The 44,376-nt window shown below is 50.0% G+C and carries 37 protein-coding genes (1 of these 37 only partly in view); 28 read left to right on the top strand and 9 right to left on the bottom strand.

Features of this window, described 5'->3' with window-relative positions; genetic code table 11:
- The 19 genes from ABJT94_RS12165 to ABJT94_RS12075 form a co-directional block, all read left to right on the top strand.
- Nucleotides 1–334 (top strand): cupin domain-containing protein (locus ABJT94_RS12165; protein ID WP_348475895.1); only part of this gene is annotated, 334 nt, incomplete at its 5' end.
- A gap of 242 nt (nucleotides 335–576) precedes the next feature.
- Nucleotides 577–1,713 carry a UDP-N-acetylglucosamine 2-epimerase (non-hydrolyzing) gene (gene wecB, locus ABJT94_RS12160; protein WP_348475896.1) on the top strand — a complete coding sequence of 379 codons (1,137 nt, stop codon included), beginning with the start codon at nucleotides 577–579 and terminating at the stop codon, nucleotides 1,711–1,713.
- On the top strand, nucleotides 1,713–2,975 hold the full coding sequence (wecC, locus tag ABJT94_RS12155) for a UDP-N-acetyl-D-mannosamine dehydrogenase (protein WP_348475897.1): 1,263 nt from the start codon (nucleotides 1,713–1,715) through the stop codon (nucleotides 2,973–2,975). The genes wecB and wecC overlap by 1 nt, the downstream gene beginning before the upstream one ends.
- Before the next feature lie 69 nt (nucleotides 2,976–3,044).
- Entirely contained in the window at nucleotides 3,045–3,743 is a 699-nt protein-coding gene (locus tag ABJT94_RS12150) for an acylneuraminate cytidylyltransferase family protein (protein WP_348486037.1), read from the top strand.
- Nucleotides 3,733–5,967, top strand: coding sequence for an N-acetylneuraminate synthase family protein (locus tag ABJT94_RS12145; RefSeq protein ID WP_348486038.1), 2,235 nt, complete (start codon nucleotides 3,733–3,735; stop codon nucleotides 5,965–5,967). Before ABJT94_RS12150 ends, ABJT94_RS12145 begins: the two co-directional genes overlap by 11 nt.
- A gap of 890 nt (nucleotides 5,968–6,857) precedes the next feature.
- Nucleotides 6,858–8,108 (top strand): oligosaccharide flippase family protein, encoded by a 1,251-nt coding sequence (locus tag ABJT94_RS12140; RefSeq protein ID WP_348486039.1) that lies wholly within the window; start codon nucleotides 6,858–6,860, stop codon nucleotides 8,106–8,108.
- Nucleotide 8,109: 1 nt separating this feature from the next.
- On the top strand, nucleotides 8,110–9,378 hold the full coding sequence (locus tag ABJT94_RS12135) for a hypothetical protein (RefSeq protein ID WP_348486040.1): 1,269 nt from the start codon (nucleotides 8,110–8,112) through the stop codon (nucleotides 9,376–9,378).
- Nucleotides 9,371–9,997, top strand: coding sequence for a CatB-related O-acetyltransferase (locus ABJT94_RS12130; protein ID WP_348486041.1), 627 nt, complete (start codon nucleotides 9,371–9,373; stop codon nucleotides 9,995–9,997). The genes ABJT94_RS12135 and ABJT94_RS12130 overlap by 8 nt, the downstream gene beginning before the upstream one ends.
- Nucleotides 9,994–11,136: a hypothetical protein gene (locus ABJT94_RS12125; protein ID WP_348486042.1), complete on the top strand. Its 1,143-nt coding sequence runs from the start codon at nucleotides 9,994–9,996 to the stop codon at nucleotides 11,134–11,136. The genes ABJT94_RS12130 and ABJT94_RS12125 overlap by 4 nt, the downstream gene beginning before the upstream one ends.
- A complete protein-coding gene (locus ABJT94_RS12120) occupies nucleotides 11,133–12,272 on the top strand; it encodes an N-acetyl sugar amidotransferase (RefSeq protein ID WP_348483142.1) in 1,140 nt (379 codons plus the stop codon). Before ABJT94_RS12125 ends, ABJT94_RS12120 begins: the two co-directional genes overlap by 4 nt.
- Nucleotides 12,269–12,883, top strand: a complete 615-nt coding sequence (gene hisH / locus ABJT94_RS12115) for an imidazole glycerol phosphate synthase subunit HisH (RefSeq protein ID WP_348483141.1) — start codon at nucleotides 12,269–12,271, stop codon at nucleotides 12,881–12,883. Before ABJT94_RS12120 ends, hisH begins: the two co-directional genes overlap by 4 nt.
- A gap of 2 nt (nucleotides 12,884–12,885) precedes the next feature.
- Nucleotides 12,886–13,653, top strand: coding sequence for an AglZ/HisF2 family acetamidino modification protein (locus ABJT94_RS12110; RefSeq protein WP_348475029.1), 768 nt, complete (start codon nucleotides 12,886–12,888; stop codon nucleotides 13,651–13,653).
- 39 nt (nucleotides 13,654–13,692) lie between these two features.
- Nucleotides 13,693–15,837: a bi-domain-containing oxidoreductase gene (locus ABJT94_RS12105; RefSeq protein ID WP_348475030.1), complete on the top strand. Its 2,145-nt coding sequence runs from the start codon at nucleotides 13,693–13,695 to the stop codon at nucleotides 15,835–15,837.
- Between the two features lie 179 nt (nucleotides 15,838–16,016).
- Complete coding sequence (locus tag ABJT94_RS12100; protein ID WP_348475031.1) at nucleotides 16,017–17,528, top strand: alginate lyase family protein; 1,512 nt, start codon at nucleotides 16,017–16,019, stop codon at nucleotides 17,526–17,528.
- Nucleotides 17,525–18,709, top strand: coding sequence for a glycosyltransferase family 4 protein (locus ABJT94_RS12095; protein WP_348475032.1), 1,185 nt, complete (start codon nucleotides 17,525–17,527; stop codon nucleotides 18,707–18,709). Before ABJT94_RS12100 ends, ABJT94_RS12095 begins: the two co-directional genes overlap by 4 nt.
- 1 nt (nucleotide 18,710) lies before the next feature.
- A complete protein-coding gene (locus ABJT94_RS12090) occupies nucleotides 18,711–19,652 on the top strand; it encodes an SDR family oxidoreductase (protein ID WP_348475033.1) in 942 nt (313 codons plus the stop codon).
- 19 nt (nucleotides 19,653–19,671) lie between these two features.
- Nucleotides 19,672–20,226 (top strand): sugar transferase, encoded by a 555-nt coding sequence (locus ABJT94_RS12085; RefSeq protein ID WP_348475034.1) that lies wholly within the window; start codon nucleotides 19,672–19,674, stop codon nucleotides 20,224–20,226.
- A 16-nt stretch (nucleotides 20,227–20,242) separates the two neighbouring features.
- Nucleotides 20,243–22,189 carry a nucleoside-diphosphate sugar epimerase/dehydratase gene (locus ABJT94_RS12080; protein ID WP_348475035.1) on the top strand — a complete coding sequence of 649 codons (1,947 nt, stop codon included), beginning with the start codon at nucleotides 20,243–20,245 and terminating at the stop codon, nucleotides 22,187–22,189.
- A 199-nt stretch (nucleotides 22,190–22,388) separates the two neighbouring features.
- Complete coding sequence (locus tag ABJT94_RS12075) at nucleotides 22,389–23,792, top strand: O-antigen ligase family protein (protein WP_348475036.1); 1,404 nt, start codon at nucleotides 22,389–22,391, stop codon at nucleotides 23,790–23,792.
- Between the two features lie 69 nt (nucleotides 23,793–23,861).
- Here the strand turns inward: ABJT94_RS12075 and ABJT94_RS12070 are convergent, their stop codons facing one another.
- Nucleotides 23,862–24,281, bottom strand: a complete 420-nt coding sequence (locus ABJT94_RS12070) for an adenylyltransferase/cytidyltransferase family protein (protein ID WP_348475037.1) — start codon at nucleotides 24,279–24,281, stop codon at nucleotides 23,862–23,864.
- Nucleotides 24,282–24,535: 254 nt separating this feature from the next.
- On the opposite strand from ABJT94_RS12070, the gene ABJT94_RS12065 reads away from it, so the two are divergent.
- Nucleotides 24,536–25,126, top strand: a complete 591-nt coding sequence (locus ABJT94_RS12065) for a LicD family protein (RefSeq protein WP_348475038.1) — start codon at nucleotides 24,536–24,538, stop codon at nucleotides 25,124–25,126.
- Nucleotides 25,127–25,295: 169 nt separating this feature from the next.
- Here ABJT94_RS12065 and ABJT94_RS12060 read toward each other — a convergent pair whose 3' ends face one another.
- The 3 genes from ABJT94_RS12060 to ABJT94_RS12050 form a co-directional block, all read right to left on the bottom strand.
- Nucleotides 25,296–26,318 carry a CDP-glycerol glycerophosphotransferase family protein gene (locus ABJT94_RS12060; RefSeq protein ID WP_348475039.1) on the bottom strand — a complete coding sequence of 341 codons (1,023 nt, stop codon included), beginning with the start codon at nucleotides 26,316–26,318 and terminating at the stop codon, nucleotides 25,296–25,298.
- Nucleotides 26,319–26,518: 200 nt separating this feature from the next.
- Nucleotides 26,519–27,337, bottom strand: coding sequence for a hypothetical protein (locus tag ABJT94_RS12055; RefSeq protein WP_348475040.1), 819 nt, complete (start codon nucleotides 27,335–27,337; stop codon nucleotides 26,519–26,521).
- A complete protein-coding gene (locus ABJT94_RS12050) occupies nucleotides 27,334–29,568 on the bottom strand; it encodes a lipopolysaccharide kinase InaA family protein (protein WP_348475041.1) in 2,235 nt (744 codons plus the stop codon). The genes ABJT94_RS12055 and ABJT94_RS12050 overlap by 4 nt, the downstream gene beginning before the upstream one ends.
- 143 nt (nucleotides 29,569–29,711) lie before the next feature.
- Between ABJT94_RS12050 and ABJT94_RS12045 the strand changes: the two genes are divergently transcribed.
- From ABJT94_RS12045 to ABJT94_RS12025, 5 genes are read left to right on the top strand one after another with little or no spacing between them, the layout of a single operon-like run.
- Entirely contained in the window at nucleotides 29,712–30,422 is a 711-nt protein-coding gene (locus tag ABJT94_RS12045) for a sulfur transferase domain-containing protein (RefSeq protein ID WP_348475042.1), read from the top strand.
- Nucleotides 30,415–31,428, top strand: coding sequence for a Stealth CR1 domain-containing protein (locus ABJT94_RS12040; protein ID WP_348475043.1), 1,014 nt, complete (start codon nucleotides 30,415–30,417; stop codon nucleotides 31,426–31,428). The genes ABJT94_RS12045 and ABJT94_RS12040 overlap by 8 nt, the downstream gene beginning before the upstream one ends.
- A complete protein-coding gene (locus tag ABJT94_RS12035; protein WP_348475044.1) occupies nucleotides 31,425–32,078 on the top strand; it encodes a YrbL family protein in 654 nt (217 codons plus the stop codon). The genes ABJT94_RS12040 and ABJT94_RS12035 overlap by 4 nt, the downstream gene beginning before the upstream one ends.
- Complete coding sequence (locus ABJT94_RS12030; RefSeq protein WP_348475045.1) at nucleotides 32,071–32,778, top strand: tyrosine-protein phosphatase; 708 nt, start codon at nucleotides 32,071–32,073, stop codon at nucleotides 32,776–32,778. Before ABJT94_RS12035 ends, ABJT94_RS12030 begins: the two co-directional genes overlap by 8 nt.
- Nucleotides 32,779–32,804: 26 nt before the next feature.
- Complete coding sequence (locus tag ABJT94_RS12025) at nucleotides 32,805–34,571, top strand: ABC transporter ATP-binding protein (protein ID WP_348475046.1); 1,767 nt, start codon at nucleotides 32,805–32,807, stop codon at nucleotides 34,569–34,571.
- Nucleotides 34,572–34,681: 110 nt separating this feature from the next.
- Here ABJT94_RS12025 and lptG read toward each other — a convergent pair whose 3' ends face one another.
- The 3 genes from lptG to ABJT94_RS12010 form a co-directional block, all read right to left on the bottom strand.
- Nucleotides 34,682–35,749, bottom strand: a complete 1,068-nt coding sequence (gene lptG, locus ABJT94_RS12020; RefSeq protein ID WP_348475047.1) for an LPS export ABC transporter permease LptG — start codon at nucleotides 35,747–35,749, stop codon at nucleotides 34,682–34,684.
- Nucleotides 35,749–36,795 (bottom strand): LPS export ABC transporter permease LptF, encoded by a 1,047-nt coding sequence (gene lptF / locus ABJT94_RS12015; RefSeq protein ID WP_348475048.1) that lies wholly within the window; start codon nucleotides 36,793–36,795, stop codon nucleotides 35,749–35,751. The genes lptG and lptF overlap by 1 nt, the downstream gene beginning before the upstream one ends.
- 80 nt (nucleotides 36,796–36,875) lie before the next feature.
- On the bottom strand, nucleotides 36,876–38,024 hold the full coding sequence (locus ABJT94_RS12010; protein WP_348475049.1) for a Wzz/FepE/Etk N-terminal domain-containing protein: 1,149 nt from the start codon (nucleotides 38,022–38,024) through the stop codon (nucleotides 36,876–36,878).
- Between the two features lie 271 nt (nucleotides 38,025–38,295).
- Between ABJT94_RS12010 and ABJT94_RS12005 the strand changes: the two genes are divergently transcribed.
- The 3 genes from ABJT94_RS12005 (at nucleotide 38,296) to ABJT94_RS11995 (ending at nucleotide 41,540) form a co-directional block, all read left to right on the top strand.
- Nucleotides 38,296–39,663 carry a phosphomannomutase CpsG gene (locus tag ABJT94_RS12005; RefSeq protein ID WP_348475050.1) on the top strand — a complete coding sequence of 456 codons (1,368 nt, stop codon included), beginning with the start codon at nucleotides 38,296–38,298 and terminating at the stop codon, nucleotides 39,661–39,663.
- 99 nt (nucleotides 39,664–39,762) lie between these two features.
- A complete protein-coding gene (gene galE, locus ABJT94_RS12000) occupies nucleotides 39,763–40,776 on the top strand; it encodes a UDP-glucose 4-epimerase GalE (protein WP_348475051.1) in 1,014 nt (337 codons plus the stop codon).
- A complete protein-coding gene (locus ABJT94_RS11995) occupies nucleotides 40,776–41,540 on the top strand; it encodes a methyltransferase domain-containing protein (RefSeq protein ID WP_348475052.1) in 765 nt (254 codons plus the stop codon). Before galE ends, ABJT94_RS11995 begins: the two co-directional genes overlap by 1 nt.
- A gap of 117 nt (nucleotides 41,541–41,657) precedes the next feature.
- Here the strand turns inward: ABJT94_RS11995 and queE are convergent, their stop codons facing one another.
- Both queE and ABJT94_RS11985 read right to left on the bottom strand, forming a co-directional pair.
- A complete protein-coding gene (gene queE, locus ABJT94_RS11990; protein ID WP_348475053.1) occupies nucleotides 41,658–42,329 on the bottom strand; it encodes a 7-carboxy-7-deazaguanine synthase in 672 nt (223 codons plus the stop codon).
- A gap of 65 nt (nucleotides 42,330–42,394) precedes the next feature.
- Nucleotides 42,395–44,376 carry the 3' portion of an EAL domain-containing protein gene (locus ABJT94_RS11985; RefSeq protein ID WP_348475054.1) on the bottom strand. 493 nt of this gene lie beyond the right edge of the window, so 1,982 of the gene's 2,475 nt are visible here — the last part of the coding sequence; its start codon lies beyond the right edge, outside the window; the stop codon is at nucleotides 42,395–42,397.

The following is a 44,376-nucleotide window of genomic DNA, read 5'->3' as shown; positions in this document are numbered from 1 at the left end:
GGTGCACCGCCCCTGGGGCTCGTACAAAACCATTAACCTGGGGGAACGCCACCAGGTAAAGCGCATTACCGTGAAACCCGGTGAAAAACTCTCGGTACAGATGCACCACCACCGCGCTGAACACTGGGTGGTGGTGAGCGGTACCGCCAACGTCACCATAGGCGAGAAGACTCAAATGCTCAGTGAGAACGAATCGGTCTACATTCCCATTGGCACCGTGCACGCCCTGGAAAACCCCGGCAAGATCCCGCTGGAGTTGATTGAAGTGCAAACCGGTAGTTATTTGGGTGAGGATGACATTGTGCGGTTTACGGACCGGTATGGTCGACTCTAAGTGTTGGACCTGAATGGTTTGCAATTAATTCAGAAGCAGTTACTCCAATTTGCAGTGAGTGATTGTCAAAAAGTGCAATAGCCAGTTTTTATTATTTAAGTCTTTTAAAGAATTGCTATAAACAAATAATGGCTATTAGAGTGTCGGTGAGTAAATGTTTGGGAAAATCGAATATTATTTAATTCACTTCTATATATTTATTGTTGATATTGCCAAGATTAACAACTTAAGGCCAGATTATAATGAAAGTACTAACAGTATTCGGAACACGCCCAGAGGCAATCAAGATGGCCCCCTTGGTTCATGCATTGGCAACAGATCCTTTTTTTGATGAAAAAGTCTGTGTAACAGCCCAGCATCGCGAAATGCTGGACCAAGTGCTAGCTCTGTTTGAGATTACTCCGGATTATGACCTGAACATCATGAAGCCGGGTCAGTCGCTGAACGAAGTCACAGCAAACATACTGCTTGGCCTTAAGCCAATACTTGCTGAGTTCAAACCCGATGTAGTATTGGTTCACGGCGACACCGCAACGACCTTCGCCACATCCTTGGCGGCATACTATGAACAAATTCCAGTAGGGCACGTAGAGGCAGGCCTTAGAACCGGCAACCTCTACTCCCCATGGCCAGAAGAGGGTAACCGTAAGCTAACCGGAGCGCTGGCCCAGTATCATTTCGCACCCACTGACACCTCTCGTGGTAATTTACTGGCTGAAGGTGTAAGTGACGAAACCGTGACAGTAACCGGTAACACAGTGATCGATGCACTGCTATGGGTAAAGGGTAAGCTTGAATCGACGCCAAAGCTCAGGGCTGACCTACAGCGTAATTACCCATTCCTGCAACCAGATAAAAAGCTGATTCTGGTAACAGGCCATCGTCGTGAAAGCTTTGGCGGCGGATTTGACCGGATATGTGAAGCCCTAAAACATATCGCTGAAACTCATCCAAACGCCCAGGTTGTGTACCCGGTTCACCTGAACCCCAATGTTCAAAAGCCGGTAAATCGCTTACTCAACGGCGTTGCCAATGTCCATTTGATAGAGCCGTTGGATTACCTGCCCTTCGTAAACCTTATGGACCAGTCGCACATCATATTAACGGACTCCGGTGGCATCCAAGAAGAAGCACCATCACTCGGCAAACCGGTTTTGGTAATGCGTACTACAACGGAACGTCCGGAAGCCGTGGCTGCGGGTACAGTGAAGCTTGTAGGTACTGATGTGAATGCAATAACAACAGAAATCAACCGACTTATGTCAGATTCGACAATTTATCAGGCCATGAGCAGGGCACATAACCCATATGGCGACGGCCAAGCATGTGCTCGAATTATGCAGGTACTTAAACAACAATCATCCAAGGGAGCTAGTTAATGAGTTTCAACACTATATCGGTTATTGGTTTGGGTTACATTGGCCTGCCCACGGCAGCGGTATTTGCCTCCCGAAAGATTAAAGTGATTGGTGTGGATGTAAATCAACATGCCGTAGACACAATAAACAAGGGCGAAGTGCACATCGTAGAGCCCGACCTAGATATGATTGTTCACGCGGCAGTTAAAGAGGGGTACCTTAGAGCTACTACAGAGCCTGAACCGGCGGATGCATTCCTTATCGCTGTTCCCACCCCGTTTAAAGGCGACCATATTCCTGACCTGAGCTACATAGAAGCAGCCAGTAAGTCGATAGCACCGGTATTGAAGGCAGGCGATGTAGTAATATTGGAATCGACTTCACCCGTAGGTACGACAGAACAAATGGCTGCATGGCTCGCTGAAGCAAGGCCAGACCTTACGTACCCCCAAACAAATGGTGAAGAGTCAGACATCCGCATAGCTCATTGCCCTGAGCGTGTGCTTCCAGGACACGTTTTGAGAGAGCTGGTTCAAAATGATCGTGTTATTGGAGGTATGACCCCGAAGTGTTCGGCCGCGTCTATAATGCTCTATAGGACTTTTGTGGAAGGCGAGTGTGTTGCAACCACGGCTCGAACGGCTGAGATGGCTAAGTTGACCGAAAATAGTTTTCGCGATGTTAATATAGCCTTTGCCAATGAACTTTCTATTATTTGTGACAAACTAGATATAAATGTATGGGAGTTAATAAGGCTATCCAATCGACATCCTCGAGTAAACATCTTACAACCGGGGCCTGGAGTAGGAGGCCACTGTATTGCTGTTGATCCATGGTTCATTGTAAGCGAGTCTCCCAAGGAAGCACGATTGATTCGTACAGCACGAGAAGTGAATGATAGTAAGCCGAAGTGGGTGCTCGAAAAAATTGATTCTGCTATTGCTGCGTATGTGAAGAAAAATAAGTCTGCAAATATTGAGGAGGTAATTGTCGCATGTTTTGGAATAACGTTTAAAGCAGATATAGATGATATGCGCGAAAGTCCAGCTCTAAACATAGCTAGTGCAATCGCTCATTCTCATGTGGGTGAAGTCCATATTGTTGAGCCTAACATAAAAAAGCTTCCTTCTAGCCTACCACCAAATGTGAAACTTGTTAGTAAAGTCGAAGCATTGAAAAATGCGAATATCATAGCTTTTTTAGTTGATCACACAGATTTCAAATCACTTAAAGGTCAGAATTTTGAGGGTCAATATATTGTTGATACAAGAGGGATCGTCTAGCACATATTTCTTATGTCATCCAGATTGTTAGTGAATTTAAATTACCATAACAAGTAGTGAGGTGCGGTTTTGCAAACTTTAGCGATTATACCTGCTCGCGGGGGTTCTAAAGGAATACCAAACAAAAATATCAAACTGATTGGTGGCAAACCTTTAATTGCTTGGAGCATTGAACAAGCATTGGCCTCTAGTTTTGTTGATAGAGTTGTCGTTACAACAGATTCAGAAGAAATTTCGATAATAGCTAAAGATTATGGTGCTGAAGTTCCATTCATTCGCCCATCCAGTTTGGCACTTGACACATCTACAACTGAGTCTGCAATGTTGCACTGCTTAGAATGGTTAGAAGAATTTGATAACTATCAACCAGACGCGACAGTACTTCTTCAACCAACATCGCCGGTTAGAAGTAAAAACTCTATAGACAATGCTATTGAGTTGTATTTCCAAAATAAATGTGATTCCGTACTTAGTGTATGTGAATTCTGGCATTTTCTTTGGAGGAATAATAAAGCTCCGGTTGCAGAATATGACTATAGAAACAGACCAAGAAGGCAGGATATACAAGACAAAGACATTCGTTATAAAGAGAATGGTTCAATTTATATTTCTAAAACGAATTTACTTAAAAAAGATATGAACCGCCTCTGTGGTAATAATATAGGGCTCTATTTGATGACGGAAAGCGAGAGCTATGAAATCGATAGCTATATTGATTGGATGGTAGTAGAAAGTATTTTGGTTTCCGGAGGCACGTATGAGAATTGAGACAAAATTTAGTAGATTCATCATTCAAGAAGATGAAACCTTGCAATATGCACTTGACAAAATAAATAGGAATAAAAGCCGTATATTGTTTGTGGTGTCTAGCTTTGGTGAATTGTTGGGGAGTCTGAGTGACGGTGATGTAAGGCGATGGTTAGTTAATACTTCAGAATTAGATCTATCTATACCTGTAAAACTTGTAATGAACAAAAACTGTTCATATGTATTCTCTGACATAAACAAACAAGATATTAAGAAAAAACTAACGGAAAAAGTAATTGCGATACCACTAGTTGATAAAGCTAGAAGAGTAGTGTCAATTGCTCTTAGAGAATTTCAAGGGTTTTGGATAGGTGATAGATTAATATCTGATGATCTTCCTTCATTTATAATTGCTGAGATAGGAAATAACCACCAAGGTGATCTGGCACTTGCTAAGAAACTAGTTGATCTTGCAAAAGATTCTGGTGCAGATTGTGCTAAGTTTCAATTGAGAGATTTAGCTTCGTTGTATACAGACTCAGAATCAAATGATCTCGGTGCTGAATATACTAAAGACTTACTTAGCAAATTTTCTTTGAGTACGGAAGAAATGCTAGAGGTGTTCGACTATTGTAAAAAAATAGGAATGGAGCCACTTTGCACACCTTGGGATTTGAAAAGTCTCGAGGTTCTCGAAAAATACGGAATGAAGGCTTATAAAGTTGCTTCCGCAGATTTCACTAACCATGAATTACTAGCAGCACTCTGTAACACGAAAAAACCGTTAATATGCTCGACCGGTATGTCGACAGAAAGTGAAATAAAACAAAGTATAGCATTTTTGGATAAACATGGTGCTAACTACGTTATTTTACATTGCAACTCGACATACCCAACGCCATTTAAAGATGTCAATCTAGCTTACTTACCACGTCTAAAGAATCTATGTGATGGGTTAGTGGGATACTCTGGGCATGAGAGAGGTATAAGCGTACCTTTAGCTGCTATAGCTTTAGGTGCAAAGGTAATTGAGAAGCACTTTACAATTGATAGATCGCTAGAAGGAAATGACCATAAAGTAAGCCTACTGCCAAAAGAATTCACATTGATGGTACGTCAAATACGTGAAATAGAAGAATCAATAGGATCTAACGATGAACGAGTTTTAACACAAGGAGAAATGTTAAACAGAGAGAATCTCGCAAAAAGTTTAGTTGCAACAAGAGCTATTAAGTCAGGCCAAGAAATAACTCCTGACATGATAGAAATAAAGAGTCCAGGTCAAGGCTTGCAGCCTAATTCAATTTACATGCTGATTGGCAGGGTTGCTAAAAGGAATATACAGGTTGGTGACTACTTTTATGAGTCTGATTTGTCGGATGAAGTTATCGAAGCTCGAATCTATGACTATAAGCGACCGTTTGGGATCCCCGTAAGATATCACGACTACTCTGAATTATCTCAACTTTCAAATTTAGATTTTGTAGAATTTCATCTTTCATATAAAGATATGGAAATGGAACTAGATGAATTCTTTACAGAGCCTCAAGAAATTGGATTTGCAGTTCATAGCCCGGAGCTATTTTCTAATGATCATATTATGGATTTGGCATCAGAAGATATTGACTATCGTAAAAAGTCGATAGATGAAATGAGCAAGGTTATAAAAATAACGAAACACTTGAAAAAGTATTTTCCAAAAACAGAAAATCCGGTTGTAGTTATCAATGCGGGTGGTTTTGATAGTTCTGGTTTTGTTAAACCAGAAAGCAAACAAAAAATGTATGAGAGAGTTGGGGAGTCGCTTAAGGCACTAGAGTTGGATGGTGTGGAAATAGCCATACAGACTATGCCTCCATTTCCGTGGCATTTTGGAGGCCAGAGTTTCCATAATCTATTTATAAGCGCAGACGAAATAGTTGACTTTTGTGAACGCTATTCGACCAAAATATGTTTAGATGTTTCACATACACAGATGGCATGTAATTATTATAATTGGTCGTTATCTGAGTTCGTGAGAAAAGTTGGCAAGTATATCGTACACATACATGTTGTCGACGCAGAAGGAACTGATGGTGAAGGGGTAGAGGTCGGTAAAGGAGATGTTGATTTTGCTCAATTAGCAAGAGATTTAAATGAATTCGCGCCAAAAATACAATTTATTCCAGAAGTTTGGCAAGGACATAAAAATAGAGGCGAAGGATTCTGGAAAGCCTTGGAATATCTTGAGAAATATAAATTATGATTAATAGTGCACATCAACTATGGCACTGGACTTTTGTTTAGACAGACTATTCAAACGTTTATACTGAGCATGCTTTTTTAAGACTATAAAATCATTATTTTTACTGAAATTAGGTGCTTACTAGTCAATACTTTGAATTTGTTGTCTAAAAAATTATTGGGGGCTTCGTAAAAGTCCCCAATAATTGAAACAATACGAGCTAAATCAATAGAATAAAGAATATTTTATTCATGGGTTAGATTGTTGTTTCTATAGTAAATGCTAGTATGACAAAACAGTCATATTCTACAGTTAATCTAAAAGAGACAAGTTTAAGGATCTATAAATAAAATTTAGCTATTAATTATTTAATTCAATTCATAAAGTACGTAAAGCTGAAATTTCTACATAATAAGCAGTGAAAATTAAATATACCATGGCGATTGTAATTTCTAAGGTAGAGAGCTAAGTTGCAAATTTAATGCATACAAGGTTTGGGCGTTAATTTATTTTGCTCAGCGGATGAGTGCATTATCCTCTAATTACAGTATTTATTAGAATCGCACAGGATTAGTACTATATTGCTATACAAGACAGTAATCTCACTTTGACATATAGATTTAAAAAATTGTGAAAGGTGAGTTGTTGTATGTATTGTGATATATAAAGATTGATTTCTACATGTGTAAAAGTAGGAAAGCTAGTCCAAAGAACTTCCAAGTTAGCTATATGATTTAAACCTTGACCTGGTATTTTGTATAAGTGATTCAGGAGTCATGCTTAATGATAACCAATAAGGCACATTCAATTAGTTTTGGTTTTAGTTTACTTAATCTTAAAATTGGTTTAGGTGTCGTTTTTAATCATATTTTCCCTGAGAAGGAATTGAAACCAAAGAGAAAAATTAACTAATGAAATTTATTACATATAAAAGTGTTTTGTCATATGGAATTGCTAATGGTTTAGTTGGTTTGTCGCCAATATTATTACTGCCATTGTTGACAACCTATATGACCAGAGAACAGTATGGAGAATATTCTTTATATCTAATATTATTTAACGTGTTATCTATCTTGATATGCTCAAGTGCAAATGGTTCCTTGGCCGTACAATTTCATAAAAGCCCAGAACAAGGAAGTTTGGTAGCTTCTGCATACATCGTACCCCTACTTAGCTTCCCAATAGTTACGCTATTTTTTTTTCCAATTGCTAGCTTTTTTTTCAATTTGCCAGAGAAGCTTTTATTAATCGCCTTGATATCTGCTTTGTTTAATTCTCTCGTACTTATATTTTTGTCTTTTTTTCAAGCTAATGGAAGGTATTATAGGTATTTATTAGTACGTATTGGCCAGGTATTTGGCGATGTTTTATTTTCCTATATTCTAGTGATAAGCTTGGTAGTCAGTATATACGCCCGACTTTATGCGCACTTAAGTGCATTTTTATTAGCCTTAATAGTATGTTACTTACTATACAAGAGAGGAAATTTAATTTTAAAGGGAGTAGTTAAAAAGAACTTGCTTTATAAGCACTTGCGATTTGGCCTGCCTTTGCTCCCACATGCTATAGCTGGTAGCACAATTATGTTAGTAGATCGCATCGTGCTGTCTGAGTTGATAGGTATTGAATCGGTTGGAGTGTTCATGGTGGCTCTTCAAGTTGGTGGTATAATTATGTTCTTTATTGAACCAGTAAACAAAGTATTCGCACCATGGCTATTTAAGAATTTAGGAGACACTAATCATTCGCAAAAAGTGACAATGGTAAGATATACATACCTTTATTATATAGCCTTGGTAATTTTTGCTTTTGGGTTATACTTATTATCAGACTTGATTGTGAAAATACTTGTATCTCAGGAGTTTAGTGATGCTTCTTTACTAGTTCCCTATATTTTGATTGGATTTATGTTTCAAGGTATGTACTACACGGTAACTAACTACATTCTGTACTCCGAGAAAACTGGTCTATTATCAAAAATTACGGTTTCTGTATCATTGACATCAATTTTATCTTCTATTTTTCTTGTGTACTCTTTCGGAATTGTAGGAGCTGCAATATCATTTGCATTTACAAATATTTTGCTTTTTGGTGTGGTGTGGTACTTTTCTAATAGAGTTTTCCCTATGCCGTGGTTTGAATATAAGAGGATAGAGAAATAGAATGCAGGAAATACCCTTATTTAATCAATATGAAGGCTATGTTACGCATATCGAAGAACAGCTCGAAAGTTTTGGATATTCAAAATATCATAAAAAGGGTTTGGTAAATTTTTATTGTAAGTTTGATGCTGAATTTTATAACTTATGTAAGGCACTGTTTGTAGATAATCCAGATGATTTTATAAATGGGAATTCAATTCAAAGCTTACTGATAAGTAAAGACTTTCTTGATAGAAAAGTTGGTAATAAGTTGCTTTTTCGAACTATAGCGAAATTCTTTTTACACTCTCTTTTTCGCTTGTTCGGTAAGTTAAAGTTGTCGAATAAAAATTATTCACCAATTGTTCGTAGGGGGTATGTTGAAGATACTGAATCATTATTCGATAATAATGATGTGTTGAGATTAATTTATCCATTCCCGATTAGTGCTAGTAGACAGATTAAGTATATTCGATATCTGGCTAGGAATAAGAAAAAATATACTATCTCGGGGTTCGGCTATGTCCCTAAAGATATATTTAAGTTTATAAAGGATCGGAATTATTATAGCCTTTATAGGTTAGAAAATCGTGCAGCAATTAGGCATGGATTAGAATTAAAGAAAACAAATATAAAGCTTGTGCAATGTTCTGACGAGTATGACATTGGAAGCTATTGGTTTTACAAAGTGTTAGGGCGGGCTGAAATAAAAAGTGTAAACTCAGCGCATGGGATTAGTAAATACCTTCCTTATCAATCATATACAGAATTTCACGTATTAACGTCAACACAAAAGCAATTCTACTCAAAATTCAATGTTGGACTGACTTTATCTATTAGGAAATTGACGAGTAACAATAAAATCAAATATGTTAGTCGAAATGAGCTTGTTGTTGTGTTTTTATCTCAAGCGAATCCTAGCTCGCCTAGGATTGTTCATGCTGATGAGCAAAAAATATTAGACATTTATAAAGTTATAGCGAGAAAGTATAAAAATGTCACGTTCTATATTAAATGGCACCCTAATTCCTCAAATTTCAATGCTCATATCGGACCTGTTAAGAGTTGTTCTGATGTCCTTTATGGTAGTGAAAGAAATTTAATACAATTTTCTCTTTACTCAACATGCCAAGTAGACCCTAGTTTTGGTGGTCATAAATTTTTAGTGGAAACAAAATATATTAAACCTTCTTTTGTATTTACTAACGATCAGCTGATTGTTGGTTTTACAGAGTTAAGTGAATATATATGCATGCAACTCGATGAGCGTTTAGGGGTTTGTGATGGTTAAACTAATATATTTTAAGATTTTAAAAAAACTACGGGGTAATAACACTCGTAATAGTCGAGTGGATAGAGAGTCAAAGGTAGAGGATGGAACTGTTTTTATAAATTCATCGATGGACAGGTATTCATTTGTGGGCTCCGATTGTGAAATACAGAATTCGGATATTGGGAGATTTTGCTCAATAGCAAACAGCGTAATAATAGGTGGTAGCCTTCATCCAATAGATTGGATATCAACCTCTCCTGTGTTCTATGACAATAGAGATTCTATTAAGAAAAAGTTTGCGCGACATAAAAGGGCTCCCCAAAAAAGAACGAAAATAGAGCATGATGTATGGATTGGGCGTAATGTACTTATTAAACAAGGTGTTTGTGTTGGTACAGGCTCTATTATTGGCATGGGGTCTATTGTGACTAAAGATGTATTACCATATAGCATTGTAGGTGGTAACCCTGCCAGGCTCATTCGTATGCGATTCTCAAGTGAAATCGCGGATAGTCTATTAAAATCAAATTGGTGGGATTTAGATGAATTGACTTTGAGTAAATTAGGGCAATATGCTAAAGATCCTAGGGCGTTTTTGGATGAATTGAATAAAGAGTTGAAGAGTTCCAATTCATGAGGATGGCAAATACCCCAGCCGGATATTATAAAAAAGTCACAATATTTACTTTGGTTTTTGCATTGTTTGTGGTGTTTGTATCCCAAAATACATATTGGATATTAGCTTTAGCTGCCATGTTAAGTTTTCTTTTTGTAACTGATCTTGTTATTGAAGGAAGGGTTAAAAATTCAGCCATAATATTTTTTATTTTTTATATTGTTGTTTTGTTGCCTGGCTTTCTTTCGTTTAATGCAAGTTTCTCGAAGTACTTTTATATTTGGACAGAATTACTGACTATTTATTTTGCTTATAAAGCAGGGCAAAATGGTACTTTATATCTTAAGTATTTGAAGATATTGTTCTATCTGTTTGTTTTGTTTGTTTTTTATAATATATTTAAATACTGGGGTCTAGATGAGCCGCTATCTTATATAGTTCAAGGCTCTAGCCAAAACGGCATACCGTCTTACGCAATTATTTTGCTAGTTTCATTGTTGATTGCAAATTATGTAAAATATGATGAATTACAGGTTTTTCCATGTTTTTTGGTTCTATTAATCGCTTACTATGGAGAGGGTAGGGGCTCTATAGTAATATCATTTCTCATTACTTTAGTTGTGCTTGGAATCAATGCTAAAACTTGGTTGTTTAATAAAAAACCATCACCGCTGTTAGTAAGTTTTACGTTTTTTATAATTTTTATCGCTTCTGGCATTTTAATAGATGATGTGTTCAATTTTGTAGTTACTAATACTAAATTAAGTGTTGGTCTAGGGGACTCTCATAGGTATAGAATTTTGATGGATTATATTGGAAATTTAGATATGCTTGAGTGGGTAATAGGCGGTAGCTATGAAGGAACCGTTATAGATTCTCAATACAATGGTAATCCGCATATTGCTTTAGTAAGAACGCATTACTTTTTCGGGTTAATTCCTGTATTGTTATTCACCTTGACTCCATTACTTTTCCTCGTATGGAAAGTCTCGATAAAAACATTCGTTATGTCTGTCTTAGCGCTATTGGCTATTGGGCGGAGTATTTCTGAACCAATACTTTTCCCCACCTATTTAGATTTCTTTTATTTAACACCTTTTTTCATGTATTATTTTTCTTTGGATGAAAATCATAATGCTTGTGGAGTAAAAAATAAATGATTGACGAGGCATTTAAGGTTTGTAGTAATTGTGTGATGGATGCTACGGATGCTAATATTGTATTCAATGAAGCTGGTGTTTGTGATCATTGCGAAACTTTTTATAAAGATATCCAACCATTCTGGCATACTGATAGCAAAGGTTGGGATGAAATACAAAATAAAGCTGCTTTGATTAGAGATCAAGGGAAAGGCAAGGAGTTTGATTGTATTATTGGAATGAGCGGTGGTATAGATAGCTCTTATTTGACTTACTTAGCAAAAGAAAAGCTAGGTCTAAGACCTTTGGTTTTTCATGTTGATGCAGGTTGGAATTCGCAAACTGCAGTTAATAATATTGAGCATATAGTTGATAAGCTTGGCTTGGACCTTTATACCGAAGTTATTGACTGGGAAGAAATGAAGGATTTACAATTAGCATTTTTCAAGTCGGGAGTACCACATATTGATACTCCACAAGATCATGCTTTTTTTGCTACGATGTACAAGTTTGCTTCTAAATATAAGGTTAAACATATCTTAACTGGCGGTAATTATTCTACAGAGTGTGTTCGTAACCCACTGGAATGGATGTATTATCAGTCTGATGCGAGACAGCTGAAAGACATTCATAAAAAGCATGGGAAAAAACCATTAAGAAACTATCCGGTAACTAATATTTTCTGGCATAAAGTATACTTACCATATTTTCGCGGGATAAAGTTAATCAGACCGCTTGACTACATGCCTTACCATAAGGAAGAGGCTACCCAGTTCTTGGTAGATAATTTTGGCTACCAGAGGTACGCACAAAAGCATTTTGAGTCTCGGTTCACTAAGTTTTACGAAGGTTATTGGTTGCCCAAGAAGTTTGGCTATGATACCCGTAAAGTTCAATACTCCAGTTTGATATTAACAGGCCAAATGACTCGTGAAGAGGCACTCGAGAAGCTTAAGAAACCAGCGTTTGATGAAGAAGAAATACACCATGACTTTGAGTATGTGGCTACCAAGCTTGGTATATCTGTTGAAGAGCTTCAGGGCTACATGGATGCGCCAAACAAGACTTTTCGCGATTATAAAAACCAGCAAGAAGTATACGAGATTGGCGCAAAAGTTATGCGGATGTTTGGCTTGGAAAAAGGTGGTAAAAGGTGATTGCTATTGTAGATTATGGGCTTGGTAATATCAGCGCATTTGCCAACATCTACAAACGGCTTAACATCCCGTTTGTCGCCGCTAAAACTTCGGATGAATTAAAACAAGCGAGTAAGTTGATCTTACCTGGTGTTGGTGCGTTCGATTACGCGATGGACAAGCTAAATGAGTCGGGTATGCGGGGACAACTGGATGAGTTAGTTCTAGAGAAAAAAGTTCCTATTTTGGGCGTTTGTGTCGGTATGCAGATGATGGCTTCGAAGAGTGAGGAGGGTGAAGTCAAGGGTCTCGACTGGATTCCAGGCTCGGTAAAGCTCATTGATGCGTCTAAGTTAAAACACAAACCTACGGTCCCCCACATGGGCTGGAACCAGGTGAACCCTGAAAAAGATGTTCAAATATTCGAGAATATTGAACACGAGCAAGGTTTCTATTTCTTACATTCTTATTTCTTTGAATGCGAGTCAAATGACGACGTTTTGGCGACCTCAGAGTATGCTGGGAAGTTCTCATGTGCTGTCCACCGTGGCAACATCTATGGGTTTCAGTTTCATCCTGAAAAAAGCCTGACTAACGGTGTGAATTTACTTAAAAACTTTGCGAATATTTGATTATGCTGCGCTCAAGAATCATTCCATGTTTGTTGGTTAAAAATAAAGGGCTGGTTAAAACCGTTAACTTCAAGGACCCTAAATATGTTGGTGATCCTATCAATGCGGTTAAAATATTTAATGAAAAGCTTGTTGACGAACTGATCGTACTTGATATCGATGCCTCCCAGGAAGGTCGGGACCCAGATTACAAAATGATAGAAAACCTTGCGACGGAATGCCGTATGCCATTCTGTTATGGTGGCGGTATTAAAACAGTCGAGCAAGCGGTAAAAATCAGTAATCTCGGAGTCGAAAAAATCGCAATCAGTTCTGCCGCCATCACCAACCCGTCGTTACTAACTGAGCTTTCGGACGCCATTGGAAGGCAAAGTGTGGTAGTGGTTTTCGATGTTCGCAAAACGATGTTCGGCGGTTACGATGCGTTTATTTATAATGGCAAAACAAAAGTTAAAAGCGATTTTTTCAAACTTCTCAAAGAAGTTGAATCTCTTGGTGCCGGGGAGGTTGTTATCAACTCCATTGACCAAGACGGAAAAATGGGCGGATACGACGAAAAGCTCATATCAAAAGTGAGAGAGACAATTGATATACCTCTCACTGTTTTGGGTGGGGCGGGGCATCTGGATCATATTAAAAAAATCATTAGCGATTACAAGGTTATAGGCGTAGCCGCTGGCAGCTTGTTTGTTTTTAAAGGTGTATACAAGGCTGTGCTGATAAGCTATCCGTCAGTTGCGGAGAAGAAGGTTCTCAATTCATCGTCATAACCTTGGGTAAGGGTAAATCAATTCATAGTTGGGTAACACATGAAACAGATATTGCAGGATATGGCCAAAGGTGGAACAACGGTAGCGGAGGCTCCTACGCCACAAGTCTCAGGAAATAGTCTGGTGATAAGCACCAGCACCACTTTAATTTCAGCCGGTACTGAGCGGATGCTTGTGGGGTTTGGAAAAGCCTCCTACGTACAAAAGGCGCGCCAACAGCCGGAAAAAGTGAAGATGGTGTTGGAGAAGGTGCAAACCGATGGCCTAATGACAACAGTAGATGCTGTACGGTCGAAGTTGGCGCAACCGCTACCGTTAGGGTATTGCAATGTCGGTGTGATTGCTGAAGTCGGAACCGGTGTTGAAGGCTTTAAAGTGGGTGATCGTGTTGTATCGAATGGCCCTCATGCGGATGTCGTCAAAGTATCCAAGAATTTGTGCGCCTTAATCCCAGATGCCGTTGATGATGAGTCTGCCGCTTTTGTCGTAGTTGCCAGTATTGGCCTGCAAGGTATACGTTTGGCGATGCCGACACTTGGTGAAGCGTTTGTGGTAACGGGTGTTGGCTTAATTGGCTTGTTGACAGTGCAGCTGTTGCGGGCCCATGGTTGCCGGGTACTGGCGGTTGACTTTGACGAATCCAAGTTGGAGCTTGCCCGGCAGTTTGGCGCGGAAACGTGCAACCCGGGGAAAGGAGAAGACCCTGTTTCTGCCGGTATGGCTTTTAGTCGTGGCCAGGGCGTTGATGGCGTTATTATCACGGCATCAACCAAATCAAACGACCCGGTGACACAGGCCGCCAGAATGAGTCGAAAGCGTGGCCGCATCATTATGGTTGGTGTAACAGGGATGGAGCTTAACCGTGCTGATTTCTATGAGAAAGAACTGAGCTTTCAAGTCTCATGCTCGTACGGTCCTGGCCGATATGATTCTGCCTATGAAGAAAAAGGTCAGGATTACCCCTATGGGTTCGTGCGTTGGACACAGCAACGCAATTTTGAAGCCGTATTGGATATGATGGCGTCCGGACAGCTAAACGTTAAGCCATTGATAACACATCGATTCGCGTTTGAAGATGCCACCAAAGCCTATGATGTTCTCACGACGGATAAGGCAGGTTTGGGTATTCTGCTCGAATATCGTTCGGAACCTGAAAGCCGCTCAACCCGCTCCGTGATACTGAACCGGGTAACGTCGTTTGTGAGTGGTAAGCCTGTATTAGGATTTGTCGGGGCGGGGAACTACGCATCTCGGGTGCTGATACCGGCCTTCAAGAATGCGGGTGCGCAGCTCCACACTTTGGTGACTGCGGGTGGAATCAGTGGTGTCGTTCACGGTAATAAGTCAGGTTTTGCCGAGGCGTCGACCGATATTGACGACATGCTTGAAAACGACACCATCAATACGGTAGCCATTGTCACCCGGCATGACTCTCATGCCGGCATGGTAAAACGGGCGTTGGCCGCCGGTAAGCATGTGTTTGTCGAAAAACCGCTAGCGATCAGCCTTGATGAGTTGGCCGGTGTTGAGGAAGCCTATGTAGCCGCTAATGGCAGTGGGAATGGCCCGCGGTTAATGGTGGGATTCAACCGCCGTTTTTCCCCGCAAATCCAGAAAATGAAGGCGCTGTTGGAGCCTGTTAAGGAACCCAAGTCTTTCATCATGACCATGAACGCGGGGGCCATTCCCGCCGATCATTGGACGCAAGACTACGCCATCGGCGGTGGTCGAATTATTGGTGAAGGTTGTCATTTCATTGATTTAATGCGATTCCTTGCGGGCAGCGAGATCGTATCCGTCCAGGCGCGGCGGATGGGTGATTCCCCCGGTGTCGAAATCACTGAAGATAAAGCCAGCATTACCTTGGGCTTTGCCGATGGGTCATTTGGTACCATTCTCTACCTAGCAAACGGTTCATCCAGCTTCCCGAAAGAACGGGTTGAGGTCTTCGCCGCTGGCCGGGTGCTGCAGTTGGACAACTTTCGTAAGTTGAAAGGCTTTGGGTGGCCAGGCTTCAGTAAAATGAACCTTTGGAAGCAAGATAAAGGCCAGGCCGATTGTTGTAATGCGTTTCTGTCCGCTATCGAGAAGGATCTACCCGCGCCCATTCCGGAAAATGAAATTTTTGAAGTTGCTCGCGTATCGATTGAAGCTGCTCAGATTCTGCGCGATCAGGTTAACTGAGGGTAGGGCAGGAATAGGTGAATCTTTCTCGATATACAAAGCTGTTCCACACCGTACGTTATCTGAAGCCAGGGCAGATTGGGTATAGGCTGTATTATCGGTTTAAGAAGCCGAATATTAGGCCAGCGGAAGCAGCCAATGCACGAGGTTGGTCCTCAGTATGGGCGGGTGATTGCTATATGGCGCCGATGACCCTGGATGGAAACCGGTTTACCTTCCTGGGCCACAGCGCGGTTGTCGGTGCGGATTGGAATGATTCGACATTTCCCAAGCTCTGGATCTATAACCTGCACTATCTTGATAACCTGAACAGTATAAAATCCGATCAGCAGGATGAGATCAATCAAAACCTGGTAGCGCGATGGGTCGAAGCCAATCCAGTGATGCAAGGCAACGGTTGGGAGCCTTACGTAATCTCCCTGCGCGCGGTAAATCTGGTAAAGTGGTTCAGTCGCCGATCCGAACTGCAAGTGGGTTGGTTGACCAGTTTGGCAACGCAAGCTCAGGCGCTAGAAAAACAACTTGAATACCATATTCTGGGCAATCACTTGTTTGCCAATGGCAAGGCGCTGGTGTTTGTTGGGGCTTATTTGAGCGGGGCCGATGCCGACCGTTGGCTTGCCAAAGGGTTGAAAATACTCGATAACGAGATAGCCGAGCAGTTTTTGGACGATGGCGCGCATTTTGAGCTATCGCCCATGTATCATGCCACTTTAGTGTGGGATATCAGTGACTTGGTACACTTAGCCGAAGTGACCCAACTGCCCGAACTGGTTGCGAGGGCTGCTTTGTGGAAAGGTGTTGTTGAACGCGGTTTGGCTTGGCTGCAGGGTATGGTCCATCCGGACGGAGGTATCGGTTTTTTCAACGATGCGGCTTTTGGTATAGCGCCCGAACTTGACGATATTGAACGGTACGCCCATCAAGTGGGCTGTCTACCAAAGCCCGAAGTAAAGGCTAATGGCTCTGCTGGTAATGGGTGGGCATTGCTTCAGCACCCTGCGAGTGGCTATGTCACAATCCATGAGGCCCATAGTCAGCACCTTGCCATTCTTGACCTGGCTAAAGTCGGCCCAGACTATCAGCCCGGCCATGCCCATGCCGATACATTAAGTTTTGAGCTTAGCCTGTTCGGCCAGCGTGTTTTGGTCAACTCAGGTACCTCCCAATACGGCGACGATGCGGAACGCCACCGGCAGCGCAGTACCGAAGCCCATAATACCGTTGAGGTTGATGGCCAGAATTCATCGGAGGTTTGGGGCGGCTTTCGGGTGGCCCGGCGGGCATACCCAAGTAACAAGATCAATGACCAGCAAGGCGGTCGTGTTCTGGTTTCGGCCAGTCATACCGGCTACCTTCGCCTGCCCGGCAAGGTGACGCATCACAGGGAATGGCAGTTTTATCCAGATACATTCCAAGTTAAAGACACAGTGTCAGGCGACTTTACCCGGGCATTGGCGCGCTTATACTGCCATCCTTCTGTTTCCGTGGCGACGCTTGATGCCAATTCACTGTTGCTCACCCTGCCCGGAGGCCAAACCCTCACCGTAAAGGTTGCGGGCGCTAGGGCATTGAATGTAATAGATTCAACTTGGCACCCGAGGTTTGGTGAAATAGTGAAGAACCAGTGCGTTGTGGTGGAATTTGGGGGCCGGGAAGTAACGACCCTGTTCGAATGGAGTAACAATTGAACATCTTGTTTTTAAGCTTTTACTATCAGCCAGACTTGTCCGCAGGGTCCTTCAGAAATACGGCTTTGGTCAAGGCCTTGTTGGCGCAGCTACCGAAAGGTAGCCGAGTGGATGTAATCACGACTTTGCCGAACCGATATTCTACTTTTTCGGCCGCGGCCCTTGAGTATGAAGAGGCGGATGGCGTTAGCATTCATCGCATCGCGCTTCCATCACACCAAAGTGGTATGTTGGATCAGTCCAAGGCATTCTTGTCGTTCGCCCGGCAAGCCTCCATGTTAGCGTCTGGTAAGGAGTATGACTTGGTTTACGCGAGTTCATCGCGCTTAATGACTGCCGCGTTGGGTGCCTGGATTGCTCAGCGCAAGAAGCTGCCCCTTTATTTGGACATTCGCGATATCTTTGTGGATACCATCAAAGACGTGCTACCACGAAAGTTGGCTATCGTGATGAAGCCGGTGTTTTCCCTCGTTGAGCGTTGGACCGTTCGTCGTGCGACCAAGATCAATGTTGTATCTGAAGGCTTTGTTCCCTATTTTCGCGAGCGATACGGTGAACTTAACCTATCCAGCTTCACCAATGGTATAGATGAGGAGTTCCTTCACGTACAACCGACTGATGCTGATTGTTCGAATCCCGCCAACAAGCCGCCAACGATCTTATATGCCGGAAACATGGGCGAAGGGCAGGGGCTGCACAGTATCATTCCGGGTTTCGCGGAACGCTTAGTTGGGAAGGCCAACTTTAAATTGGTCGGGGCTGGCGGGCGCCTTGTTCAGTTGAAACAAGCGATGGATTCGAAACCATCGCCCAATGTCAGCATAAACGCCCCTGTGCAACGGGCTGAACTGATCGCTGAGTATCAGCAAGCCGATGTATTGTTCCTGCATTTGAATGATTACGACGCGTTCAAGAAAGTGCTGCCTTCAAAGCTGTTCGAATATGCAGCCATGGGTAAGCCGATACTGGCGGGCGTGAGTGGTTACGCTGCGGAGTTCGTGGAGCGGTATATTGACAATGCCGCTGTATTCCCGCCTTGTGATGTCGATGGGGCTGTGGCAGCTCTGGATAAGCTGAGCCTAGAGACACGCCCCCGAACGTCGTTCGTCAATCAGTTCTCACGGCAGAATATCATGCATAAGATGGCTACCGACGTTATTTCAACGGGAGCGGTGGGCTGATATGAGAGTATTGGTCACCGGTAGTAATGGTTTTTTAGGCTCCGCTGTGCTGCAGGACCTTCAGGCGAGGGAGGTCGACGCAGTCGGGGCTGTTCGCAAGCACCAAGGCGAAAGCCGGGCGGAAGAGCCTATCCAAGTCGGATATATTAATGCCCAAACCGACTGGAGTGAGGCTTTAAAGAGTGTTGAAGCGGTTGTTCACTGCGCGGCGCGGGTTCATGTTATGAGCGAAGACGCTGATAATGCACTGGATGCATTTCGAGAGGTCAATGTCGAAGGTACCCTCAATCTGGCACGGTCGGCCGCCGCTGCTGGAGCAAAACGCTTCCTGTTTATCAGTTCGATAAAGGTAAACGGCGAGGGGACTCGACCAGGCAGACCATTCCGCCACGACGACGCGCCCGCTCCGGAAGATGCCTATGGGCAATCGAAAGCGGAAGCGGAGGCCGGATTGTTGTCGGTTGCGCGTGAGACTGGCCTGGAAGTGGTTGTTATTCGGCCTCCACTGGTTTATGGCCCCGGTGTGAAAGCGAATTTCGCCGCCCTCATGAAATTGGCGGGCAAGAATCTGCCTTTGCCTCTGGGGGCAATACGGAATAAGCGTAGTATGGTGGCGTTGGAAAATCTGGTGAATTTGATCGTTACATGCATCAGCCACCCCAGTGCCGCCAACCAGGCGTTTTTGGTCAGCGACGACCAGGATGTATCCACGACTGAATTGCTAATGCTCATGACCAGAGCTACAGGAAAGACCCCCAGGTTGTTGCCGGTACCCATGAGTTGGCTTACCCTCGCCGCCGCATTTTTGGACAAAAAAGCCATCGCGGACCGGCTTTTTGGTTCGCTTCAGGTTGATATTAGTCATACGAAAAAGACGCTAGGTTGGGTACCTCCTATATCAGTAGAGCAAGGCATTCAGCGGTGTTTTCAACAGGGTGAGTAACCCTAGTTTAGAGGTTTACATGGTAAGAAGATTGTTTGATCTGGTTTTTTCCCTTCTGGGGCTAATAGTGGGTTTTCCTGTGCTTTTAATACTAACGCTCATCGGTTTGTTTGATACCGGTTCCCCTATTTTTAGGCAGCAGCGGGTAGGTAGGCATAGAAAACCTTTCACTCTGGTTAAATTTCGGACAATGAAGCCAGATACAGCTTCGGTCGCTAGTCATTTGGCCAGTGCTTCATCTATAACACCTTTCGGGCGGTTTCTAAGGGGCTCAAAACTGGACGAACTGCCTCAATTGTGGAATGTGCTGACGGGCGATATGAGTCTTGTGGGACCCAGGCCTTGCCTCTATAACCAGGTTGAACTCATTGAAGAACGTTATAGAAGAGGCGTGTTCGACGCTAGGCCCGGCATTACGGGTTTGGCGCAAGTTAATGAGATTGATATGTCTACTCCGGAGCTCTTGGCAGAAACAGACCAAAAAATGCTCGAAAACCTGACATTAAAGAACTACTTTAAATACATCGTTATGACGGCAACCGGCAAAGGCGCTGGGGATCGAGTGAAGGGCTAATTAAAGGGATAAGTCCGTGAGAAGAAAACTGCAACGCCGTATGGTTGGCCTGCGCCGATCACACAAAAAATGGATCATGGTCGCTGCAGATGTCGTGATGATTCCGTTTGCTCTTTGGGCGGCCTGGGCGCTGCGGCTAGGGCAGTGGTGGCCACAGTTCTACATCGAGCGGTTCTGGTGGTTATTTCCGCTGATGATACCGGTTGGTATCTTTGTATTCGCACGGTTGGGGCTTTATCGAGCTATTGTCCGCTTTATGAGTGGGCAGGCGTTTATGGCTATTGTAAAAGGGTCGGTTTTTCTTGCGCTGAGTCTATGGTCTGTGGCTTTTCTCGCACGGTTTACCGGCTTCCCGCGCTCTATTCCCATTATCTTCGGTTTGGTGCTATTTACTCTGGTAGGTGGTAGCCGAATTCTTGTCAGAGGGTTTTATCAGTGGCTGACCCGCCATTATACCAATAAAGAGCCGGTAGCCATTTTTGGTGCTGGTAGTGCCGGCGCCCAGTTGGCTTCAGCCTTGCAGAAGGGGCGGGAGTTTATTCCCGTTGCCTTTCTGGATAGTAACTCCGCCCTATGGAAGCATACTGTTCAAGGTATGGTGGTTTACAGCCCCAATGATCTGCAAACCTTAATTACTCAGTTTGGTGTTAATCGGGTATTGCTGGCCGTTCCAAATGCGACTAAAAAGCAACGTAAGGCCATTCTGGACCAGTTAGAACCGTTCTCGGTTCATGTGCAAACCACCCCTTCCATGCCAGATATTGTGTCTGGCAAGGCCAGTGTGGACCAACTGCAGGAAGTTGAGCCAGAAGACCTGTTAGGGCGGGACCCTGTTCCGGCTAATGCAGCTTTATTTAACGCCTGCATACACGAGAAGGTCGTTTTGGTAACTGGGGCAGGTGGGTCTATTGGCTCGGAATTGTGTAGGCAGGTTGTAAAAGCAGGGCCCACCACCCTGGTATTGTTTGAACAAAGCGAGTTTGGGCTGTATCAGATCGAAAGTGAATTGAAGCGTAACGAGCATATTCTGTTCCATGGCGTACAACTGGTGCCACTGCTCGGCTCTGTGTGCAATAGCCATCGCATCAAAGAGGTCTTTCAACGCTATCAGGTAGATACCGTATACCACGCTGCTGCTTATAAGCATGTTCCTTTGGTTGAACACAATGTGTTTGAGGGCATTCGAAACAACGTTATGGGTACTAGAGTTGTGGCTGAAGCCGCTAAAAAAGCGGGTGCCGGTCACTTCGTGCTGGTGTCTACCGATAAAGCGGTTCGGCCTACCAACGTGATGGGCGCTACCAAACGCATGGCTGAGCTGGTAGTGCAGAGCCTCGCAGTTGAGGCCGATACTGTGTTCTCAATGGTGCGGTTTGGTAATGTGCTGGGGTCGTCTGGTTCCGTGGTGCCGCTGTTTCGTGAGCAAATACGCCGGGGTGGCCCAGTTACCGTTACCCATCCAGATATTACACGGTTCTTTATGACCATCCCTGAAGCAGCCTCCTTGGTGGTGCAGGCCGGCGCCATGGGGCAGGGGGGGGATGTGTTCGTGTTGGACATGGGCAAGCCCGTTAAAATTGTCGACCTGGCCCGCAGGATGATCGAGCTCAGTGGGTACGATGTAAAATCGGAGGAGCACCCGGAAGGGGATATCGAGATCGAGTTCTCTGGCCTGCGGCCCGGTGAAAAGCTTTATGAAGAACTGCTTATTGGTGAAGCTGTTTCGGGTACCGACCACCCCAAAATCATGCGCGCGAATGAGGAATTGTTGCCAGAAGCAACGTTACATGCTTATTTGGAGTCATTGATCGCTGCAGAGCAAGGGCAAGATGCCTTGGTGGCCAGAGGCATTCTTGAAAAGGCCGTGGCAGGGTTCAAGCCCAGTTCACCGATGGTGGATTTGTTGAGTGGGGTGGCAGAAAAGGCACCAGGGCCAGGTGTCGAGAAACAGTCTTTCCATTAGCGGCTGTTGTACTACTCTGGCAACAATTCTTTAACAATGTAGTGCCACTCTAAGTCAGTTGGGCAGTTGGTCACCACCCGTTAGCATATTAGAATCACAGTTGTTCTATCGTTGCATTGGGCCGGGTTCCTGGTGAACCTCGGCTTGTGATTTTTTTTTTTGGGCTTGGTGCTCTGGTTGGTTCTTTAGGAGTTCGTGTTTGTATAGGTACCCCGTTAAATCCGATTGGTTAACCAGCCTTTGGGAGCCCGTATCTTTTGTAAGGCTGCCGGTTTTTTTGTATCTGGCGATGGTGTTGTTAATTTTTATCACCTCGTTTTTTGAGCTGCTGTATCACAGTGAAATACAAACGCTGGCCGGTGTTATGTATATTACCGGGCTGGTTATTTTTCTTTCCTGTAAAACACCGCTTCGTAGGTCCTTTATTGCGTGGGTGCTATTGGCATCCATACTAGTGCCACTGATTACCTGGGTGCTTATGAAGCTTGAGCACCCGGATATGGCCCGCAGTGCCCCGAATCTGGATGATCTGATTACCAAGTTCCTGTTTATCATCCCTGCATTTATGCTCGCAGGTAGCCAAAAAAACTTGTTTTGGGTGTGGGGTGCGGCTGCGGTATCGGCCTTAATAATGCCCTGGGTTGCTGGGGATGGATGGCAGGAATTTGTTGGTGCTTGGGCCGGCCGAAGGGCTACCTATGGGGATAGCCCCATTGCCATCGGCATTGTTTACGGAACGTTGTTAATTGCCGTATTTATATTTGGCAAGAAAGTGGTATTCAAACCAGCATTTTCATATGTGCGTTGCTGTTTGTGGTTGTGTTTGTTGGTTTATATCGGGTTCTTAACCTTTACGACTCAAAGCCGGGCAGTCTACCTGGGTATTGCCGTTGTTATGACGTTAGCGGTTCTTTGTTTAGCCGTGTACTGCGGTTTTTCCGGATCGGGTCGATTCCCTAAAAAGAGAGTGATAGTACCGCTGTTGGTGGTTGTTGTGGTGGGGCTGGTGGTATTGTTCAATTCGGCCACCTTTGATCAAACGATAGCTAAAACCCAGAACGAAATACGGAATATCATGCCTGCGCTTCAAGGTGATGTGGAAGACATTCCACGCAGCAGTGCGGGTCTGCGGCTAATATTCTGGGTAGATGCCACACACTGGACGCTAGAACGCCCTCTTTTTGGCTGGGGGTACCGTGCCGGGCGTATGATGCACGATGAAGCGCAAAATTATTTCAATGCTCCCAGCGGCCGCAGGTTGTTTCGAACCATTCACAATACTTACCTGGAACTAACCATTTCGTATGGTCTGGTGGGTTTGGCGTTGTTTACAGCGTTTTTTGTCTGGTTTTTTAGGCGAATGCATATGGCTTGGAAAGATGGGGTATTACCGCAGGATATTTACGTGTTCACTGTATTCGCGCTAATTTTTTACGCAGTTTGTGGTGTTTTTTACTCATCGCTGTTTATTGGCACCCCCATTTTTCTGTTCAATATGGTGTTGCTGGGTGCTGCTACCTTTATTTTTAAGCATATAGTGGAATATGAAGGTGATGCAGCCTTTAAAGTAGAAACTGAGGCGGGGAGCAAGGCAGATAGCTGAGGTGGAAAGCTGATCTAGAGGCCTATATAGGTGAACGTTCGCGAAACACCGCCATTTAAGCGGTGTTTATCAGTCAATTCGGCTTTGAATCATCTGAATGATGTCGGTTGTTGAAACGTCTTTGGTGCGCGGGAAGTAGATGACTTCGCACTGGTCTTTAAAGTGGTCAAACTTGCCCGCCCAGTCGTCGCCCATTACCAGAATGTCGGCTTTGTAGCGGCTGAGGTATTCGCCTTTCAGTTCCAGGGATTCTTCAATGAATACCTCGTCTACACAATGCAGGCTGTTCAGTATGTGAACCCGGTGCTCTTGTCGGTAAACCGGGTAACGGCCTTTTTTATCGAAGTTCAGCGCATCGGAAGAAACCCCAACCGTCAGGTGGTTACCCAGCTCTTTGGCGCGTTCCAGTATGTTCACGTGGCCGATGTGGAATACATCGAAGGTACCGAAGGTGATGACGCGTTTGTTGGGCTTCTCTGTCGGGTTCATAGCGGCTCGTTGTATTGGGTCGGTTACTATTCCATCAGGTCTCGTTCACCAGGTCTCGGCCAGTGTTAGGCCTTGCTGGCCGTGGGGCTGAACACTAACCGGGTTCACGTTGATGCGCAACCTGACCGGGGTAGTCTACAAGCAGACTGTTGCAAAAGCATGTAAGAAGTATGACTAAAGCCACTTGCACGGTGGCTGGGCGGGGGTGTCACGGGTTATTATGGGGTTACTCAGTTTTGCCCGAAAGGAACCCAATGCGTTTGTTTAAGCCTTCCTCCAGTGCCTCGGTTCAGCGCCGCCAGTTGATAGACACCATCGATGTGTTGGATAGCCACAACATCACCTACCATCTGGAAGGGGGCACGCTGCTGGGCATTGTGCGGGATGGAGACCTCCTGCCTTGGGATAAAGACACCGATCTTTCCATTATGAGTGCCGATGTACCCAGGCTTCAGCCAGCGCTGGAAGCCTTGAAAGCGCTTGGGTGGCGGCTTTCTGAGCGGTCGTTTAGCCAGAATGAGGCGTTTGCCAAAAAGCAGGATGTTCGGCTGGTGAAGGTGAAAGATCGCTTTTTAAAGGTGCTTGCAGGCCCAAATACTCTGGATCTGTTCGTGAAATACATTCACGAAGGCCATGCCTATTGGATAGCCGCCAGCAACGTCATGCGTGTTTCCGCTCACCACTACGAAGGCTTTGAAACCGTGCCCTGGGAAGGGCGGCAGGTGAAGGTACCGGTCGACTATGAAGGGTACCTGGAAGCCAAGTTTGGCAATTGGAAGGTGCCGCAAAAGGAGTGGCATTGTGATATGGAGCAGACCGTCGTCCGCCCTAGGGCGGGGGACTGACGTAGGACAATAACTGACGCAAGAAAATAAAGGACGCAGGACATTAAAAGACGTAACACACGAAAGACGTGTAACACGGTAGGACGTAAGCTTGGGTTAGAATGGTGTTTGACGTCTTTTCGTGTGTCGCGTCTTTCTATGTTTTGCGTCCCTTCATGTTCCACGTCCCTCAATGCCCCGCGTATTTCCTCATTTTCTTCGCCACCTTGCGCTTTCTCAGCCAGTTGAAGGGCAGCTTTTTCAGCCCTTTGTAACCCTCGCGGATGTGGTGCTCTATCGCATCCAGTACCCGTTCCGATGAATTGCCATCCTGGTAGGGGTGCATCTGGTCGGCGTAGGCTTTGCCGGCTTCTTTTCGTTCCGCGTAGTGTTCTGTGCAGGTGTGTATGGCGGTAGCCAGCTCGCCCGGCTCGGTGATGTTCAGCACATAGGGGCCGGGGTGCAGGGTGTTCAGGGTGATCACCGGTTTGCCGATGCACAGGCTTTCGGCCACTACCGATGAGGTATCGGAAAGCACAATGTCGGCCTGTTGCAGGGCGGGCAGCAGGTCGGTGTTTTCTACCACTCTGAAATGGTCGTTCTGGGCGGCTTTGTAGGCGGTTACCTGGTCTTCAGCCATCATTGGGTGGAACTTCACGGTTATGTCGGCTTTACCAGCTTTGGTCAGTTCGCTAAGCGGCTCCAGCAGTGCGTAGGTGGAGGTGAGCGAGGGGCTGAAGGTTGGGGCATACAGCACGCTCGGTGGCGCTGTAATGGCGGTGCGGGTGTCTACCGCCTTGGCGTAGGGGTCCATTTTCGGCCAGCCGGTTTCTACGCTTCTAAAATAGCCATATTTAGGTTCTGCGGCTTTGAAACGGCTGGTGGTTAGCGGGCCGTGGGTGCAATACAGTTCGAAGAAACCGCGAATGTTAAAATGGCCTTTCTTGTCGATGCCAAAGCCGTGGAACACCTGAATTTTGTGGCCGGGCCAGAAGTAGGGCACCCAGTTGCCGGGGCAGATAACGGCATCGGGGTTGTAGTCGTTAACGGCGGCGGTGTCGGCCAGGCGGTGTTCTTTGGGTGTCAGGTAAGATTCAGGCAAGTCATACAGGAACCAGCGCACCTCTATGCCACGGGCTTTTGCGGCGGCTTCCAGCGGCCTTAGAATGGGGAAGGAATAAGGCTGTTCAACGAAGAATAGAAGCTTTTGCATGGTAACCTGGGCGTGTTGGCTGGCTGGGGATTATAACGGGGGTTTGGGGGTGGGTGCGAGGGCCGGTGCGGGCAGGCTGAGTAGCCAGCGACAATTAAATGTAACGGCTGCGCCGCCCCCTCTCTCTAGCTCTCTCCCCCGGGGGTGGAGAGAGGATGGTAGTGTGCAGCGCCGTGCGTTGGACTGGTGTAGAGGGCTGGTTAAATCTCTAGCTTGAAATGCTCCGACAGCGCCTGCCATTGCTGGCGGTTGGTGTCTTGCCCTACGTTGGCTTTGCGCAGCGCCACTTTCTGGGAAAACGGGATTTTCTGGGGTTTCAGGGGTTGGCTGGCGCGGCGCACGGTGGTGCCCTGGTTGGCGCTAATGGCTTTGAACCAAAGGTCGTCGGCTTTGGGGGCCAATTGTTTGAACAGCGCTTCGTCGGTTGCGGCTTGCGGCAGCGCGCCGGGCGGGTAGAGCACGCCGCCGAAGCCGAGCAGCAAGGTATCTGGGTGGTGTTCGCCGGGTTTCTCGTAACGCCATTGTTTGTAGGGTAGCAGGGTGCCCTCGTCGTTACGGCGAATGCGTCGGCAGGCGTGGCTGATAATGTCGGTTGGGTGGGTTTGGTGGTCTTTGTATAACCGGGCGAGGGTTGTTGGGTGGTACATCATGTCGTCGTCGCCGGTGAACAGCAGGCGGTCTGGAAAGTCGGCCAGGGCGTGTACCAGCTTGGTGTGTGGGCCAACGTCTTTTCGAAAGCGGATTTCAAACGGGGCTTTTTGGGTTAGCCGGGTCAGCTTGGCCGGTATTTTCCCTTGCAGCCGTTCGTCTAGCCACAAAATTACCCGTTCAGGGGCTTCTTCTTGCAGCAGCATGCTGTTGATCGCCACGTGCACGAAGCTGAGGCGGGGTTCAATGGTGGTTAGGTTGGCAATCACCGGTAAGCGTTTTTTCACCAGCCGTGGTGTGGCCTTTTCTACGTTGCACAGCCGCAACGTGAGCATGCGCCAGAAGGCCGAGAGGTGTTTGCGCGGTTTCATTCGGTTCGGTCCTTGTGCGGGTGCGGTTTATGCAGATAAAGGGGGTTGCCGTCTATTGTCAGGGTGTCTCCCGGCTGTTCAGGCTTTGGTTGGCCGGCCAGGTCGGTGGCCCGAATTATGTCATCGCTTAGGGTGATCTGACCCTGAGTTAGAGAGTACACCAGGCTGAATCGCTCGAAGTGCCACCAGATAACGCCGTCTTTTTCTTCCCGGCCCTGAAAGGTCTCATTTACCATCATGCGGTGAAAGTGCACCAGCGCTGGCCAGCCGGGGCGCTCGCGCCAGCCGTTTAAGGTGTCTATTAGCCCGAAACCCGGGTGTGCCAGCCGCCACCACCAAATGCGCTCTGTGGTGCCAGAGCACAGGGCGATGAGGGCGTAGCGCACCATGTAGGCGGCGCTGTCGGCTTCGCTCACATGCAAGGCGCTTTCGCGCTTGCCTTTGGGCTGGTAGGCACCGGCCAGGGGGGAGTATTCACCCGTGCCCTGTAGCGGCCAGTTCACTTCGGTGATGTAGAAGCCCTGTTTTTGGTAGTGGCCGGCCATGGCTTTGGCGAGCAAGCATTTTTCGAGGGTGGAAAAGCCATTTTGCTCGTTTTCCGGGGCGCCGCGTCGGTCTACGTACAAGTGGTTGGAAAGCGCATCTACCGGAGTGCCGGCGGCTTCCAACAGGGGCGGGTAGTATTGAAATTCAAAGTCATTCACGGCCGGGCCCAGAAAAACCAGGTTCGGGTAACGGGCTTTCAGGTCGGCAGTGCCCTGCCATAGGCGGTTCATCTCTTCCAGATTCCAGAAACCCCATTTCACCCGGTTGACGGCGTGGCCGATTTCCACGCAATGAATATAAGAGTGCACCAGGGCCAGCGCGTCGGCCATGAAGGCTTCCCAGCGCTCCGGTTGCAACACCGCCTCGCGAGATTGAACCAGCCCGATGGAGACTTCGTGGCCGGCTTCGTGCAGCCGACGTATCGCTTCGCTGGCCTGCGTGAGCCAGGGGCTGGTGCTGGGCTTGGATTCATCGTGTTGCGGTTGGCTTAAGTGGAAGTACAACCGCACGAATACCGGCAAACCGGGCGTTTGTGTCAGTTGCTCCAACTGGCGTTCGACGTGTTCGTCTATCTCCACACACACGCCCAGCCGCTGGTTCATGGCCACCGGGGTTTGATAGGCCGTTTTGCGCAGCGCCTGGTAGCGACGGTACACCGGCCAGGCGGCCTTCAGAACGCTGGTTGCCATAGGCCACAGGTCGGCCTTGCTGCGTTCGCGTTTGCGGTCTTTCACCTGCAGCATCACCGAGGGCTGGCCGGATTTTGCATCCCACAGCCAGCTGTTACGCGGTGAGGGCTGGCCGGTGGAGACCGCCAAGCGTTGCTCCTGCGGGGCGGTTTTTAGCCAGCGCTTTAGGGTGCGCACCGGGTGGCGCCATTTACGGCTGCGTTGGTGCAGTAAAAAACGGTTGTGGTAACGGTTTGCCCAGCGCTGGAATTCAGCCGGTATACCGTTATCTTCAAAATACAGGTGAAAGAAGATGTGCCGGAAGTGAGACGGGATCTTCATGCGTTCCATATCCCGGGCGCGCTGGCGCAGCGTTGGGTTCGGGGTCAGCTTGCCCCGGTTCAGGTCAATAAAGGCCGGGTTTGCCCAGTCGGCCGGGCCTGTGCGCTGCATCAGAATGTTCTGGGGGCCCAGGTCACCGTGCAGAAAGCCGCTGTTGTGCATGGTGCGAATGGCATCGGCCGTGAACCGCAGCAGGAAGATGAAGTCTTCCGCGTAGGGGCGTTCGCGCAGCAGGTAGGTCATTTCCGAGTAGAGGTCGGTCGAATCGGCGATGTAGCGGGTGATCAGGTAGCTCTCAACCAGTCGGTTGCCTTCCCAGCGTTCCATATAGCCTATGGGTTCAGCCACGTCGGCCCCCCGGGCGTACAGATGGGCGCTGTAGGCATGGGCGCGTTGCGCTTTGCTACCGGTGCGCCGGTAAATGGTGGAGCGCAAGGCATCGGGCTGTTTGAAGGCTTTAATGCAAACCGAAACGGCTGAATCCAGCGGGTCATCGAGCCGGTATACGCGGTTGCGCTGGCGGTATAGCAGGTCGGAATCGTTGCTTTGCAGTTCGGTTTGCAGCCCGGCCAGCCAGTGGGTGCCGGTATCGGTCGCGTAGCGTTCCAGTATCTCGCCTTCAAAGCCAGGCAGGGGCAGGTTGGTCAAAGGCGTGTAACGTGGGGGGTGCGTCATGCGTTCTCGGGCCACAAAGCGGGTCAAAAGCGGCCGCGTAGCATAACCGAGAAGCCCGGTTCAGGCAAAAATCAAAGGTGGGAATGGCTGGCGGGTTTGAGTACCATACGCCCGTTTGAATTTAACCGGATACCCACCCTGTAATGCCCGTTCAGAAAACAGGTAAACCCTCACTGATGTCGCGCTGGCGCAGGCTATGGCCGGGTCGGATGCATCGGCCTTCAGCGCGCCTGGCTGCCTGGTTTGACCTGTGGGTTTTAGACCTTGGCTTGCTGCGTGCGCCGGTGAACCGGCCGGTTGAAATTGCCCCCGGGGTTTGGCGCTCTAACCAGCCAACCCCACTGCGGTTAAAATCACTCGCCCGCCGTGGCTTCAAAACGGTGCTTAACCTGCGCGGCGAAGGCCGCAGTGGCGCCTTTCATCTGGAGCAGTACACGGCCGGGCAAATCGGTCTGAACCTGGTCAGTCTGAAACTCAGTTCACGGCGCCCGCCCACGGTTGAACAAGTCGAACAATTGCAGGCGCTGTTTAACGAGGTGCCCAAGCCGCTGTTGTTGCATTGCAAGTCGGGCGCAGACAGGGCCGGGCTGGTTTCGGCCTTGTATCTGATACACACCGGTGTTCCGGCGGCGCAGGCAAAGAAGCAGCTGTCTCTGCGCTTCCTGCATATTAAAAGCGCCGCCACGGGGATGATGGACCGGTTTGTAGAGACCTTTGAGCAAGCCGAAAAAGACCACAACGCCGAATTTACCACCTGGCTTCATTACGAGTACGACCGCACCGCGATGATCCATGCCTTCAACAGCGACCGGAAAAGCAACTGGCTGGTCGATAAGGTACTCCGGCGTGAATGATGCAGCCCGGGAGCCTATCGATGCGCTCGTCACCTGGGTAAACGGGGAAGACCCGGCCCACCGCGCGAAACTCAACGCCTATCTGGAATCGATTGGGCACCGGCCCAAAATCGCCAGTGCCAACCGGTACCGGGAAACCGGTGAGTTTGCGTATTGCATTGCCTCTTTGCTGAAGTTTGCCCCCTGGCTGAGGCGAATACATATTCTTGCCGATGCCCAGGCGCCCGATTTTATGCCCCTGCTGGAACAGTCTGGCTGGGCCGATAAAGTCGTGGTGGTCGACCATACCCAGCTGTTCAAAGGGTATGAGCAGGCGTTACCTACCTTTAATAATCGCTCCATTATGTCGATGCACTGGAATGTCCCCGGCCTGGCAGAGCGGTATGTGTATTTAAACGACGATTTTATGCTGGTAAGGCCGGTGAAGCCGACCTGTTTTTTTCAGGATGGCAAAGCCGTTCTCGCCGGGCAGTGGATGCCGCAACGCCCGGGTGTGGTTTTGCGTGGGCTGACGGGCCTGGCTTCCAACAAGCCGGATAAAAGACCCGGTAACCACCTGGCGCAAGCTTATGCAGCCCGGTTGGCAGGTTTTCGGTTTCGGTATTTTAAAACACCGCACAAGCCACACCCCTTGCTCAAGTCAGTTATGGCTGATTATATGGCGAAGCACCCGCAGCAACTGGCGCATAACATTAAGTTTCCGTTGCGGGATGAATCGCAGTTCTTAGCGGATGCACTGGTTAACCATTTGGCGCTCAAGCAAAGCCTGGCTACGGTGAACAATCGTTTTAAAACGCTACGCTTTAAACCCGGTGATTACCGACAGCCCCGGTTGTCGACATTGTTGTCGAACATCGAGTCGAATCCGTCCATTCTGTATGCGTGTTTCCAAAGCCTCGAAACCATGGATGACGCCTTGCGGACAGATTTTTTTAATTGGCTGGATCAGCGAATGGGTAAACCCGACGATATTTTCCGAACCGGCCCGGCTGGAGTATCTGCATGAAGCTAGGCCCCATTGCACTGGCCGGGCGTGAGCCATTGCTGAACAGCAAAACCCGCTGGGTGTATGAACACCCGGATACGCCAGGCCTGCTCATTAAGGTTCACATGCGCCGGTTTGGGGTTACACCACCAACCGGCCTGAACGGCTGGTTCGAGCGCCGTAAAGATCATTTTCTGTACACCACAGGCATTCTGCGCGAACTGAAGCAGTTTGTAGAATCCCGCTATCAGGGGCCAAACGGGCCTTGTTACCCGGAGATTCAACCGTATATAGAGCCGGTGTTGGGCGTGGTAGAAACCGATATCGGCCTCGGCCTGCTGGTGTCGGCAGCGCGGGATGCCGAAGGCAACCTGGCGCCCTCGGTGTTGCGGCTGCGCCGGCAAGGTGCGATGACGCCTGAGCGATACACCCGGTTAGACCGGTTGCTGCAAGCCTTGCTCGATACCCGCCTGATGATTGGTGACTTGAACCAGGAGAACATCGTACTGAAAAACGCCGGTGAGCCCGATGAGCGCTTCGTATTGATTGACGGGCTCGGCGAGCGCACCTGGATTCCCACCCAGAGCTTGATCAGTTGGGTAAACCGGCGTCGCAAACGCGCCTTTGTGGCAACGATGCGCCAGCGTTTGCAGGGCGACCGAAATGGCTGAATCACGCATACAAAATCGGCTTAAGCAGTGGCGGCGCTACTGGGAAGCACATTTTGATCGGCCGCTGGTGCGGCTGGCGGCCTGGTTGGATGCTATGGTGATCGACCACGGTCTGTTGCGGCCTCTCTGGAACCGGCCCGAGCCGTTTACAGCCGATGCCTGGCGCGGCAACCAGCCCAGTGCCGGCCAGGTACACCGGTTGGCACAGCGGGGTATTCGTACCATTGTCAGTTTGCGAGGGCTGGGGAACATTGGGGCTTCGTTGTTCGAAATTGAAGCGGCAGAAAAAGCGGGTGTAACGCTCATTTCGTTTCGCATGTCATCGCGCGGGGCTCCGCGCCCCGCGCGCGTGAAGGAGCTTATAGAGCTGATGCAGGGCTTCGAAAAGCCGGTGTTGTTTCACTGCAAATCGGGCGCGGACCGCTCTGGCTTTGCCGCCGGGGTTTACCTGCTGGTGACCGGGCAGGGCACGGTTGAAGATGCTAAAGCCCAGCTTTCCTGGCGCTATTTACATTTTAAAGGCGCAAAAACCGGCCTGTTGTATGAGTTCTTCTGCGACTATGAGCGCTATTGTGCGCGAACGCCCATGGCTTTTGAGCAATGGGTCAACGAGGTATACGACCCGGTGCAACTGGAACGGTATTTCAAGCCAGCGGGCTTCACCAGTTGGCTGGTCGATAAGGTGCTAAGACGTGAATGACGGTGTGAGTAACAAGGTGCTTCGGCGTGAATGAATTTGATTTGGAAAAACACCAGGATACGCCCCGCCTGGAATTGGTAAAACGCTTGTGGCGTGGTTATTTGCGCAGCCACATTGGCGTCTTGCTGGTTGCGGCCGTATTGGTGGTGATTGAAGGCAGTGCGCTGGGTTTGCTCAGCTATCTGGTGCAACCGATGTTTGACCAAGTATTTGTGCAAGGCAATGCCGACCAGGTGGTGTGGATTGCCCTGGCGATTTTTATTGTCTTTACGGCGCGGGCGCTCGGTGGTTTTGGCCAACGGGTGATTACGGTAACCGTCGGTCTGCGTGTTGTAACGGGTCTGCAAAAAGACATGCTCAGTCATCTGGTACGGCTGGATTCGGGTTTTTTTGGTACTCATTCACCCGGCGCATTGATTGAGCGGGTAAGAGGTGACACCCAGGCACTGAAGAGCTTTGCGAGTACAGCGCTAATCAACCTCGGGCGGGATTCAATTTCACTGGTCGCCCTGCTGACTGTTGCGATGCTGGTCGACTGGCGCTGGACGTTGTTTGCATTGTTTGGTTTGCCATTGCTGTCGTTTCCCATTGCGTTGTTGCGCCGGTTGATTCTGAAAACCACGCGCAGTTCCCGGGAAGTATCGTCGTTGCTCTCAATGCGCCTCGATGAAATTTTTCACGGTATTAATGCGATTAAACAGAATAATCTGGAAGCCCATGAAGACGGCCGGTTCAAGAAAGAAACCGAGCGTTTTTTCAAGTTCCAGCGTCGCTCTGAAATCGGCAAGGCCGCTATGCCGGCGATGATCGACCTGGTGGCGGGTTTTGGGTTTGTCGCGGTGGTGATTTACGGTGGTTATCAGATTATTGATGGCGAAAAAACCATCGGCGAGTTCATGAGTTTCTTCACCGCCATGGCGTTGATTTTTGACCCACTGCGCCGGCTGAGCAACATCAGCGGTGCCTTTCAGGCGGCCAGTGCCAGCCTTGAACGTATTTTCAGCGTGCTCGATCTGAAACCCAGCATCGTTACACCGCCGAACCCGGTGCCGGTGCCTGCGAATGTGGGCCAGCTGGACATCGTGATGGACCACCTCAACTTCGGCTATGCCGATAAGTCAGTGCTGCACGACCTGAGTTTAATTGCCCCGGCCGGGAAAATGACGGCCCTGGTGGGCGCCTCGGGCGCGGGTAAAACGACTCTGTTTAACTTGTTAACCCGGCTGGTGGATCCGCAATCGGGCACCATTCGGTTGGGCGATGTGCCAATCAACCAGTTAGATCTGATTGAACTGAGGCAGTTGTTTGCGGTGGTGAGTCAGGATTCGGCGTTGTTCGATGAAAGCATCAAGCAGAACATTCTGCTGGGTAAGCTCGATGCCGATATGGACAGCGTCGACAAGGCGGCCAAAGAGGCGCTGGTCGATGAATACACCCGCCAGTTGGAAGCGGGGCTGGATACACTGGCCGGGCCGCGCGGTACGAATCTTTCTGGCGGGCAGCGCCAGCGCGTGGCCATTGCCCGGGCGCTTTTGCGGGACGCTCCGATACTGCTGCTCGACGAAGCCACCTCGGCGCTCGATACCCGTACGGAAAAGCTCATACAGGAAACCCTGGAAGACCTCGCCAAGCGCAAGACCACCCTGGTGATTGCGCACCGGTTAAGCACCGTGATGAATGCCGATTTGATTCATGTGCTGGAAGAGGGGCGGGTGATAGAGAGTGGTACGCACGATGAGTTGCTGGCTAAGCGTGGGGCTTACTTTAATTTGCATTCTACGTTTGAGGCTTGAGTTAGTTAAACCAGAAGGGAGCCCTCTCCCGTGGGACGGGAGAGGGAGCCTTTACCAGTCCTCTCTCCACCCGTGGGGGAGAGAGTTAGAGAGAGGGGGCGGCGTAGCCGTTACAAACGTGCCTTCACCAACCACACGGTCACGCCCAAAAACAATAACGATGGCGCCAGTGCAGCTAATAGGGGCGTTATCCCTACCACCATCAATAAGCTGCCCGTGGTATCCGTCACCAGTTGCACGGCAATGGCCAGTGCCACGCCCTTGAATGCGGCGTCGCCCAGCGTTTTCTGCCTGAAGCTGCCAAACGAAAACACCAGCGCCAGAAACAGCATGGCAATGTACTGCACCGGAAACCAGAGTCGGCTCCAGAAGGTGAGTTCCAGGCGCGGGTCGGGCAGGGCTTGTTCTAGTGAAAAGCGCACCTGAACCCACAGCTGCTGCAGGGTCAGTTCGCGTTCGCGCTGGCTTAGAATGCTGAGCAAGTCGGCATTGAAGTTGGCTGGCTGCCAGTTCAGCGTCTCGAAGTTGCTGTGCTGCACCGAGTCGTCCAGGAAGCTTACCTGTTTCACGTTGTTCAGCTGCCACCCCTGGTCGATGGGGCTGGCTGTGGGGGCGAAGGTGACCATGGCCAGGTTATTGCGGTCGTCCATTTCGAAAATGGTAAGACCGGTGATGTCGCGGTCGGGCGAGACCAGATCGACGTTGATGACCCACTGATTGTCGCGATACCACTGGCCGCTCAGGGTGGGCAGGCTGCGGTCGAGTTTCATGGCCCGGGTGACTTCCGCTTGCAGGCGCAATTGCGGGGCAGCCCATTCGCCGATGAAGTAAACAATGGGTAACAGCATCAGCCCGGGCAGAATCAGCCGCACCACCAGGCCATAGGCACTGCGCGAGGCCAGTTGAATCACCACCAGTTCACTGTTTTTGGCCATGCCAGCTACCGAGAGCAGGGTGCCGAGCAACACCATGGGGCCAATAAACTGGTAGACCTCGAGCGGCAGGCTGTAGAGCCGGTACAAGAAGGCATCGAAGGGGGTGTAGGTTTCGCTGCCGCGCCGGCTGATTTCATCGGCTACACCCATCACCAGCAAGAGCCCGCCAATGGCGAGTACCACGATGGTGATAAACACGGCGGTGCGCTTCAGGATGTAGCGGTTGAGTATAGACAAGCCCATCAGCCAGGCCTCCGTATCACCACAAGCCCTAGCGCTGCCAGCACAATCAGCAACCACCAGGGGCTGGCGATGAGCGGAAGCTGCCCTTTTTCGACGGCCGTTTGCACGGTATCGAGTGAGAAGGTGAAAAGGATGTATAAAATGATACCAAGCGCGATAGCCCCCACCTTGGCTTTGCGGGGTTTTACCCGGGTGAGGCTGACGGCCCACACGGCCAGTACCAGTATCATTCCGGCGGTGAGGGTGCGTTCTATGACCTCACTGCGGTTGGTCTGGCTGCCGTTCTGCCACAGTGCATCGGAGCCGATGGCCTCTCGCGGGCTGCTGCGCGAGCCGGATTCATCGGTGGGAATGTACAGCGCATAGCTTTGGTAATTGATGCGTTCGGTCTCGTCCGGGTCGAGGCTAAACACGATTTGTCGGCCGGAAAACAGGGTTAAATACTGGCGCTGGTCTTCAAGCTGAATGCGCGCCGAGGGCGCGGTGTTAACGGAGATGCGGTCGCCATCAACCTGGGCCACAAAGAGATTGAGCAGGGATTCCTGCGCCGGGTTGGAAGACCGGGCATACAGGGTGGCATCGCGCTGGTTCAGGGAGAAAAACTCACCGGGGGAAACAATGTCGGTCAGCGGGCGGTTCTGTTGGCTGAACAGGTAGTCGGAAAGGCCCCGTTCGGCCATGGGCGTAATAAGATGCGTAAAGGCCAGCATGATCACCATGGCCGGTAGGGCGGTGTAGGCCAGTACTTTGGTCAGTATGCCGGTATCGGAGACGCCGATGGCATGCAACACGGTGCGTTCGGAATCTTCGCTAAGCCGGTTCAGGGTGGTCAGAGCGGCAAGAAAATACGCTGCGGGCAACAGTTCGGGCAGCAGTATGGGCAATTGAAAGCCGATGATGGCGACAATGGCCCAATCGGAATATTGGCCGGATACAACGCGGCCGAGCGTTTCACTCATTTCCCCGGCGATGAGCAACGCCATCAGAATGGCGGTGATCAGCGCAAAGGGCTTGATGATTTCTCGGCAGATGTACCAGGTGAACAATGTTGAATCCGAATGTGACGAGCTGGCCCGCAGTATAGCGGGTTAGGGGGCGTCACCCAATAAGCGACGCAACCCCGATTTTAATCTTCTTTTCTGGACCGAATCGCCATGCGGATCAGCGCGATGAACAGGGCGGCAAAACCGGCCAGTACCGTGGCGGCAATGGCGATCAGCGGCCGGTTCGGTTTTTCGGCATTGCTCGGGATGCGCGCAGCGGCGTCTTCATCGAGCAGGGTAACGTCGCTGAGGGCAAAGGTCTGGTTGCTCAGCGCCCGAATCTCGCCCTGCAACTGGCTGGGTGTGGTGGTAATGACCATTTGGTTGCCGTTCAAATCGAATACGGTTTCTTCAACGCCTTCGAGGAACAATTCGGCCGCGCCATCGGCCGAGAGGCTCTCTAGCTGCGCGGTCAGAAAACGGCTGCCGTTGAGAAAGAGTTCATCGTTGGCCAACTGGTTGATCATCTGTACCTGGCCGTCGCCCAGTACCAGGGCTTCCCAGCTGGTGGGTTCTTCCAGGCCCAGTGAATTGGCGATGCTCAACGCTTGTTGCACACGCCGGCGTTCGCGCGCCAGGCTGGCTTCCGCGCCGGCCAGTAGCTGGTCGTATTGGGACTGGGCGCTTTCAATGCGAATGGCTTTGGTGGCGTTAATATTGCCAATGGCTTCGCGTAACGTGCGTTGCTCGGCCAGTACCAATAGCTCATCAATAAAAGTCTTGGCCCGGCGTGGCTCACTGCTCAGCAAATTGACAGACAGGCTGTTCAGCGGGGTTTTTTCGTCGGCTCCCAGTTGGTAAAACTCGTAGCGTACCGGGCCGACAGAGAGGGCGTTGGCGACGTTCTGAATCTGGGAAAACGCTTCTTCGTCTGAAAGAGAATCGAGATCCTGGTCGCCGCCCAGGTCCGCTTGGCTGTAAGCCTGCTCTATAAGGCTGAGTGAGCGTATGTTGAGCAGAAAGCGTTCAGACAGTTCATCGAGCGTGAGTGGGGCTATCTGTTGTGCCAGCAGAGGTTGCACAGCCCCGCGAGAGGGTTGGTTGATGATGGCTTCAACCCGGTACTGCTTGGGCAGTAACAGTGCAACGGCAACGCCAATGACCGCGCCGAGTACCGTTATGCCGACAATCAGCGGCCACTGGGCAATGAGCCCGCGCAGCAATTCACCCAGGTCTATTGTGTCGTCTTCGATATAGCGCGGCGCTGTGTGGTGCGGGTCTGATGAACTCATGAATTCCCTCTGTACTGCGTGGTAATGACGACTGGCCTTAGAGATGGTTGACCGCCGTTCTAGCTATTGGCTGGCATGGGACGACGGGCGCTGAATTGCCACACAAATGCCTAACCGCCGCAGTATACGGGACGCCAGAGACGGAGCCAAGCAGGCTGGGCCAGGCTGCTGCCGGAGGTAGCCCGGCGCTGGCAAAAACCGATTTTAAAAAAGACTGCAAGGAGGGCCTTTTGCAACCTATAATCGGGGCACATCTAAAACGGAGCACCTCATGACTGAACTGACCTGTTTTGGCGCTTATGACATCCGCGGTGAGCTGGGTGTCGAGCTGAATACGGACATTGCCTACAGGATTGGACGGGCCTTTGCAGCCTACCTGAAACCCAAGACCGTGGTCGTCGGGGGCGATGTTCGCCAGACGTCTCCGGAGCTGAAGCAAGCCTTTGCCGACGGCGTGCTGGATTTCGGGGCCGATGTGATCGACATCGGGCTGTGCGGCACCGAAGAGGTGTATTTTGCCACCAAGCACCTCCAGGCCGAGGGTGGGTGCATGGTGACGGCCAGTCACAACCCCATCAATTACAACGGCATGAAGATGGTGCGCGAGGAATCCAAACCGATTTCCCGGGACACCGGCCTCGACGACATTCGCAAAATGGCCGAAACCGGTGAGTATGGCGATAAAGCCGCCAAGCGCGGCACGCTCACCGAACACGACAACAGCCAGGCCTATACCGAGCATCTGATCGGTTACCTTGATCTCAGCGACCTGCGCCCGACCAAGCTGGTCACCAATGCCGGTAACGGCGCAGCAGGCCCCTCGCTCGACCGCCTGGAAGCCGCCCTGAAAGCCAGTGGCGCGCCGATTGAGCTGATTAAGATCAACAACGAGCCCGATGGCACCTTCCCAAACGGCATTCCCAACCCGCTGCTGCACGAACAGCAGCCGGTGACCAGCAAAGCGGTTAAAGAACACGGGGCCGACATGGGCATCGCCTGGGATGGCGATTTTGACCGCTGTTTCCTGTGGGATAACGAAGGCCAGTTCATTGAAGGCTATTACATTGTGGGTTTGCTGGCCGAGGCCTTTCTGGTCAAACAGCCGGGCTCCAAGGTGGTCTATGACCCGCGATTGACCTGGAACACCGTCGAAATCGTCGAAGCCAATGGTGGCGAGGCCATCATGTGCAAATCGGGCCATGCCTTCATTAAAGAGAAGATGCGCAAGGAAGATGCCGTCTACGGCGGCGAGATGAGCGCTCATCACTACTTCCGCGACTTCGCCTATGCCGACTCGGGCATGATTCCCTGGTTGTTGGTGGTCGATTTGCTGAGCAAGAAGAAGACCTCGCTGAAAGCGCTGGTCAGCGAGCGGATGGCGAAGTTCCCGTCACCGGGCGAGATCAACAGTAAAGTCGCTGATGCCGATGAAACCATGACCCGGGTCTACGATGCCTACAAAGCCGACGCCATTGAAGAAGACCGCATCGATGGCCTGTCGCTGGAGTTCACCGATTGGCGCTTCAACCTGCGCAAATCGAATACTGAACCGGTCATTCGCCTGAACGTCGAAACCCGGGGTGACAAAGCCCTGATGGAAGAGAAGACTCAGGAGCTGCTGGCGCTGATTCGCCAGTAGGGCACCTGCCCGGAGAACGAGGACACCTTGTCTGAAAACGTTTTCAGTGGTAGGTTTTCCGGGATTGCTTCTTCTTAAAACCACGCAATGGAGTTTGCTATGACTGTTTTGGTGACCGGCGGTGCCGGGTACATTGGCAGCCACACCTGCATAGAATTGATACAAGCTGGGCACACCGTGCTGGTGCTCGATAACCTGGTGAACAGTTCGCCGGAATCGCTGCGCCGGGTTGAGGCCATCGTGCAGCAACCGGTCGATTTCGTGGAAGGTGACATTCGTGATACCGCCTTGCTCGACCGGGTGTTCAGCGAACACGATATCGACGCCGTGGTGCATTTTGCCGGCCTGAAAGCCGTGGGCGAGAGCACCGCGAAACCACTCGACTACTACGACAACAACGTTTACGGCACGCTGTGCCTGCTGCAGGTGATGAAACGCCACGGCTGTAAGAACCTGGTGTTCAGTTCATCGGCCACGGTGTATGGCGACCCGCATACGGTGCCGATTCAGGAGCACTTTCCGCTCAGTGCGACCAACCCCTATGGCCGCTCCAAACTGATGATCGAAGACATTCTGCGTGACCTGCATGCCTCCGACCCGGAATGGCAGGTGGCACTGTTGCGGTATTTTAACCCGGTTGGGGCGCACGAAAGCGGCACTATCGGCGAAGACCCGAACGGCATTCCCAATAACCTGATGCCCTTTATTACCCAGGTCGCCATTGGCAAGCGCGAAGCGTTGTCGGTCTTCGGGAGCGATTACAACACGCCCGATGGCACCGGCGTGCGCGACTACATTCACGTGGTCGACTTGGCCAAAGGCCACGTTAAAGCCATCGAGAAGCTGAACAGTAAGCCCGGTTGTGTGGCCTATAATCTGGGCACCGGGGTGGGTTACAGCGTGCTCGATATGGTGAAAGCCCTGGAAAAAGCCTCGGGCTGCAAAGTGCCCTACAAGCTGGTCGACCGCCGCCCCGGCGACATTGCCTGCTGCTACGCTGACCCGGCCCATGCCGAGCAAGAATTGGACTGGCGCGCCGAGCGGGGCCTGGAAGCCATGATGGCCGACTCCTGGCGCTGGCAAAGCCAGAACCCTGAGGGTTACCAGCGGTAGTGAAGGACTACGTTAATTTCGACCCTCTGGCAGAGCGGTTTTCAAAAAACATCTACGGCAGCTTGAAAGGCCGCATTCGTCAGACTCTGCTGGAAACCCTCTATCCGAAGTATGTGCCCGAGTTGCAACAACCGGGCTTGAGCGTGCTCGATGCGGGTGGGGGCCTCGGGCAAATGACGCTGTGGCTGCTGGGCATGGGACACCGGGTCGAGTATTTTGACGTGGCGGGTGATCTGGTCGCTCAGGTAAAGCAGGACGCGTCCGAGTGGATTGCCAGTGGGCAGTGCCAGGCAAACCAGGCGTCGGTATTTGATTTTGAATCTGCCCCTAACCGGGATCTGGTGATCGTGCACGCCGTGCTGGAATGGCTGGAGCAGCCACAGGCTGCACTGGACAAAGCCATGAGCTGGGTTGCGCCGGGCGGCGTGATCGGTGTGATGGTCTACAACCGCCACATGCTTGAGCTGCGCAACCTGATGCGCGGTACCCTCGACAAAGTCAAAACCGGTCAACTGCAAGGCCTGGCCGGCGGATTGACCCCAATAACTCCCCTAAGCCCGGAACCCGTGCGCCAACAACTGGTGGACAGCGGCTTTGACATTCTCACCCAGGCGGGCATTCGTACCTTTACCGATTTAACCGAACCGACGGTGCTGAGCTGGTACACCGACGATGACATCATCGAGATGGAGCAGCGCCTCTGCGAGCAAGCGCCTTATCGGGATCTGGGGCGGTATGTGTTGTTGCTGGCGAGGAAAAAATAGCGGCTGCGCCCGCCCCCTCTCTCTAACTCTCTTCCCCGGAGGTGGAGAGAGGACAGGTACTGCTCCCTATCCCGTTCCACAGGTGAGGGCTGTGGAGAGGGTGCGCTTCTCTCTTTCTCAAGCGATGTTAACCACCTTGTGCGACTGCAACGTCAGCCGCCACTCGGGGTGTGCCCGGCAATAGGCGATGGCGGCCTGGGTGCTGGTTTCCCGGGCGGGGTGCAGTGTTTCGATGTCGAAGGGGTTAAGCGGGCTCAGGTAACGAACCCCGGCTTCGATGTGCGCAAACCGTTCTGGCGGCGCGTCCGGCTGCGGGTATACCAGCTTCAGTTCATCGCACCGTTCTATGATTACGTCACTGCGCCCCTTGGGGCTGATGCATACCCAATCGAGATTGGCCGGCAGTGGACGGGTGCCGTTCGATTCTACGGCGCACTCGAAGCCGCGCTGGTGCAGCGCGTCGATCAGCGCTTCAGTCAGTTGCAGGGCGGGTTCGCCGCCGGTGAATACCACGTAGGGTTTTGCCCGCTGGTCTGTTGCGGGCGTGGTGGTTGGCCAGAGCGCGGCTATGGCGTCAGCCAGGTCGGTTTCGGTGGCGAATTTGCCACCGCCTTCGCCATCGGTGCCAATGAAGTCGGTATCGCAGAAGGTGCAGATGCTGGTGGCGCGGTCTGATTCGCGGCCACTCCAGAGGTTGCAGCCGGTAAAGCGACAGAATACCGAGGCGCGGCCGGTGTGGGCGCCTTCGCCCTGCAGGGTGTAGAACATTTCTTTAACGGAGTAGGTCACGGGGTTTTGAATCTCAAAAATCGGGGTGAAAAAGCGGCCTGTTCACTGGCCGTGCTATCGGCAGGTTAAGGCGCGGCAGCGGCGGCCTGGGTGTTGTTGTCTTGCAGCATGCTCATGAAATCGTCGGTGTTCAGCGGGGCGGAGAACAAATAGCCCTGGTAGCGAAGACACCCAATCGACTCCAGAAACGCCAGTTGCTCCTCGGTTTCTACGCCTTCGGCGATGGTTTTGAGGTTCAGGTGTTGAGCCATGGCGAGAATGGTTTCGACAATAGCGGCGTCGTTGCTGTCGGTGGTGAGGTCGCGCACGAACGACTGGTCGACTTTAAGCACATCGAGCGGCAGGCGTTTCAGGTAGCTCAGGCTCGAATAGCCGGTGCCGAAATCGTCGATTGAAAACGAGACGCCGTACTGGCGAATTTCGTTCATCCGCACGATGGTTTCTTCCACTTCGTTGATCACCATGCCTTCGGTGATTTCCAGGTCGATGCAGCGGGCCGGAATGTCGTATTGCTTAATGGCCTGTTTTACCTGAGTAAAAAACTCCGGCTGGGAAAACTGTTGTGGGCTGACGTTGATGCCGAGCACCTGGTTTTCGTGCCAGAGGCCGGCGTCCATCCAGCGGCGCACCGTGGCGCAGGCTTCATCGAGCGCCCATTCGCCGACCTTGACGATCAGGCCCATGTTTTCCAGCACCGGAATGAACTCAACCGGAGACACAGTACCCCGGGTCGGGTGCTGCCAGCGCATCAGGGCTTCGGCGCCGAGGATACTGTTGTCGCGCACATCGACCTGGGGCTGGAAGGTCAGGTAGAACTCGCGGCGTTCTACTGCCAGACGCAGGTCTTTCTCCATGCTCAACCGGAAGGCGGTGGCTTCGGCCATGGCTTGTTCGAACTGGATGGCGTTGTCTTTGCCGTGAGCCTTGGCCTGGTACATGGCGGTGTCGGCATTGCGCAGCAGGTCTGAGGCGCTGGTGGAGCCCTCCGGATAGAGAGCGATGCCCAGGCTGGCCGTAACCGTCAGTTGCTGTCCGCCAATGAAAAACGGCTCGGCCAGGGCTTTGCGCAGCCGTTCGGCGCGCTGGTAGGCCAGAATGCCGACCTCGCTGCGATCGTTGCCCAGGTCGGCCATGCAGATCACGAATTCGTCGCCGCCGAGGCGCGACACTGTGTCTTCGTTTCGCACCGCATCCATTAACCGGGAGGCGGCTTCACGCAGCAGCGAATCGCCGGCACTGTGGCCCATGGAATCGTTGATGTTCTTAAAGTTATCGAGGTCGATAAACACCAGGGCGCCAAACTGGCCGGAACGCTCGGCCCGGCGCAGCGACTGACCAAGCCGGTCGAGAAATAGATGCCGGTTGGGTAAATCGGTCAACGGGTCGTGATAGGCCATGTGCTGCATGCGCGACTGATTGCGTTTGCGTTCGGTAATGTCGACACCGACCGAGAGAATGGCGGGCTCACTGCGAAATTCGATGGGCAGAATGCGCAGTTCCAGTGCGGTCAGTGTGCCGTTGCTGTTGACCCAATCGAGTTCGGGAATGAACAGGCTGTTCTGATCGGTCATCACCTGTTCGTCGGCTTCTATAATCAATTGCCGGGACTTTTCATCGTATTCATCGAGAATTTGGCTGTGGTGCTGCCCGGTCAGTTCATCGACAGTGGTCTGGAAGGCGCGGGCAAAGGCTTCGTTCACCAGCGCCAGTTCACCCTGGCGGTTTTTTACGTAGATGAGGTGGGGCAGGTTGTCGATGAGCCGGCGCATGTTGGCGTAAGATTCCTCGACTTCGTGCTTGGCCAGCGTTTTGTCGGTGATCAGCCGTTCCGCGTTGCTCAGGTAATGGTTGATGTGGGCGGTCAGTTGGCCGAGTTCGTCGCGTTCGTGGCCTCTGGGCGGGTTTAGCCGCTGCCCATTGGGGTTTTCGGCATCGATGCTGTCGAGTGAGCTGGACATCATGTTGATCGGCTTGGTGACCAGCCGGTAGAAGACGATGAGGAACAGCAGAATCAGAATGAAGTTTTTAACCACCCCGAGCAAAAAGG

The sequence above is a fragment of the Saccharospirillum sp. genome, from assembly GCF_039982735.1.
Taxonomy (GTDB): Bacteria; Pseudomonadota; Gammaproteobacteria; order Pseudomonadales; family Natronospirillaceae; genus Saccharospirillum.
Note: the sequence above shows the minus strand (reverse complement) of the source record. Positions and strands in the feature narration are given on the sequence as shown.

Excerpts from the sequence above, each read along its gene's own strand:
- wecB (WP_348475896.1), top strand. The coding sequence starts at position 577 with ATGAAAGTACTAACAGTATTCGGAACACGCCCAGAGGCAATCAAGATG.
- ABJT94_RS12045 (WP_348475042.1), top strand. The coding sequence starts at position 29,712 with ATGCCCGTTCAGAAAACAGGTAAACCCTCACTGATGTCGCGCTGGCGC.
- ABJT94_RS12010 (WP_348475049.1), bottom strand. The coding sequence starts at position 38,024 with ATGAGTTCATCAGACCCGCACCACACAGCGCCGCGCTATATCGAAGAC.
- ABJT94_RS12120 (WP_348483142.1), top strand. The coding sequence starts at position 11,133 with ATGATTGACGAGGCATTTAAGGTTTGTAGTAATTGTGTGATGGATGCT.
- ABJT94_RS12030 (WP_348475045.1), top strand. The coding sequence starts at position 32,071 with ATGGCTGAATCACGCATACAAAATCGGCTTAAGCAGTGGCGGCGCTAC.
- ABJT94_RS12070 (WP_348475037.1), bottom strand. The coding sequence starts at position 24,281 with ATGAACCCGACAGAGAAGCCCAACAAACGCGTCATCACCTTCGGTACC.
- galE (WP_348475051.1), top strand. The coding sequence starts at position 39,763 with ATGACTGTTTTGGTGACCGGCGGTGCCGGGTACATTGGCAGCCACACC.
- lptG (WP_348475047.1), bottom strand. The coding sequence starts at position 35,749 with ATGGGCTTGTCTATACTCAACCGCTACATCCTGAAGCGCACCGCCGTG.
- ABJT94_RS12125 (WP_348486042.1), top strand. The coding sequence starts at position 9,994 with ATGAGGATGGCAAATACCCCAGCCGGATATTATAAAAAAGTCACAATA.
- ABJT94_RS12140 (WP_348486039.1), top strand. The coding sequence starts at position 6,858 with ATGAAATTTATTACATATAAAAGTGTTTTGTCATATGGAATTGCTAAT.
- ABJT94_RS12090 (WP_348475033.1), top strand. The coding sequence starts at position 18,711 with ATGAGAGTATTGGTCACCGGTAGTAATGGTTTTTTAGGCTCCGCTGTG.
- ABJT94_RS12065 (WP_348475038.1), top strand. The coding sequence starts at position 24,536 with ATGCGTTTGTTTAAGCCTTCCTCCAGTGCCTCGGTTCAGCGCCGCCAG.
- ABJT94_RS12105 (WP_348475030.1), top strand. The coding sequence starts at position 13,693 with ATGAAACAGATATTGCAGGATATGGCCAAAGGTGGAACAACGGTAGCG.
- ABJT94_RS12135 (WP_348486040.1), top strand. The coding sequence starts at position 8,110 with ATGCAGGAAATACCCTTATTTAATCAATATGAAGGCTATGTTACGCAT.
- ABJT94_RS12130 (WP_348486041.1), top strand. The coding sequence starts at position 9,371 with ATGGTTAAACTAATATATTTTAAGATTTTAAAAAAACTACGGGGTAAT.
- ABJT94_RS12060 (WP_348475039.1), bottom strand. The coding sequence starts at position 26,318 with ATGCAAAAGCTTCTATTCTTCGTTGAACAGCCTTATTCCTTCCCCATT.
- ABJT94_RS12110 (WP_348475029.1), top strand. The coding sequence starts at position 12,886 with ATGCTGCGCTCAAGAATCATTCCATGTTTGTTGGTTAAAAATAAAGGG.
- ABJT94_RS12100 (WP_348475031.1), top strand. The coding sequence starts at position 16,017 with ATGGCGCCGATGACCCTGGATGGAAACCGGTTTACCTTCCTGGGCCAC.
- ABJT94_RS12145 (WP_348486038.1), top strand. The coding sequence starts at position 3,733 with ATGAGAATTGAGACAAAATTTAGTAGATTCATCATTCAAGAAGATGAA.
- ABJT94_RS12035 (WP_348475044.1), top strand. The coding sequence starts at position 31,425 with ATGAAGCTAGGCCCCATTGCACTGGCCGGGCGTGAGCCATTGCTGAAC.
- ABJT94_RS12085 (WP_348475034.1), top strand. The coding sequence starts at position 19,672 with ATGGTAAGAAGATTGTTTGATCTGGTTTTTTCCCTTCTGGGGCTAATA.
- ABJT94_RS12050 (WP_348475041.1), bottom strand. The coding sequence starts at position 29,568 with ATGACGCACCCCCCACGTTACACGCCTTTGACCAACCTGCCCCTGCCT.
- wecC (WP_348475897.1), top strand. The coding sequence starts at position 1,713 with ATGAGTTTCAACACTATATCGGTTATTGGTTTGGGTTACATTGGCCTG.
- ABJT94_RS12005 (WP_348475050.1), top strand. The coding sequence starts at position 38,296 with ATGACTGAACTGACCTGTTTTGGCGCTTATGACATCCGCGGTGAGCTG.
- ABJT94_RS12055 (WP_348475040.1), bottom strand. The coding sequence starts at position 27,337 with ATGAAACCGCGCAAACACCTCTCGGCCTTCTGGCGCATGCTCACGTTG.